The sequence below is a fragment of the Roseibium limicola genome (genome assembly GCF_017313085.1).
Taxonomy (GTDB): domain Bacteria; phylum Pseudomonadota; class Alphaproteobacteria; order Rhizobiales; family Stappiaceae; genus Roseibium; species Roseibium limicola.
This window is the reverse complement of record NZ_JAFLNF010000007.1, coordinates 227,113-283,910: the sequence shown is the minus strand read 5'-3', so window position 1 is coordinate 283,910 and position 56,798 is coordinate 227,113. Positions and strand designations below refer to the sequence as shown.

General features: G+C 59.0%; 51 protein-coding genes, 1 tRNA gene and 1 pseudogene (2 of these 53 only partly in view). 15 read left to right on the top strand and 38 right to left on the bottom strand.

Annotated elements, in window-relative coordinates:
- Positions 1-1,357: the 3' portion of a M10 family metallopeptidase C-terminal domain-containing protein gene (locus J0X15_RS16410; protein WP_206942967.1), read on the top strand. The gene continues 725 nt to the left of window position 1, outside the view; the window shows 1,357 of its 2,082 coding nt (coding positions 726-2,082); the start codon falls outside the window, past its left edge; it ends in the stop codon at positions 1,355-1,357.
- A gap of 6 nt (positions 1,358-1,363) precedes the next feature.
- Here the strand turns inward: J0X15_RS16410 and J0X15_RS16405 are convergent, their stop codons facing one another.
- From J0X15_RS16405 to J0X15_RS16330, 16 genes are all read right to left on the bottom strand, one after another.
- On the bottom strand, positions 1,364-2,914 hold the full coding sequence (locus J0X15_RS16405; RefSeq protein WP_206942965.1) for a class I SAM-dependent methyltransferase: 1,551 nt from the start codon (positions 2,912-2,914) through the stop codon (positions 1,364-1,366).
- 255 nt (positions 2,915-3,169) lie between these two features.
- Complete coding sequence (locus J0X15_RS16400) at positions 3,170-5,974, bottom strand: beta strand repeat-containing protein (RefSeq protein ID WP_206942963.1); 2,805 nt, start codon at positions 5,972-5,974, stop codon at positions 3,170-3,172.
- A 360-nt stretch (positions 5,975-6,334) separates the two neighbouring features.
- Positions 6,335-8,002 (bottom strand): hypothetical protein, encoded by a 1,668-nt coding sequence (locus J0X15_RS16395; RefSeq protein ID WP_206942961.1) that lies wholly within the window; start codon positions 8,000-8,002, stop codon positions 6,335-6,337.
- Positions 8,003-8,153: 151 nt separating this feature from the next.
- A complete protein-coding gene (locus J0X15_RS16390; protein ID WP_206942959.1) occupies positions 8,154-8,462 on the bottom strand; it encodes a helix-turn-helix domain-containing protein in 309 nt (102 codons plus the stop codon).
- Positions 8,463-8,594: 132 nt separating this feature from the next.
- Complete coding sequence (locus tag J0X15_RS16385) at positions 8,595-10,040, bottom strand: HlyD family type I secretion periplasmic adaptor subunit (RefSeq protein WP_206942957.1); 1,446 nt, start codon at positions 10,038-10,040, stop codon at positions 8,595-8,597.
- Between the two features lie 81 nt (positions 10,041-10,121).
- Positions 10,122-11,858 (bottom strand): type I secretion system permease/ATPase, encoded by a 1,737-nt coding sequence (locus J0X15_RS16380; RefSeq protein ID WP_206942956.1) that lies wholly within the window; start codon positions 11,856-11,858, stop codon positions 10,122-10,124.
- Positions 11,859-12,075: 217 nt separating this feature from the next.
- Positions 12,076-12,906, bottom strand: a complete 831-nt coding sequence (locus tag J0X15_RS16375; RefSeq protein ID WP_206942955.1) for an ABC transporter permease — start codon at positions 12,904-12,906, stop codon at positions 12,076-12,078.
- Between the two features lie 65 nt (positions 12,907-12,971).
- Positions 12,972-14,240, bottom strand: coding sequence for a hypothetical protein (locus tag J0X15_RS16370; protein WP_206942954.1), 1,269 nt, complete (start codon positions 14,238-14,240; stop codon positions 12,972-12,974).
- A gap of 32 nt (positions 14,241-14,272) precedes the next feature.
- The gene (locus tag J0X15_RS16365) at positions 14,273-14,926 is read right to left on the bottom strand and encodes an ABC transporter ATP-binding protein (RefSeq protein ID WP_206942953.1); all 654 of its coding nucleotides are present in this window, start codon (positions 14,924-14,926) and stop codon (positions 14,273-14,275) included.
- Between the two features lie 3 nt (positions 14,927-14,929).
- On the bottom strand, positions 14,930-16,141 hold the full coding sequence (locus J0X15_RS16360; protein WP_206942952.1) for a hypothetical protein: 1,212 nt from the start codon (positions 16,139-16,141) through the stop codon (positions 14,930-14,932).
- 103 nt (positions 16,142-16,244) lie between these two features.
- On the bottom strand, positions 16,245-17,063 hold the full coding sequence (rfbD, locus tag J0X15_RS16355) for a dTDP-4-dehydrorhamnose reductase (protein WP_206942951.1): 819 nt from the start codon (positions 17,061-17,063) through the stop codon (positions 16,245-16,247).
- A complete protein-coding gene (gene rfbB, locus J0X15_RS16350) occupies positions 17,060-18,133 on the bottom strand; it encodes a dTDP-glucose 4,6-dehydratase (protein WP_206942950.1) in 1,074 nt (357 codons plus the stop codon). The genes rfbD and rfbB overlap by 4 nt, the downstream gene beginning before the upstream one ends.
- A 3-nt stretch (positions 18,134-18,136) precedes the next feature.
- Positions 18,137-18,703 carry a dTDP-4-dehydrorhamnose 3,5-epimerase gene (gene rfbC / locus J0X15_RS16345; protein ID WP_209015412.1) on the bottom strand — a complete coding sequence of 189 codons (567 nt, stop codon included), beginning with the start codon at positions 18,701-18,703 and terminating at the stop codon, positions 18,137-18,139.
- A gap of 2 nt (positions 18,704-18,705) precedes the next feature.
- On the bottom strand, positions 18,706-19,578 hold the full coding sequence (gene rfbA, locus J0X15_RS16340; protein ID WP_206942948.1) for a glucose-1-phosphate thymidylyltransferase RfbA: 873 nt from the start codon (positions 19,576-19,578) through the stop codon (positions 18,706-18,708).
- A 209-nt stretch (positions 19,579-19,787) separates the two neighbouring features.
- Complete coding sequence (locus tag J0X15_RS16335) at positions 19,788-20,123, bottom strand: hypothetical protein (RefSeq protein WP_206942945.1); 336 nt, start codon at positions 20,121-20,123, stop codon at positions 19,788-19,790.
- A gap of 290 nt (positions 20,124-20,413) precedes the next feature.
- Complete coding sequence (locus tag J0X15_RS16330) at positions 20,414-20,749, bottom strand: hypothetical protein (protein ID WP_209015398.1); 336 nt, start codon at positions 20,747-20,749, stop codon at positions 20,414-20,416.
- Positions 20,750-21,007: 258 nt separating this feature from the next.
- Between J0X15_RS16330 and J0X15_RS16325 the strand changes: the two genes are divergently transcribed.
- A complete protein-coding gene (locus J0X15_RS16325; RefSeq protein WP_206942943.1) occupies positions 21,008-21,601 on the top strand; it encodes a hypothetical protein in 594 nt (197 codons plus the stop codon).
- A 25-nt stretch (positions 21,602-21,626) separates the two neighbouring features.
- Here the strand turns inward: J0X15_RS16325 and J0X15_RS16320 are convergent, their stop codons facing one another.
- The 6 genes from J0X15_RS16320 to J0X15_RS16295 all read right to left on the bottom strand — a co-directional run bounded on the left by J0X15_RS16320 (position 21,627) and on the right by J0X15_RS16295 (position 28,600).
- The gene (locus tag J0X15_RS16320) at positions 21,627-21,872 is read right to left on the bottom strand and encodes a hypothetical protein (RefSeq protein ID WP_206942942.1); all 246 of its coding nucleotides are present in this window, start codon (positions 21,870-21,872) and stop codon (positions 21,627-21,629) included.
- A gap of 166 nt (positions 21,873-22,038) precedes the next feature.
- The gene (rplT, locus tag J0X15_RS16315) at positions 22,039-22,398 is read right to left on the bottom strand and encodes a 50S ribosomal protein L20 (protein WP_206942940.1); all 360 of its coding nucleotides are present in this window, start codon (positions 22,396-22,398) and stop codon (positions 22,039-22,041) included.
- A gap of 32 nt (positions 22,399-22,430) precedes the next feature.
- Positions 22,431-22,625: a 50S ribosomal protein L35 gene (gene rpmI / locus J0X15_RS16310; protein WP_206942938.1), complete on the bottom strand. Its 195-nt coding sequence runs from the start codon at positions 22,623-22,625 to the stop codon at positions 22,431-22,433.
- Between the two features lie 238 nt (positions 22,626-22,863).
- The gene (locus J0X15_RS16305) at positions 22,864-24,069 is read right to left on the bottom strand and encodes an HPP family protein (RefSeq protein ID WP_206942936.1); all 1,206 of its coding nucleotides are present in this window, start codon (positions 24,067-24,069) and stop codon (positions 22,864-22,866) included.
- Positions 24,070-24,210: 141 nt separating this feature from the next.
- The gene (locus J0X15_RS16300; RefSeq protein ID WP_206942934.1) at positions 24,211-25,131 is read right to left on the bottom strand and encodes a response regulator transcription factor; all 921 of its coding nucleotides are present in this window, start codon (positions 25,129-25,131) and stop codon (positions 24,211-24,213) included.
- Positions 25,124-28,600, bottom strand: coding sequence for a hybrid sensor histidine kinase/response regulator (locus J0X15_RS16295; protein WP_206942932.1), 3,477 nt, complete (start codon positions 28,598-28,600; stop codon positions 25,124-25,126). Before J0X15_RS16295 ends, J0X15_RS16300 begins: the two co-directional genes overlap by 8 nt.
- A 393-nt stretch (positions 28,601-28,993) precedes the next feature.
- On the opposite strand from J0X15_RS16295, the gene urtA reads away from it, so the two are divergent.
- The 6 genes and pseudogenes from urtA to J0X15_RS16265 all read left to right on the top strand — a co-directional run.
- Positions 28,994-30,289, top strand: a complete 1,296-nt coding sequence (gene urtA, locus J0X15_RS16290; RefSeq protein ID WP_209015411.1) for an urea ABC transporter substrate-binding protein — start codon at positions 28,994-28,996, stop codon at positions 30,287-30,289.
- A 189-nt stretch (positions 30,290-30,478) separates the two neighbouring features.
- Positions 30,479-32,107: an urea ABC transporter permease subunit UrtB gene (urtB, locus tag J0X15_RS16285; protein WP_206942928.1), complete on the top strand. Its 1,629-nt coding sequence runs from the start codon at positions 30,479-30,481 to the stop codon at positions 32,105-32,107.
- Complete coding sequence (gene urtC / locus J0X15_RS16280; protein WP_206942926.1) at positions 32,104-33,303, top strand: urea ABC transporter permease subunit UrtC; 1,200 nt, start codon at positions 32,104-32,106, stop codon at positions 33,301-33,303. The genes urtB and urtC overlap by 4 nt, the downstream gene beginning before the upstream one ends.
- Before the next feature lie 3 nt (positions 33,304-33,306).
- On the top strand, positions 33,307-34,053 hold the full coding sequence (gene urtD / locus J0X15_RS16275) for an urea ABC transporter ATP-binding protein UrtD (protein WP_206942924.1): 747 nt from the start codon (positions 33,307-33,309) through the stop codon (positions 34,051-34,053).
- 46 nt (positions 34,054-34,099) lie between these two features.
- A complete protein-coding gene (urtE, locus tag J0X15_RS16270; RefSeq protein WP_206942922.1) occupies positions 34,100-34,795 on the top strand; it encodes an urea ABC transporter ATP-binding subunit UrtE in 696 nt (231 codons plus the stop codon).
- A gap of 73 nt (positions 34,796-34,868) precedes the next feature.
- Positions 34,869-37,778 (top strand): annotated as a pseudogene (locus J0X15_RS16265) (AsmA family protein); the annotation flags it as partial.
- A gap of 15 nt (positions 37,779-37,793) precedes the next feature.
- Here J0X15_RS16265 and phnN read toward each other — a convergent pair.
- The 10 genes from phnN to phnG are packed head-to-tail and all read right to left on the bottom strand — an operon-like array spanning position 37,794 to position 45,766.
- Entirely contained in the window at positions 37,794-38,405 is a 612-nt protein-coding gene (gene phnN, locus J0X15_RS16260) for a phosphonate metabolism protein/1,5-bisphosphokinase (PRPP-forming) PhnN (RefSeq protein ID WP_206942918.1), read from the bottom strand.
- 10 nt (positions 38,406-38,415) lie between these two features.
- Entirely contained in the window at positions 38,416-39,558 is a 1,143-nt protein-coding gene (locus J0X15_RS16255; protein WP_206942915.1) for an alpha-D-ribose 1-methylphosphonate 5-triphosphate diphosphatase, read from the bottom strand.
- Between the two features lie 7 nt (positions 39,559-39,565).
- Complete coding sequence (locus J0X15_RS16250; RefSeq protein WP_206942914.1) at positions 39,566-40,288, bottom strand: DUF1045 domain-containing protein; 723 nt, start codon at positions 40,286-40,288, stop codon at positions 39,566-39,568.
- A 42-nt stretch (positions 40,289-40,330) separates the two neighbouring features.
- Complete coding sequence (locus J0X15_RS16245; protein WP_206942912.1) at positions 40,331-41,005, bottom strand: DapH/DapD/GlmU-related protein; 675 nt, start codon at positions 41,003-41,005, stop codon at positions 40,331-40,333.
- 12 nt (positions 41,006-41,017) lie between these two features.
- The gene (phnL, locus tag J0X15_RS16240) at positions 41,018-41,719 is read right to left on the bottom strand and encodes a phosphonate C-P lyase system protein PhnL (protein WP_206942910.1); all 702 of its coding nucleotides are present in this window, start codon (positions 41,717-41,719) and stop codon (positions 41,018-41,020) included.
- Between the two features lie 11 nt (positions 41,720-41,730).
- Complete coding sequence (gene phnK / locus J0X15_RS16235) at positions 41,731-42,555, bottom strand: phosphonate C-P lyase system protein PhnK (protein ID WP_231710453.1); 825 nt, start codon at positions 42,553-42,555, stop codon at positions 41,731-41,733.
- A 1-nt stretch (position 42,556) separates the two neighbouring features.
- Entirely contained in the window at positions 42,557-43,489 is a 933-nt protein-coding gene (locus J0X15_RS16230) for an alpha-D-ribose 1-methylphosphonate 5-phosphate C-P-lyase PhnJ (protein WP_206942907.1), read from the bottom strand.
- Entirely contained in the window at positions 43,486-44,622 is a 1,137-nt protein-coding gene (locus J0X15_RS16225; RefSeq protein ID WP_206942906.1) for a carbon-phosphorus lyase complex subunit PhnI, read from the bottom strand. Before J0X15_RS16225 ends, J0X15_RS16230 begins: the two co-directional genes overlap by 4 nt.
- 5 nt (positions 44,623-44,627) lie before the next feature.
- Complete coding sequence (gene phnH, locus J0X15_RS16220) at positions 44,628-45,263, bottom strand: phosphonate C-P lyase system protein PhnH (protein ID WP_206942904.1); 636 nt, start codon at positions 45,261-45,263, stop codon at positions 44,628-44,630.
- Positions 45,263-45,766 (bottom strand): phosphonate C-P lyase system protein PhnG, encoded by a 504-nt coding sequence (gene phnG, locus J0X15_RS16215; RefSeq protein WP_408015350.1) that lies wholly within the window; start codon positions 45,764-45,766, stop codon positions 45,263-45,265. The genes phnH and phnG overlap by 1 nt, the downstream gene beginning before the upstream one ends.
- Positions 45,767-45,880: 114 nt before the next feature.
- On the opposite strand from phnG, the gene phnF reads away from it, so the two are divergent.
- A complete protein-coding gene (phnF, locus tag J0X15_RS16210) occupies positions 45,881-46,621 on the top strand; it encodes a phosphonate metabolism transcriptional regulator PhnF (protein WP_206942903.1) in 741 nt (246 codons plus the stop codon).
- A gap of 20 nt (positions 46,622-46,641) precedes the next feature.
- On the opposite strand, the gene J0X15_RS16205 is transcribed toward phnF, so the two are convergent.
- Positions 46,642-48,192 carry a CYTH and CHAD domain-containing protein gene (locus J0X15_RS16205; RefSeq protein ID WP_206942900.1) on the bottom strand — a complete coding sequence of 517 codons (1,551 nt, stop codon included), beginning with the start codon at positions 48,190-48,192 and terminating at the stop codon, positions 46,642-46,644.
- 244 nt (positions 48,193-48,436) lie between these two features.
- Positions 48,437-48,521: transfer RNA gene (locus J0X15_RS16200), tRNA-Leu, on the bottom strand.
- A gap of 206 nt (positions 48,522-48,727) precedes the next feature.
- Between J0X15_RS16200 and J0X15_RS16195 the strand changes: the two genes are divergently transcribed.
- The 4 genes from J0X15_RS16195 to J0X15_RS16180 all read left to right on the top strand — a co-directional run bounded on the left by J0X15_RS16195 (position 48,728) and on the right by J0X15_RS16180 (position 50,628).
- A complete protein-coding gene (locus tag J0X15_RS16195) occupies positions 48,728-49,306 on the top strand; it encodes a YqaA family protein (RefSeq protein ID WP_206942898.1) in 579 nt (192 codons plus the stop codon).
- An 8-nt stretch (positions 49,307-49,314) separates the two neighbouring features.
- Complete coding sequence (locus J0X15_RS16190; protein ID WP_206942896.1) at positions 49,315-49,827, top strand: disulfide bond formation protein B; 513 nt, start codon at positions 49,315-49,317, stop codon at positions 49,825-49,827.
- Entirely contained in the window at positions 49,824-50,102 is a 279-nt protein-coding gene (locus J0X15_RS16185) for a hypothetical protein (RefSeq protein WP_206942893.1), read from the top strand. Before J0X15_RS16190 ends, J0X15_RS16185 begins: the two co-directional genes overlap by 4 nt.
- A gap of 91 nt (positions 50,103-50,193) precedes the next feature.
- The gene (locus tag J0X15_RS16180) at positions 50,194-50,628 is read left to right on the top strand and encodes a metallopeptidase family protein (protein ID WP_206942891.1); all 435 of its coding nucleotides are present in this window, start codon (positions 50,194-50,196) and stop codon (positions 50,626-50,628) included.
- 58 nt (positions 50,629-50,686) lie between these two features.
- Here the strand turns inward: J0X15_RS16180 and ppa are convergent, their stop codons facing one another.
- Positions 50,687-51,217 (bottom strand): inorganic diphosphatase, encoded by a 531-nt coding sequence (gene ppa, locus J0X15_RS16175; protein ID WP_206942889.1) that lies wholly within the window; start codon positions 51,215-51,217, stop codon positions 50,687-50,689.
- Between the two features lie 156 nt (positions 51,218-51,373).
- Between ppa and J0X15_RS16170 the strand changes: the two genes are divergently transcribed.
- A complete protein-coding gene (locus J0X15_RS16170) occupies positions 51,374-51,958 on the top strand; it encodes a hypothetical protein (RefSeq protein ID WP_209015397.1) in 585 nt (194 codons plus the stop codon).
- Positions 51,959-52,003: 45 nt separating this feature from the next.
- Here the strand turns inward: J0X15_RS16170 and J0X15_RS16165 are convergent, their stop codons facing one another.
- Complete coding sequence (locus J0X15_RS16165) at positions 52,004-52,522, bottom strand: GNAT family N-acetyltransferase (RefSeq protein WP_209015396.1); 519 nt, start codon at positions 52,520-52,522, stop codon at positions 52,004-52,006.
- Between the two features lie 541 nt (positions 52,523-53,063).
- Between J0X15_RS16165 and J0X15_RS16160 the strand changes: the two genes are divergently transcribed.
- Positions 53,064-53,456 (top strand): DUF2794 domain-containing protein, encoded by a 393-nt coding sequence (locus J0X15_RS16160; RefSeq protein WP_206942885.1) that lies wholly within the window; start codon positions 53,064-53,066, stop codon positions 53,454-53,456.
- A 147-nt stretch (positions 53,457-53,603) separates the two neighbouring features.
- Here the strand turns inward: J0X15_RS16160 and J0X15_RS16155 are convergent, their stop codons facing one another.
- Together J0X15_RS16155 and J0X15_RS16150 are read right to left on the bottom strand one after the other, a co-directional pair.
- Positions 53,604-54,383 carry a Bax inhibitor-1/YccA family protein gene (locus J0X15_RS16155; protein WP_206942883.1) on the bottom strand — a complete coding sequence of 260 codons (780 nt, stop codon included), beginning with the start codon at positions 54,381-54,383 and terminating at the stop codon, positions 53,604-53,606.
- A 186-nt stretch (positions 54,384-54,569) separates the two neighbouring features.
- Positions 54,570-56,798 carry the 3' portion of an ABC transporter permease gene (locus J0X15_RS16150; protein ID WP_206942881.1) on the bottom strand. 342 nt of this gene lie beyond the right edge of the window, so only the last 2,229 of its 2,571 coding nucleotides appear in the window; its start codon lies beyond the right edge, outside the window; the stop codon is at positions 54,570-54,572.

Genomic DNA, 56,798 nt, shown 5'->3' with positions numbered 1-56,798 from the left:
CATCTGGGACACCGGCGGAACCGATGAAATCCGCTACAATGGCAGCTCCGACGTGTCGATCAGTCTGCTGGCGGCAACGCTGGACAATTCGCCGACCGGTGGCGGCGTGCTCAGCGGTGTCAGCGGCATATACGGCGGCTATACCATCGCCAACGGGGTGGTGATCGAAAATGCCGTGGGCGGCAGCGGCAATGACACGCTGGCCGGCAACAGCGCCAACAACTGGCTGGACGGCAACGGCGGCACCGACACCGGCATCATCACCGTCAACGCGGCTGCTGCGACCGCCTATCGCTTCGCCGAGGGGCTGATCGTGGCGTCTGCCCAGGGCAACGACCTGCTGACCGATATCGAGACTGTGCAATTCGCCGATCAGTCGATCGCCACCACGTCTTTCGCCCTGACGGCCAGTTCGATTTTCTCCTACGCAGCCTCCAACACGGATCTGATTGCGGCGTTTGGTGCGGACACGACGGCGCTTTTGCAGCATCTGGCGACCTACGGCCTGGCGGAAGGGCGGCAGATCTCCAGCTTCAACGGGCTGGAATATATTGCTTCCTACGCCGACCTGCAGAGGCTTTACGGCATGGATGCGGATGCTGCCATCGGCCATTACGTCACCACCGGATTTTCGGAAGGCCGCAGCATCACTTTTGATGGTCTTGAGTACATCGCCTCCTATGGCGATCTGATTCAGGCGTTCGGCGCGGACCGCAGCGCCGGGGTCAATCATTACCTTGCCGGCGGCCTTGCGGATGGGCGCAGCGTGACGTTCGATGCCAGGTTGTATCTGGGCAGCTATGGCGACCTGCGCGGCGTCTTTGGCAGCGACGAGATCCAGGCGGTGACCCACTACATCAGCTTCGGCGCGGCGGAAGGCCGGTCGGTCAGCTTCGATGCGCTGGAATACATTGCGTCATACGGCGACCTGGGCGCCGTCTTCGGGCTGGATGCGGCCGCGGGCTTGAGCCACTTTCAGGCCTATGGCTTTGCCGAGGGGCGTGGCGATCTGTTCGACGGGCTGACCTATATCGCCTCCCACGGGGATCTGATCAGCGCTTTCGGCACGGATGCGGCGGCGGGAACCCGGCATTTCATCATCGATGGCCGGGGCGAGGGGCGCGACGTGACCTTCAATGCCAGCGCCTATCTCCAGGCCGAGGGCAATGAGGATCTGGCGGCGGTGTTTGCCGAAAACCTGGAGGCCGCCACCCTGCACTATGTGCAATACGGCTTTGCCGAGGGACGGGCGACGGGCACTGTCAGCGGCAGAGAGCTGCAGCTGAGCGACGACAGCGCGCCGGTGGCGCTGGCCGGGGTGGCCGGGATGGCAACGCCGGACAGCGGTTTCTTCTGACGCCCGTCAGATGACCTCAAGGGCCAGCAGCACCGGCATCAGCCCGGTGGCGAAGTCTTCCGCCTGGGCGGTGAGCTCGGCGCGGTTGGCGGCTTCGTCTTCCAGCGCCTTGCCGTCCTTCAAAAGACGCTGGCCCTGGGCCTTGAGGATCGCCCAGGTGAAGTCGGCCCAGTCGGCGGGCTGCTTGCGGCCCCGGGTGCGGGCCAGCAGGAACAGCTGCTGAAACCGCCCGACATCATGGCCGCCGCCGGTGACCGGTGAGGCCAGATACAGCAGATCGGCGGAACCGCGCGCCCGGTCGAGAATTTCCATGTTCAGCTTCTGCGCTGCCTTGCGCGCCTTGACGACGACCTCCTTGTCCTGGGCCACCGCCGCATGGCCGGCACCGACCAGGATGAGCGCGGCCTGGATGATCTGGCTCAGCTGCAGGCCCTTGTCGCGCAGGCTGTGTTCAATCTCGCCGATCTTGCGCGGGGTGTAATCGGCCAGAAGGTCGAGGATCGGCGGATAGACCGCGTCGGACAGATTGGCCTCGCCAAGTGCGCCATTGACGGTCATCGGGATCCCGGCGCGGGGCTTGACCAGCACCAGACGCACCTCACGCAGGCTTTCTGCCTGGGCCAGGGACGACAGGCGGCGCGGCCCCTTGATCCAGTAGTCACGGCGAAACTGCTGGTTGACCAGAAAATCCCGCACGGTTTCGCGAAACAGCGGGTCTTCGATTTCCTTCAAAAGCTGCTGCTGCTCGGCCGAAAAATTGATGGCATCGACCGTGTCGAGCAGATGGGCCGAGCCGGCGTAGGACAGTTTGGCCGGGGAGAGCCAGTCGCCCATGTCGGCGACATACATCGGATCCCAGTCCCGGTTGAAATATTCATGGGCGAGATAGGCCCGGTTCTGGCTCTTGATCTTGGAAAAGCGCTCCGGCGCCTGCGGGTTGGCGCGGGAAAACGTCGGGTTGAGGCCGAGCAGCCGCTCGGTGAAACTCAGGGCGCCCTCCACCCGGCCGATGCTGCCGGCGCCTTCGGCGGCGAGTTTTTCCGCGTGTTCGGTCATCAGGTGGCGTAAGGGGGCGCCATTGGCCCAGCCGGGCAGGGTGTTGTAGCTGACATAGACCAGGCCGCCGACGGCCAGCTTGCGGCGGAGGAAATCGGCGATGACGGCGCGGTTGGCGTCGGAAATCCACGACCAGATGCCGTGCAGGCCGATGAAGTCGAATTCGGGAAGATCGTCGCGCGTGCAAAACGCCTCAAAGGCCTCATCGGCCAGGGTCAGGGTCACTCCGGCGCTGTCGGCAAGTTCGCGGGCGTGGGCGGCCTGGGAGGGGTTGAAGTCGGTGCCGAACCATTGGTCCGGCCCTGCGGCGCCGTGGATGGCGACCGAGACCCCCTGACCGAAACCGAGCTCGCAGGCATTGCGGATTTTTGGCGCTGCAAGCCCGGAGGCGAGCGCCGCGAGGCGGGCCTGATTGGGGTTGAGCTCGCGATAATAGCCGTGGGTGTAATTGATGTCGGCGATATAGCCGGATGTCCAGTCGGACGAAGAAGCGGAAACCATACGTCTGTCCCTTGAAAAATGAAAGCGGGGCAGGCGGCAGTAGTCTGTCTGGCGGGCCGCGTTTTCAAAGACCCTACTGCACCTTAACGCAAGGTCAGACTAGCGTGTCTTGAGCGGTTGAAAAGCCCTTGTTTTCAGACTGTTTCTGTTTTGTGGCGTTTTGACAAAAAGAAACCCCCGGACCAATGGTCCGGGGGCTCCAAGCTTGTATCGCTTCAGGATCACCCGCGAAGGTGAGCCTGTCTCCGAAGGAGATTAGGCGACGCTGTCGATATTGGCAGCTGTGAGTGCATCGAATGCTGTCTGCGAACCCAGGTTGCTGATAACACCAAGCAAGGTCGTCGTTCCCGTACCGTCGACATTTGAGTCGGTGTCATGAACGATATGCGCGGAGTTGTCCGTTGTATTGAAGTAAGCAAATACAACGTCCAGCCCACCAGCAGTTACCTGAGCAGCAATAGCGTCCTCAGCTGCTTCGTCGGTTGCATAACCCGCACCAGTCAAGATGACGATGGAGTCACTGCCAGCCGCAGCCAATCCAGCAATTGCGCCTACGTACTCGGTACCATCCGCAATCTCGAGGGCAGAAATGTCAAATGTCATGACATCTCCACCAGCGCCAGCTGTGAAGCCTGAAATTGCGTCGGACCCGCCAAGGGCGCCAAATGCAATGTCAGTTGCAACAGCACCAGTAGCTGCGGCATTACCGAACACAATGGTGTCGACTGCAGCGGTTGTTTCAGTCAGATCAATCACGTCAGCGCCAATGCCTGATGCGACTGTGTCTGTGCCTTCGCCAGCAGTGATGACGTCTGCACCGGCACCGCCGAGGAGAGTATCGTTGCCTGCACCGCCATTGATGACATCTGCGCCGGTACCACCGGTTAGAATGTCCGTGCCGGTACCGCCGGTCAGGACCGATGCTCCAGAGCCACCAGCAACACTTGCTGTGTTGGTTTCGCCTGTTGCAGCGTTACCAAGTGTAATTGTGAAGCTTCCCGATCCAGTATAGGCAGAAAAGTCATAGGTATTGCTGCCTGTGGATGTGGAAGCATCTACAGTACCGATAAAGGTGTCGGTACCCGCAGTTGTAACTGATACGTCGCCTTCGCCAGTGGCAGTCAGGGTTGCGTTGACAGCCTTAGCGCCAACAGTAAGGGATTTTCCGATTGTGGATGTGATGCTGTGATCTGTTGTACCAGTTGCACCAGCATTGAGTGCGATGGTGGACAGGCTATCATCAGCAGCGATCGTACCAGTAGAGATGTTGCCTGCGGTAGCAGTCAGATTCACCGTTGCAAGTGCATCGGCTGCAGCAAATGAGGTTGAAGTGATCGCGCCCTTGGTTGCCGTCATTGTCAGGTCGGTAACTGCGGTGCCTGTGATAGCAGCTGCTGTAACAGCAGCTGAGGTTGCATCAATCGTCAAACCAGTTGCTGAGCCAAGAGCGACTGCACCAAGAGTGTTTACGGTTGTTGCTTTATCCGAAACCGAGCTGATGGCAACTTTGCCAGCATTGCCGGAAACGGTCAGACCACCAACGCCGACGATATCGGTCGAAGTTCCAGCGGCAGTGGTCTTACCAACTGTTACTGCGACATCCGCATTAGTCGAAGATGCATAGCCGAGGGTCGCGCCTGAACCTGTAGCAGATGTGTCAAAAACGACGTTAGTTGCAGTCGCAGCAAGATTGCTGAAAGTTGCAGCAGTACCGGTGTTTGTGATGTCGAGCTTGGTTACATCTGTCACCTTGCTTGCGTTGAACAGCGAGCTAGCAGTGAAGTTGAGGTCAAGTGTTTCAACGCCAGAGATTGTGGACACTGTTGTTGTTGCAATGTTTGCAATTGCAGTGTCTGCGCCTGTGCCGCCCTTGAGGACGTCGCCGGTCCCGCTGAGCTGCGAGCCAACACGGAATGTGTTTGCGCCGGTGGAAGCAGAAGCATCTAGCGTAAGTGCGCCGTTGGCGGAGCCAACTGTCAGGTCGTTTGTACCGTTACCGGTTACTGTGATCGACTTTGCGCCTGTGCCGGCGTTAAGCGTCACGAAGTTAGTGCCTGCAGTGGAAAGTGTGACAGCTTCGATGCCATTGCCGTTTGCAACGTCGATCGTCTGAGTTGTTGTTACTGTACCGGCTTTATTCCCGGCATTCTTAACCGACAACTTGGCTGTATCGGCTGCGCCACCCACTGAGGTATAGCCAACTGTCAAACCAGCTGTCGCGGCTGCAACAGTGTTGTTCAGGGCGTAAGTCGCATCTAGGCTACCATTAGAAATGGTTAGACTTGCATTGGAGCCTTCGCTAGAAACCGTCGAAATACCGCTCATCAGCTGCTGGTTGACTGTGGTGTCGGCAACTGCACGAACCTGAACGTTTTCGACACCAGTTGTCTGGAGAAGTGGTGTGCCGGTTACGCCATTGGCCAATACTTCGAGTGTATCAGTGCCTGCGCCACCAGAAATCACATCACCAGTGCTCAGTGTCTGTTCTGTCGAGGTTCCGCTCAGAACGGACTTGAAGGTGTCGTTGTCAGCAGTTCCCGTCAGATTGTCAACGCCAGTTGTCAGGGCGAATGTGGAACCTACGTTGCCACCGGCTGCTGTGCCTGTAAGAGCAGTGCCGCCAACCGTCTGAGCGCCTGTGCGTGTAGCTTCGAACTGACCGTAGAGAACCCAATGCTGGTAGCCGGAAGTCAGGGAACCTGCAGTGACAGCAGCCTGAACGTCACCGTTGGCAGCCAGATAGGTTGCTTCGTCGAATGTGCCGTCGGCATCGCCGCCAGCCGGGTTGCCGAGTGCGGCGTCAACAGTTGCGTTCGGGACGCGGCCTTCAGCTGCACCGTTGGCGTTGAAGTGGTTCAGCGGGTTAACACCAGCTGCCAAAACGTCCGGATATTCTGTCAGGTAGAAAGACGTGTCGAAGTTGGCGTTCGGATCACGCAGTTCTTTCCAACCGAAGTTGTCGTAGTGCCACTGTGCAGACGGGATTTGGCCCGAAGCGACTGCAGCAAGAACGTCTGGGTTCTCGTTGAGATAGAATGTTGCATCAAATGCGAATGACATAATTTGTCTCCGTCAACGGTTAAAAGGCGCGCCTCCCACCGGCCCACCCATCTGTGATCAATTCAGATCAGGACTGGGCCGGCACCTTTATGAAGCGCTGCACCACGGTGTATAGCAAATACTATACTGGTGCTGCAACCCGTTAAGTATGGGGTGCTGCTGTTTTTTTATTAAATTTTCCGGCTGTTGGCGAGCAGAAACATTCGATCATTTGCCTTTACGGAAATCGGGATTTAAGCAACTGAAAACAAACCGCTTTTTTTATGGGTTTGTTGTGCGCAACAAAAAGCCGCCCGACCAGAGAACCTGGCGGGCGGCCATTTGGTTAACAATGCGTTTCCGCAGGGTCGGGTTTCGGCCTCAGGCGGCCATGTCCAATACCGTGGGTTGCGGCGCCAGCACGCCGACCAGGGTGATCGACATGCCGGTTTCCTCGGTCATGATGACATCGTGATTCGATATGGCGATCTCGACGTGGGCGCCCTGATTGAACAGGTTGCTCAGGTCGATCATGTCTTCGCCCAGCTCAAACCCCTGGATGACCGTGTGGCCTGCGGTGAAGGTCACCACATCCTTGAAGCCGTCATAAAATGTCAGCAGCCGGCTCGGGCCGCTCATGTCGGCCTGATGGCTCAGCGTGGCGTAATCATCCTCCGCCCGGGTGAAAACCACCGGCTTGGGCTCCGGCAGGGCGAGGGTGTCCGCCGCCGTCGATGTCTGGCCGGTGTCGGCGCCAGTCGCCATGGTGGGCTGTGACCCGATGGATGCCTGCGGACCGGAAGGTGACAGCAAGGAGGTGCTGCCGGTGCCAGCTTCGGCGTCAGTTGATGTCGCCGTGCCGGTGCCGGTGCTTTCGCTGTCGAGCAGCACCATGCTGGTGCCATCGGACCCGGTGGTGATGAGGGTGTCGCCGGTGGCGAACAGCTCTTCCAGGGCCTTGTTGACGGCCGCCGAGGCAAACAGGGTGACGACCGTTGCCGTCGTGCCATCGTCGATCCCCTGACCATTGCCCTGGGTGGTGATAGCTTCGGTCTTTGCCACTGCGGGCTGATAGGCCGCCGTGTCGGGCAGCATCACCACACGGGCGAGGGCCTGGGTGTCGCCGTCTGAACCGGCGGCTGGCTGATGGGGCTGATTGCCTGTGACCAGCTCCTCCGCCATGCCGTCGTTGGTGCGTGGGTCGAGGCTCGCCTGAACGCCGGTCTTGCCGTGGGTCAGGGGAATGCCGTCGCCATCCGCGGCGCTGCTTTCCAGCTCGCCAACGCTGATCGGTGTCGCCTCATCGGTGGCGGTCAGGGCTGCGGCATCAATGGCGTTGTCGGCCTGGGTGTCGCTCAGCAGTCCACGGCCGACCATGGCTTCGGCGTAATGGGCGTTTTCGACGCTGCGCACCAGCTCAACGGCGAAGAAAGCGGCGCTGATCAGCACGATGGAGCCGGTGCTGGCGACTTCATTCAGCTGTGACTGGGTGATCGGCATCGGCGCGCCGGCCTGATTGGCTGATTGCGTGCCGGACTGGTTCTGCGCTGCATCGCGGCCTGCGCGGCGCGTCAGCAAGGACATGAGGAAGTTGCCGCCGGTGTTTGCATCGACGCCGTCGAGGGTGCCGTCGGCCAGGCCGAGTGCGTGGTCGGCGTGGGATCCGCTGCCGCTGTCGACCGTCGTTGTCTGCGCCGCCTGGGCTTCGGCCTGATCGCCCATGGCGTCGGCCAGCAGGAAGGCGGCGGCGACGAAGGCCGTCAGCACAACGCTCGGATGATAGACGACCTTGCCGGAGCCTTCGCGATAACGCGGCATCGCCAGAGGAGCATCCTCAAGCATATGGTCGATGACATCCCGGAAGTTGGAGCCCTTGTAGATCTGGTTGGTCATCGCGTTGACGACCACAAGCTCCTGATCGATCCGGGCGATATGCACGAGGACGTCATCCGTGCCGGCGCGCTGGAAAATGAACCAGGGCTCGCCCTCATCGGACAGGCCATTGTCCGTTTCGATGGCCAGGCCGCTCTCGGCCAGCCGGTCACGCACGCGGTAAAACTCCGCGAAGTCCTGGTTTTGCCAGGGCATGGAACGGGGAAGGGAACGGGTACCGAAAGAAAGAATGGAAGCAACCAACAGATTACCCCTTAATGCTTGAAGACTGAGAGGCTGGAGACGCGCTTGCTCCCCAGGAAAGGCCTCAAGCGGCCTCGTTTCCGAACAGAATATCGTAGGTGCTCGGCTCATAGAATTTCATCAGGTCGCGGACGAACTCACGCGCGTTCATGCCGAGAGCGTCGGCCCAGACCTGGTAACGCTCCGCCGGGATACGGCCGCGTCCGGCCTCAATCTGGGAAACGAAGGTGTAGTATCCGACGTCAATCTTCTCGGCCAGCTCGCGCTGGGACATGTTGCAGCTCTCGCGCATGGTCTTGAGCCACTGCCCGCCTTCTTTCCGCAGCGTCTGTCGCTGCAGGTCCGCTGCTTCATTTGCACTTGTCTTCGCCATGCCCGCTCCAGCCCGCTTGCCTGTAACCGTGGCATCGTAACGCCACTGATCCTATCAAAATATTACCGTTCATATACACCGATGCCGAACCAATAGCAAATTCTGTACACCCAGCCCGGCCCGTTCTGATGCCTATTCTTCGCGCATGCCGCGCGACATTGCATCGGTCAGCGGCTTCATGAAGTAATTCAGCAGGGTGCGATCCTTGGTCTTGATCAGAACTTCGGCCGGCATGCCCGCCTGAAGCTTCTGGTCACCAAGCTTTTTCAGCTCCTTCGCCGTGGTGGCAACCTGCACCCGGTAATAAGGCGCGTTGCGGCCGTACTGATCAACAATCCGGTCGCCCGATGTGGTGGTAACCGTGCCGAAGATTGACGGCGTGGTGCGGAGGTCCAGCGCGCTGAAGCGGACTTCCGCCTCCTGTCCCAGGCTGATCTTGTCGATATCAAGTGGCGAAACCTGGGCTTCGACCAGCAGTTCACCAGCGTCCGGGGCAATCTCCATCAGCGGTTCGCGTGGTGTCACGACGCCGCCGACGGTGTTGATATTGAGTTCCTGAATAATGCCTGAAATTGGCGCCAGAATGTCGACGCGCTTCAAGACGTCATCCGCGACGACCAGCTGCTGCAGAAGGTCGACCAGACGGCTTTCGGTGTCGGCCAGTTGGGAAACGATCTTTTCTCGCATTTCCTGCTTGGCCTGAATGATCTGAAGCCGTGCTTCTCCGATCTGTTCACGCGAGCGAGCGATTTCCGCATCAATTTCGCCAACGTCACCCGCCAGTGATGCTGCTTCGCGCTGCAGAGCCAGAAGCGATGAACGGCGTGCCAGACCCTTGTCGAGAAGTTTTTCGAGACTGATGGACTCTTCGCCGATCAGTTCGACCTGGGATTTCTTGGAGACTTTCTGAGCCTCCATTCCGTCAATGCTGCTGCCGAGCTGTTCAATGCGTTGTTGCAGAACGTCGACTGTTCCCTGCAACGTTTTTTGACGTTCGCTGAACTCTTGTTCCTGAACCTGCATGGCCGTGGCAGGACCCGAAAGGTCCTTGCGATTGATCAGATTGGGATCGAAGATTATCTTTTCGCGGCCGAAAAGCTCTGCATGAAGCCGGTCACGAATGGCCAGCTGAGTATCTACCTGAGACTGAAGTCGCTCTACCATGGACTGCGCAGAGGTCGGGTCAAGCGACAACAGGACATCGCCGGCTTCAACGCGCATGCCTTCCTTGACATGAAGCGCGGCGACAATCCCGCCCTCCAAATGCTGCACCGTACGCTGACGTCCGACAACGACCAGCGTCCCGTGTGCGGTGACTGCACTTGCCAAGGGGGCTGTCGCAGCCCAGACGCCGGCGCCCACAAAGGTCAATCCGACAATTACCAGCCCGATGATCACGGTCCGGGCAATGACGGATGGAGGTGGTTTTATGTCGGCTGAGCTCTGCGTCACATTTTCCGCGAGGACCTCACCATGTTTGACTTTTGTGGCTTTCGCCTCAATCTGCTTGACGGGCTGGATCGAGCTTGCTGCTTGGCCGAGGTTCTGCGACATGATCCGACTTTCTTCCACTTTCATCCGGGGTGTCCGCTAGGATTGAGACCCACCCGACTTTGCCGTCCTGCAGACGGGCTCTGTGCATTCCTGGTGTGTGAACGACTAGGTTCGCGCTGCCGGCTTCAAAGGGGTAACTGCGCCGCCTGCCTGAGCGCGTTGCTGCTGCTCTTTGGCCAGATGTTCGAGAACAGCTTGACGAGGCCCATAAGCGGTCAGGATGCCATCAGTCAGCACTGCAATCTTGTCGACGATATTGAGTAGCGACGTGCGGTGGCTGATCACAATAACGGTACGATTGTCCTGTTTGGCCTGAAGGATGGCTCTCGAAAGGGCTTCTTCGCCAAAGCTGTCCAGGCTCGAATTCGGCTCATCAAGTACGAGCACGCGGGGATCACCGTGTAAGGCGCGTGCCAATCCGATGCGCTGACGTTGGCCACCGGACAGAGACCGTCCACCTTCGCCTACACGTGTACCATATCCGTCCGGCAATTGCAGGATCATATCATGTGCCCCGGCGCGCTGCGCTGCATCAACAACCTTTTCAGGGTCGATGTCGCCAAAGCGCCCGATGTTTTCTGCCACAGTCCCGGCGAAAAGCTCCACGTCCTGAGGCAGGTATCCCAAATGAGGACCAAGTAAAGCCGGATCCCAATGGGTTACGTCAGCACCATCAATTCGGACATGTCCTGAAAGCGGCGGCCAGATGCCGACCAGGGTTCGCGCGAGAGTCGACTTGCCTGCGCCTGACGGTCCGATCACGCCGACAAGTTCACCCGGCTGAACATGCATGTTCACACTACGAAGCGTCGGCTTACGGGCGCCTGGAGGCGCAACCATGACCTGCTCCAGTGTGATGGCACCTTTCGGAGTCGGGAGGGCCATGCGCTCGACTTCGTCGGGAACGCTCAGGAACAATGCCTTCAGGCGATCATATGATGAGCGCGCCGAAATCAGGCCCTTCCATTGGCCCACGGCCATTTCGACTGGTGCAAGAGCACGCCCCATCATGATGGAGGCTGCAACCATGGAGCCAGCCGTCACCTGCGATTCCAGCACGAGATACGCGCCGACGCCGAGAATGGCAATCTGCAGGCCCATACGCACAAACTTCGAACCGGACAGGAGCAGTCCGGCACGATCGCTTGCCTTCGACTGAAGGCCGAGGGCGGCCCAATGCAAATTGAGCCAGCGCTTGGAAATGCCAGGCATCATGCCGAGGGCATGCACCGTTTCCGCATTGCGCATGCTTGCGGAGACGTACTGGTGCGCCACGACCGTGGAACCTGAGGCTTCCTTGAGCAGGTTGCGGGTGGTGAGTTCGTTCGTCACCGCAAGGGTGAAAATCAGAATGGCGCCAATCAGGGCGACGATGCCCAGATAAGGGTGCAGCATGAAACAGGCAGCTAGAAATACAGGCACCCAGGGGGCATCACAGAAAGCGATGATGCCGCCGCCCGATAGAAACTCGCGCAACGTGTCCAAATCGCGAATAGGCTGGCTGAAAGCGCCGTTCGGATTCCGCATATGGCCGCGGAAAGCTGTCTGGAACAGCTCTCGTCCCAACATATGGTCGAACTTGGCGCCGGTGCGGACCAGCAGGCGGGACCGAATGGCTTCGAGGGCCCAGTAAACCACAAGCAACGCCAAGGCGAGGCCGGTGATCATGATTAGGGTGACTTCACTGCGGCTGGCGAGCACCCGGTCATAGACCTGCAGCATGTAGAGCGGGCCGATAAGCATTAACATGTTGATGAAAAAACTAAAAAAGACAACGGCTAAAAAGTTACTGCGGCAAAGCTGCAGAGTGGTCTGCAGTTTTGATTTCTGTATTTTCTTCATGCTAAGGCACCGGTCCCAGTTCTACCGAATAGGCGGATGGTATCTTCTTCGAAGTGACTCAACAAGTGAGCTCATCTCGATCGCTGCAGCTAATTTGCAGTACCCGTAGGTTGATGGCATCCAGACGTTAGAGCATATTTAGTAATATGCGCATATCCGCGGTCTTATTAACCGGAGAGCCCAGCAAAATCCAGCCGTATTCCTTTAATTTGTAAAATTAGCTGGCGAGCACCTGTGGTCGCAGGAGACGCTCAAGTAACAGACCGACAGCGAGGCTTCCGAATGCACATCCGATAAGATAGCCCTTCGAAAGTTCCTGACTGGGGTACCCGAGATAGTAGGCCGAACGAACCCATTCGACCGCGTGAAAGACCGGATTCCAGGCGCAGATTTCAATAACCTGCTCAGGAAAAACGTGCAGGTAAATTGGCGCACCGGAGCTAAGGTAGAAGATTACCATGGTGAGCGCATATACCATCGCGAAGAACGGAGCGATTGCCGTGATCACGCTTGCGACTATCCCCATGCCCAGGGCGAGAACCGTGATGAAGAACATGGCAAGTAAGGCTTCAGGCGGTTGTGTCGGGATGGGACTGGAGCCCAGCAGCAGCAAGCTGGAAAACATGATCAGCATCGCAAGGATGATGCCCATCAGCTCCAGAAATGCTCGTGCGAGGACGATATCCAGCAAACGGACGACGGGAAAGGCCATCATTGATTTGTTGGCGAGCAGCGAGATCGACATGAAGCGCGAAACATACATGAACGTCATCGCCGGCATCAGGCCGGTGGCAAAGAACAGATAGAGGTCATCACCGAATGCTGATTTTTTACCGATCACCGAATAGATGACGAGCAAAACTGCCATATGCCCAACCGGGAACAGCGGAACGATCAGGAAGCCGAGACCATGATTGAAGAAACGGCTGCGGATATCGCGCAAGATGACCGCGTGCATGACGTAGATCTTCTGCCGCAAGGCCTCTCCGAGAGAGATTGAGCCACCGCGATCTGCCGACCGTGTTGGAGTGGCTGAATAGATCGTCATGTGCGTCTTTTGCTCCAGGTTGAACGTGTATTTTGTTTTGTCTGCGCCTCAGTACTGGCGGTCGGTTAGTCCATTTTTTGACGGATGTAGATGATCGTACCCGCGATAGCTCCCCACAAGGAGAGAAAGATTAAAAGGCTGACGAAAAGGCTGAACGCGACGTTCGGGTATTTGCTTGTGTCGGGCTCTGTCGGTTCAGTGAAAACATCAAGAAAGACAAGCTGCAGAGAGCTGACCAATTTGACTTTTTCAAGCTCCTTGATAGCTGATTCCAGACGGTCTTCTGCGATTGTAATTTCCGTCGATATCTGATCGAAGACCTGTGACGTCGAGGCTAGGTTACCGCCGCTACCGTTGTCAGGCCCGGCTGCCTGTGCCTTGAGCTTGGCCGCCTGTTCTTCGCGTGCTGCGATTTCGCGATCTAGTTGCTTCACCTGCGGCGTTTCAGGCCCGATGCTTTGAACCAGCGCTTCTCGTTGGCTTTTAACTTCTGCGGTGCCGGATTCCAGCTTCGTGAGCACATCGATAATGCTGTCTGCCGCCAAAGTGACATCGTAAATGCCGGTCTCGTTCTGCAGGAGCCTGAATTTTTCACGCAGGTCTGCCAAACGGTCTGTGGCTGTCTCGACATCCTGACGGGATGATATCAGCAGACTGTCCCACATGCCGGAGTTCAGCTTGTTGATGCGGGCCTCAGCCAAATCCAGAACGCGCAGCATAAGCTCATAGACTTCTTCGGGAGAGAAGGCATTTACCTCCAATTCCACGATGCCGCTTTTCGGATTGACCCAGCTGGAAAACATGTTCTCCCAGTACTTCCGCGTTTGTTCCGCGGATGAGTCAGTTGAATACCGGGAAAAATAGTCAATTTCAGAGCGACCAAACATATGGTCGAAATCGATGGTTTTCTTCAGCTCGCGGACCATCGCGGGGCTGTCCAGGTAGTTCAGTACGATTGCCGTATCCTGGACGATCTTGGCTTTTGGTTCGACGGTTTCGGTCGAGTATCGATCACGGCTCAGCATGGGTGCTGAGGACCGCACCACGAAGCGCACTTCCGAGCTGTAAACTTCGCTCGCGATGACGGTGTAATAGAGCACGCAGGCAGAGAATGGCAGCGCGAAGCAAAAGATGAAGGCGATGATCAGAAGCTTTGCAAAGATCTTGTCGCGCACGCGAGGCGCAAGACCGGCAAGTCTGTAAAGATTGCGACGGCTTCGGTTCTCAAACGTCAAAGCGCGGGCATAGGAACTCAAGGCCGCTGCCATTTTTTGGCTGCGGACAGTCAGGGACCTGCCTCCGGTTTCAGTCAGTTGCTGACTGTCATCTGCCATCGGGCGTCTCCAGCCTGGTTGCCACGGCAGCGTTAGCGATTGAGTCGCATGTAGGTCGCAATGCCTTCTTCCACATCATCGAAAGTTACGAGATGCCCATCGATTAGCACAATCACGACGTCGCAGTAGTCTTTGATTGTGTCCATATCGTGGGAAATCATGATCACGTCAGAGGTGCTGCGTCGTTGCTTGAACGCCTCCTTGCAGCGTTTCTGGAAGTTGGAGTCCCCAACCGCAGTGATTTCGTCGACGAGATAGCAATCGAATTCGATCGCCATGGAAAGCCCAAAAGCGAAGCGCGCAGACATGCCTGATGAGTAAGTCCGCATCGGCTCGTTCAGATAGCTGCCGATCTCGGCAAATTCAGCCACGAAGCGCAGAACCCGACGGTAGTCTTCGCCATAGGCTCTGGCGACAAACTTCAGGTTCTCCTTGCCACTCAACATTGCGTTAAATCCATGGCCGAAACCCAGCGGCCAGGAAACGCGGGCCGATCGGCGAATCCTGCCCTTGTTTGGCAATTCAGCACCGGAGATAAGGCGCATGGTCGTTGACTTGCCTGCGCCGTTCACGCCGAGGATTCCATAGGAAGTTCCGGCGGAAAAATGCAAGTTCTGCTTGCGGAGAATGTACCGTCTATGACCGGCCGTCTTGTAGTACTTGGTGACGTTCTCAAGGGTTATCATGGATTATGCCCGGTGATCTGCGATCGACATCCAAACCAAGGTTGCCGTGACCCAGAGAGTGAACATGCCAAGCGTAAAGATGATCCAGGCAGAAAACCGTGCAGGGTATTTGGACTTCTCGGGCCGTTGCGCCTGAGAGAACACGGAGACGAAAGTTGTCCTGCGCAGAGCAGTTGATTTCGCCGTATCCAGATTGCGAACGTTGGCTTCATAGATCGCTTCGGTCACGACGCGTCGAGTCTCGAGCCGAGAGAATTCGGTCAACTGGTCAGAAAGCTGAACGCCTGTAGAACTTTGCCCGGCCAAGCTGTCGCGGCGTAACTGGATTTCACTTTCAAGCGCTTCGACCGCGCGCTCCAATTGCCGGGCCTTTGCAGAATCTCCTGCATTTGCAGCTTTCATTGCATTGAGCTCAACGGTTAGCGAGAGCTTTTCTTCCAACAGTGTCGAAATCACCGAGATTGCAAGTTTGCCCGTGGACACCGGATCCAGAACGCCTGTTTTATTCTGATAAACACGCAGTTCCATGAGAGCAGTCTGATACTCTGACAAACTGGCCCGAACGTCCGTTTCTGCGCGGGCAACGAGATCCTGCTTCGCTTTTTCGGAAATTCGTTCAATCATTTCGTCAGCTGCCGCAAGCGCCGCATTCATGATCTCAACCGACTCCTCGGGTGTGAACGCGCGGATTGTCACGATGATAATGCCGGAGGGGCCGTCGACATAGGTGTCGATCTGGTTGTTCCAGAATTTGTGCAGAGTTTCAAAGGAGGCATCGGGGGAGAGTCGGGAAATGAAATCGATGCTGTCTTTCGAAAACAGCTCCCTCAAACCAATCCGGTCACTCAGCGTTCGAACAATTTCAGGGGATTCAAGAAAGTTTGCAACGATGTAGGAATCCTGGGTAAGGGAATCTCCGCCGATGATCGAGCGCCCTTCGCGATCTTCCGAGGTTGAGAATTGCTCGCTGACGCCGATGGTGCGCACGATCATGCGGGTTTCTGCGACATATTGGCTGCTGGCGATGAAGGCATAGTAGAATGCGCAAATCAGGCTTGGGATGATCACCGTCAGGAGGAATGAGTTCCATTTTGTGAGATAGCGGTCGTACCAGCGATGGAGTTCAAGATCGTCATCCAGCAGTGCTCCAGAATTTGGAGTGTCTTGCTGGCTGACCTCAACCTCAGTCGCGGTCTGGTTTGCTTCAAGGCTCATTCGTTCTCATTGCCCAAGTTCGAAAAGTTTCCAAAGATCTACAGGTAAATCCCATGGACCGGAACGCTGCGCCACTTCGCAAGCAATCTGAATGTCGGAAACCTTAATTTGGCTGCCTCAGCCTTGAATTCCGAGGGCGTTTTGCCTTTGACGGATATTCAGCGCTGGTTATGGCATTAACATGGCAAGTGGGGCCACCTGTAGCCGTGCTTTCGGCGAAAATCTTTCGGGCGAAACCGCACCAGGTCATTTCTTCGGGGCCAACCAAATGTATTGTTTCGCCCAGCCGTTCACGGCCCCCTGCTGCCCAATCGTCGCAAATGGCAAGCAGACCATCCGCAATCTCAAAGGCCGACGTCGGGTTGCCGATCTGATCGTCGACCACCGACAATTCGTCCCGGGTTTCGGCCAGACGCAGCATGGATTTGTAGAAATTCTTGCCATAGGGGCTGTAGACCCAGGCGGTGCGGGCGATCAGGTGGTCCGGATTGGCGGCCCTCACGGCTGCCTCACCCGCCTGTTTCGTTTGGCCGTAAACGCCAAGCGGATTGACTGGATCGGAGGGGAGATAGGGCCGGTCGAGCTCACCATTAAAGACATAGTCGGTGGAGATCTGAATGAACCGGGCGCCGATCTTTGCGGCTTCATCAGCCAGAATACCGGGCGCCTGTCCATTGATGGCCATGGCAAGTTCCGGTTCATCTTCGGCCTGATCTACAGCGGTGTAGGCGGCCGCATTCAGAACAACGTCCGGCCTGACCTGCTGAACGGCTGCGCGGAGCGTGGCCGGCTCGGCCAGATCCAGCCGAACCTCGGTGCCTTCTCGCGCGCAGAACACCAACTCCAAGGCGGGGTGGTCCGCGGCCCTGTCGGCGAGACAACGCGCAACCTGACCTTCCTTGCCGGTGACGAGGATCTTCATTCGCCCGCTTCCTTGGTTGACAGGGTCCCTAGACGCTCGAAGCCCTGGGCCTGGCGGATTGGCTCCCACCACCAGTCATTGGCCAGGTACCAGTCAATGGTGGCGGCAAGTCCGCTTTCGAAGGTCTTGGAAGGGGTCCAGCCCAGTTCGCGGCGGATCTTCGAGGCGTCGATGGCGTAGCGGCGATCGTGACCAGGCCGATCTGTGACCATGCGGATCAGGTCCGCATAGGAACCGCCGTTGGCGCGTGGGCGCTTGGTGTCGAGAATGGCGCAAATGGCGCGCACGACATCAATGTTCGTGCGCTCGGCATTGCCGCCGATGTTGTAGTTTTCGCCGCTCACCCCTTGCGTGGCCACCAGGTGCAGGGCAGCTGCGTGGTCATCGACGTACAGCCAGTCACGAACGTTTTCTCCCTTGCCGTAAACGGGAAGCTCACGCTCGTCGAGCGCATTGAGAATGACCAGCGGGATCAGCTTTTCGGGGAAGTGGAACGGCCCGTAATTGTTGGAGCAGTTGGACAGCACGACCGGCAGGCCATAGGTCTCGTGCCAGGCCCGGACCAGATGATCAGACGAAGCCTTGGAGGCCGAGTAGGGAGAAGATGGTGCGTAGGGGGTGTCCTCGGTAAAGATGCCGCTGTCGAAGGGCAGGTCGCCGAAGACTTCATCGGTCGAAATGTGATGGAAGCGGAAGCGGGATCTCTTTTCGCCGCTTAGGCTTTCATAATAGCCGCGCGCCGCATTCAGCATCTGAAAGGTGCCGATGATATTGGTCTCAATGAACGCTCCGGGACCGTCGATCGACCGATCGACGTGGCTTTCGGCGGCCAGATGCATGATGATGTCGATGTCATGCTCCCGCAGCAGGGCGCCAATGGCGGGCCCGTCGCAGATGTCGGTCTGCGAAAAGGCGTAATTCGGTAGATTGTCGATGGCTTTCAGTGAGGCCAGATTGCCCGCATAGGTTAGCTTGTCGACGTTTAAAACGTAATTTTCCGGGTCGTTGGCAAGGCGGCGACAAACTGCCGATCCGATAAATCCTGCTCCACCTGTGATCAGAAATCGCATGTCTTAACCTTCATAAACAAAGCCGGTGTCCGTTTCGGTCAGAAGGGCGGCTGTCCTGTCCTTGTCCGACAGGATGGCGTCGGCGGTATCAACCGGCCATTCCACCCCGATTGCGGGGTCGTCAAAACGGATGGAGCGATCACACTCCTTGGAATAGTAATTTGAAACCTTGTAGAGGAATTCGGTGTCGGGTTCGAGCGTTACGAAGCCGTGGGCAAACCCTTTGGGGACGAGCACCTGGTTCCACTTCTTGGCTGAAATCTCCACACCGATCCATTGCGCGAATGTGGGTGAGCCCTTGCGGATATCGACGATCACATCAAAAACGGAGCCGCGGGTAACACGCACGAGCTTGTCCTGGGCAAAGGGTGGTGTCTGGAAATGCAAACCCCGTAAAACGCCTTGCTGAGCCGAAAAGGAATGGTTGTCCTGGACGAAGCCGAGGTTGATACCGACTTCCTCAAATGCCTTGGCATTGTAGGTTTCGGAGAAGAAACCACGGTCATCGCCAAATTTTTTGGGCAGGATTTCAATGACCCCGTCCAGGCCAAGGGGGCGGAATTCGGGCATGGTCATTTTTCTCCAACACAGCGGCGCAAATAGGCGCCGTATCCAGATTTTCCCAGTAGCTCGGCGCGCGAGATCACTTCACTCGCACTCAGCCAGCCATTGAGATAGGCGATCTCTTCCAGGCAAGCGATCTTGAAGCCCTGCCGATGCTCAATGGTTCGCACGAAAGCCGATGCCTCGTGCATGCTGTCGACCGTTCCCGTATCGAGCCAGGCATAGCCGCGTCCGAGCGTGGCGACGCGCAGGCCTCCACGTTCGAGATAGGCCATGTTGATATCGGTAATTTCCAATTCACCGCGCGCCGATGGTTTGACGCTTGCCGCGATGTCGAGAACGTCATTGTCGTAAAAATAGAGCCCGGTCACCGCCCAGTTTGACTTGGGTTGAGCCGGTTTTTCTTCAATGCTGACGGCTTGGCGAGTTGTTGCATCGAAGTCGACAACTCCGTAACGCTCGGGATCGGCTACGTGGTAGGCGAATATGGTCGCTCCCGACGGCTCGGAGAGAGCCTTTTTGCACAGAGAAGATAGACCGGCACCGTAGAAGATATTGTCGCCGAGGATCAAAGTGCAGGCATCGTTTCCGACAAACTCCCGGCCGATAATGAAGGCCTCCGCCAGCCCATTGGGTTCGGCCTGCTCTGCATAGTTGAGATTGACGCCAAAATTTGAGCCGTCGCCCAGAAGCGCCTGAAACACCGGCAGATCGCGCGGTGTTGAAATGATGAGAATTTCTGAGATGCCCGCTAGCATCAGAACACTGAGCGGGTAGTAGATCATGGGTTTGTCGTAGACCGGCAAGATCTGTTTGGAGACTGCCATGGTCAACGGATAAAGACGCGTGCCGCTGCCTCCGGCAAGGATGATGCCTTTCAAAGAAATGCTCCGGTATTCGTATCTCAGGCTCGTTCAAGCTCCGGCACTTAATTCCTGCTTTCCAGCGTCATTGCAAGGCCTATCGGGTTGGATGACAGGTTTGCGGTGAAAACACAGGTTAGGCGGATACATTTTCGAGACCTAGCACGGAACTGAGAAGCAAGGTTTATTCCGGCCGTGGTATGGCAATCGTCAAGGCGAATTGGCAGTCAGAAGCTGGCGGCGAGGAGGTGGCCGGCGGGCATGGTGGTGACGACACGGCCAGCGGCGCGATAGGCGGCGGCGCCCGAGCGCTGCGCAAGATCCGTGGAGGCGTTGTCCCTGTCGACGTTTGTGGTGAGGGAAATCAGAGTTGGCGAATAGGCAATGGCCCCGGCACGCGGGACAATGGTTGGCTCGGTCTCGTGTGCGGCAGAGCTGTCCGGGGTTTTGCTCTCGGCCAGGTAAAATGGCGGTTTGCGCTGACCGCCGGGTTCACCTTCATCGCCTTGGTGACGGGTGCCGGTCATCAGGTTCGGGATGCTTGAGGAACGCGTAACCTGCATGGGACAATCCCCTTCCGCTCATCATGGCCGTTTGGCGGCCTCATGAAATAGAACGCAGGGGCAGGATTAACGGTTCCTTCATATTTTCGATGTGTTGAGGATCACGCTTTGCTGCAACAGGTGCTGAGGCCGGAGGTCACGGGGAAATTGGCCTGATTGCGCGGGTTCTTGGCATTTGCGCGTTGGGCTGGGCGCGATCGAGAAAATATCTTGCAGCATGCGAAACCGGGTGGGTTCCGCCACCGTGCTTGCCTGAAAAAAGCCGGAATTCCGGCTGATCTGAAGATTGCTCAGAATTCTTTTGAAATGACGTGGCCGACTTCGCGTCGGCGCGGTCTGGCAGCGGTCTCGCGGTATTTGCTGGTGCCGATTTCAGGCTCTGTCGTACGCTTGAAGCGTGTCTGGGGGTCGCCGTCACGGGTGGCGATCAAATGAGCGAGAAACGGTGCATTGGGCCGGTAACGGGCGATGAAGGCATCATGCTCGCGCTCGATGCGAGTGGCTTCCAGCGTGATCATCGGGGTTGCAGGTCGACGGCTCTCGCGACGCTGCGGCTGTTCATCACTGCTGGGACGCTTCCGGTTCATGTTGGAACGTCCGTAGGAGCTGATCGGTTCAATACGCACCAAAACCGCCTATGACTGTTTCACTTTGGCACAGGGGATCCGTGCCTCAACGATACGTCGCAATCGCCATGCCAGAATTTACAGGCCGTTAACCTTTGTGGCGCGGTTTCCCTCATTTTTGGGATTTAAAAGTTAACAAAATTGGGAAAATAAAAATTAAACCATTATCCGCGGGTAAGTGAAATCCAGCGAAATGCGGGGCTATTCGTGCTTCTTCGGAAGATTGGGAGTTACGTTTTGATAAGGCTAATTTTGACGATGCTGACGCTCAGTGCCGCGCTTGAGGTGCCGGTCCATGCTCAGGACGTGTTGCCGGGCGGCGTGCGTGTGCCAATCCAGGGCTATTGGACGTCAGGCTGTATCAAGTTGGGTATGGGCGGACGGCATGGTGCAGTGGTGACCCTGCATGTCAGCCCTCTGGGAGTGCTGCGGGCACAGGCTCAGATGTTTGCCGGGCCTTCCTGTGACAGGCCGACGGTGCTTGCGCGCTATCGCGGGGAGATCATCGGCAATTCGGCTCTGGGGGAGTTGGACCACCGGGTCGAGGCAGTGCGACTGAGCGTTGCCGACCGGCAGGCGCTGGCCCTCTATAATGAGCAGCCTGACAACTTTGGCTGCGGCTTTGCGCGGGCACGACCCTGGGCCCTGAACCGGGAACGGGATGTGGCAGGGCGGACCTGTGGGGGGCAGGGGTTTGCGCGTGTGGGAACGGTTCTGAAGGACCGGTACTGGCTGGAAGGCGAGGAACTCAGGTTCGGAGCTCTGCCTTTGAGCCTGGAGCCGGTCGCACGCCCGACGCAACCGGGGCCGGTGGTGTTTTACAAGGTCGGGCTGGTCGACAGGTCGGAGTGAGAGCCTGAGTGTAAGGCCGTCAGAGCTAGCGCAGGTGGTCCATTGCCCATTCCAGGGCGCCGGTCAGCGCCAGGACCGTGAAGGACACGACGAGAGCGATAACCTTCCATTCGCCGAATTGCACACCGCACCAGGAAAACAGGCATTCCACGCCGAAGACCGGCAGGGCTTCCAGCACGACAAGCGAGATGAACCAGGGAACGAAGACCCAGGAGGCGTGACCGCCCGGCTCCGAATCGGAGCGGGGGAAGTCAGATCGTCCAAAAACCATGGGTATGCCTTTCCTCCTGAGGACAGGGCGAAAGCTTATCCGGCTATCAGATCGGAAGTTTCGGCTGGGCACAAGGCAAAAGCGGACAAGAAAAAGGCGCGCTTCGTGAGAAACGCGCCTTTGAAAGCGTAATAGATCTTCAAATTGAAGGTCTTAGAAGCCAGTATCAGGCAGCAATTGCGCCCTTGGCCTTTTCCACAAGCACCTTGAAGGCGTCCGGCTGGTTTACAGCCAGGTCGGCCAGAACCTTACGGTCAACTTCGATGCCGGCCTTGTTCAGGCCATCGATGAAGCGGCCGTATGTGAGGCCTTCCTGCCGGGTCGCAGCGTTGATGCGCTGGATCCAAAGCGAACGGAAAGTCCGCTTTTTGGCCTTACGGTCGCGGTAAGCATACTGAGCTGCCTTTTCGACAGCCTGCTTGGCGATACGAATAGTATTCTTGCGGCGGCCGTAGTAGCCCTTGGCTGCCTTAAGAACCTTCTTGTGACGTGCGTGGGCAGTTACACCCCGTTTGACGCGCGACATGGGAAATCTCCTTTAATGTGGGTGCTCGGGGCTTAGCCCTGCAGGAACTGCTTCACGACTTTTGCATCCTGCGGTGCCAGCGTGGTGGTGCCACGGGCGTTGCGGATGAACTTTTTCGTGCGCTTGATCATGCCATGGCGCTTGCCAGCCTGAGCAGCTTTCACCTTGCCGCCTGCCGTCAGTTTGAAGCGCTTTTTCGCTCCAGATTTGGTCTTCAGCTTGGGCATTTTGCATCCTTTCGTTTGTACGACGGGCAAGCCGTCGCTTTACTTGTTGGTGCATCGAGAAGTCGACACGGCATGCCCTTGATGCTTCGTGGGAAAGGTGGCTTGCGGTTTAAGTTGAATTTGCACGCGCAATGCCAGCCCACAAAGAGCCGGACGACTCTGGACCGACGGCTTATAGGAAAACTTTGGGAAGGATGCAACCCGATTCCGTGGCTGATTGAGGCATTTTCAAAGCGCGTCAGAATTGTTCCTGCAGAGTCAGTCTTCTGGCGGCCGTGTCCGTGGGGTGAAGCGGGGAAATGTCTTGAGTTGGGCGGCGAAAAAGGGCTGCAAGCAGGTCTGACTGGGTGACGATGCCGAGGAGGCGATTGTCCGCATCAACGATTGGCATGTGATGGACGCCCTGATCGGCCATTGGCGAGACCAGCAGGCCGACGGGAGTGTCGGGCAAGGCGGATTGGACGCGCCGGGTCATGATGTCCTGAACCAGTCGCAGAGGGCGGTTCCGTTTGACCGTTGCCATCAGAAGCCGTGCGGGGCCGAGTTTCAGGCGGCCTTCCGGCGACAAGACCGAATGGCGGATAAAGTCGGCACGGGTGACGATCCCCGTCAGCTTGCCCTCGGCATCGACGACAGGCAGTCCTTTTACATGGTGACCGACCAGCAGCCGCCAGGCATGCGTCAGTTTTGTCTCCGGATGCACGGTGCGCAGGTCCTTTGACATGATATGGGCGCAGGTCATCTGACCAGCCTGACGGTTGAAAGCCCGGATCTGGGCTCGGTGCAGCAGCTCGTCGAGATCCTCGGGGCTGACATCGAGCAACTCGTCCTGCTCTTCGATGACGGCACGGATATCCGCTCCGGTTACGCCGACCCGGCGGCTTGGTGGAGCATCTGCCGTCTTGTGAGCATTGGCCGAGGTGCTTGCGTCATGGGGGTAGTGGCGTCCGGTGATGTTGTTGAAGACCAGTGCAACTGCGAGGATGAGGACACTGTTGACGCCGACGGGGGACAGCAGAAACCAGTAGCCGGCTTCATGGATGGCAGGGCCGCCGAGCACGGCTGTCAGGGCAACGGCGCCGCTTGGCGGGTGCAAACAGTTCAGCATGAGCATGATGCCGATGGACACGGCAATGGCGGCGCTGGCGGCCAACAGCGGTTCATGGATGACAAGGGCAAGGGACACGCCGACGAAGGCGGCAATCAGATTGCCTCCGAGAATTGACCATGGTTGGGCCAGAGGGCTGTTGGGCACTGCGAACAACAGTACAGCAGAGGCGCCCATGGGGGCGATCAGCAGTGGCAAGTTCACGTCGCTACCCAGGCTCAGGGTGCTGACAAGCCCGGTGAGCAGGATGCCAGTGAGTGCGCCGAGCGAGGCACGCAGACGTTCCAGGCCGCTTGTCGGGACGAGCGACGGGTTAAGTCTTTGGAATATCGACATGCAGTTCTGCTGGCCTCAAGGTGAATTGCATCGTCTTATAGCAATATGCCTTGAGAATAGGCAGAAAAGTCATTTTCAAACGGCGGGACTGGATAGAAAAATCGGCTCCGGGCGCCGTGATGGATTTGGCAGGGCTGGTTATCAGATCTCGTAGAGGGCTTGCGCAGCCCGCACGGCAGCGGAGGCCCGGTTCTCAACACCGAGTTTCTGGTAGATCTGCTCCAGATGCTTGTTCACCGTGCGGGGGCTCAAGCCGAGGATTTCGCCGATGTCCTTGTTGGCCTTGCCCTTGGCGATCCACAGCAGAACATCTGCCTCGCGGGTGGTGAGGCCAAAATTGTCGCGCAGCACCTCCAACTGGTTGGGGTGATCGGCTGTGGTCAGGCGAAACAGCACCTCGTCACCACTGACCGCACCGAGATATTGCATCTGGATCGACAGTTCGCCGAGAGGCGTCAGGGTGAAGGGCTCGGAGCGGGCCTGGATGCGTGCAGCGTCGCCGTCAAGCCATGCGCCCAGCGCCTCGGCAATCTCCATCAGCAGCACGGTGTCGCCGGACGGGCAGGAGGCAAGCAGTTGATGGGTTTGCGGCGTTGACCAGCGCAGGGTGCCATTGCGTGACACCGCCACCAGATGACGACCGGCGGCATCCAGGGCGATCCGGGCGTTCTGGACGGAACGGGCATTTGCGAGGTGGACCCGGATGCGGGCCTTCAGCTCGTCGATGTTGATCGGTTTTGTCAGAAAGTCGACGCCACCGGATTCCAGTGCATGGACGATATGTTCGGTTTCGCTCAGGCCGGTCATGAAAATCACCGGCACATGGGCCAGATGCGGTCGGGCCTTGATCTCCTTGCAAGTTTCGAAACCGGACAGCCCGGGCATGACGGCATCCATCAGGAACATGTCGGGGGTGACCCGCTCGGCGACGCTCAAGGCACCTTGTCCGCTGGTCGCGACAAGAACGGTGATCCCGGCCTGATCCAGTGCCTGGGTCAGAAACCCAAGCGTTTCAGGATTGTCGTCAACGACAAGGACAATGTCGCGGGTGGTCTCAGTCATGCTGCCTCAACTCTTCCAGGACTTTGGTGTAGCCGGCGAAATCAAACCGTTGCAGATACGCGCGGAGGGTTCCTATCAGCTGATCGTTGGATGGATCCGCCGCCAGACTATTGAGCTTTTCTTCAATGCCTGAGATGTAGCCGATCTCTCCCAAACTGATCAAATCCGCCAGCGCGGCTTCTCCAGGGTGTTTGGGTTTTACCGGAGCGTTGCCTGAAGAGGTGCTGTCAACAGGGGCGCTGACCACAGCGGGGCCGAAGCCTGGCAGAGTGGCCATCTGAGGCAGTGCTTCGACGCTTGGCGGGGCGGGGCGCCTGATTGCCGCATCCTCGATCCAGATCAGCTGCAGATGCTGCTGCAACTTGTCGAAAAGCGGCGGCAGATTGAAGGGCTTTGCCAGGCTGTCATCATGCAACTCAGGCCCGCTGGGGCGCAGATTGGCGTCGCCGATATTGGCGGAGATCATGATGATTGGCGCCTCGATGCCACGGCTGCGCAAGACTTCAGTCAGTTCCCAACCGTTCATACCCGGCATGAGAATGTCGATCAGGAGGAGATCGAAAGCTTGATCCGCCACCTTTTCCAGACATTCGGGTCCGCTTTCGGCTTCGGTAATGCGGAAGTCCAAGGGTTCGAGGATCTCTCGTAGAAGGGCGCGGTGATCGGGATTGTCGTCGACGACGGCCAGATGTCGGCGTCGCCCGGCGTAACCGATGATGCGCTTTGCGGGTGAGCGGGGTTTGACCGGGCGGCTGACGGCGGCGAGCATCAGGCGAACTTCGAAACTGGCACCCTGACCCTCGTCACTGGCGAGGGCGATGGCACCGCCTAGGGTTTCGGTCAGCAGTTTGGTTATGGTCAGGCCCAGACCCAGACCGGGCGTGCGCCTGGCCTTTACGCCTTCAGAGCGGCCAAAGGGCTCGAAGATCTTGGTCTGCTCTTCCAGGGCAACGCCGGGGCCGCTGTCGGAGATGGTGAAATTGGCAACCTGGGAGCGGTAGGTGATCTTCAGACAGACGTGGCCGTCATCGGTGAACTTGATGGCATTTGAGAGCAGGTTGACGAGGATCTGTCGCAGGCGCTTTTCATCCGTGCGCACATAGATCGGCAGGTTGCGGGCCCGCTCGTAGCGGAACTCCAGCCCCTTGGCCTCGGCCTGCATTTTGAACATGTCGACCAGCTGATCCAGTAGGTCGTGGATGTTGACCTCATTGGAATAGACCTGCAGACGCCCGGCTTCGATGCGTGAAATGTCGAGCAGGCCGTCAATCAGACCGGACAAATGCTCGGCGCTGCGGCGGATGGTGCGAATGTTGGACTTGCGGTGTTCGGGAATCTCGACGTCTTGCTCCATCACCTGGGCATAGCCGAGCACGGCGTTGAGCGGCGTGCGCAGCTCGTGCGACAGGCCGACCACATAACGGCTCTTGGCCATGTTGGCGGCCTCTGCATCCTCTTTGGCTTTCTGCAGGGCGGCGTCGGTCTTACGGTGAGCGTCGATTTCCCGCTGCAGCAGGGCGTTCTGGCGCGCGGATTCTTCTTCCGCCACATGACGCGTGTCATGAGCCAGCACCAGAAACCAGGAGGCAATGCCGGCGGCGATGGCAAAGACCACGAAAATCAGCGCAATGGTCTGGCCGATGAGGGGCGAGGTTTCCGGGAAACGATCCGCTGCCTGGGCGTAGATGACCCAGAGTACTACGCCGATGCTGGCCACAGCCATGCAGGCGGTCATGCCATAGCGGCCAAGTCGTGTTTTCAGCGCCTGCACGATCCGCACGGGCAAAACCCGGTCGGCGACAACACCCACCTGATAGTTCAGTCGGGCATTGGGCTTGCACAGGTCGTGACAGCGTGCGTCGAGCGAACAGCAGAGCGAGCAGATCGGCGCCTGATATGCCGGGCAATAAGCCATGTCTTCCGGCTCGAACGGGTTTTCGCAGATCGAACAGGTGATGGTCGACTGCTGTTGCCAATGGGCGCGGGGCTTGCGGGCAAGGTAGAAGCGTCCCTTGGTGGCGAAGGCGATCAGTGGCGACAGGATGAAGGCGGCAATCATCGCGATGAACGTGGCATAGGCGGCCGCATATTCACCGAAGTGACCATAATGTCCGAGCAGCCCCAGAACCGTTGCCAGGACCATTGCACCGGTCCCGACAGGATTGATATCGTAGAGGTGGGCGCGTTTGAACTCGATGCCCGGTGGGGACAGGCCGAGTGGCTTGTTCAAGAAGAGATCGGCGGAAATAGACGACAGCCAGGCCATGGCAACGATGGAGAAGATGCCGAGGGTTTCCTCCAGCAGCTTGTAGATGCCCAGTTCCATCAGCACGAGTGCGATGGCGACGTTGAAGATCAGCCAGACGACGCGTCCGGGATGGCTGTGGGTGAGGCGGGAGAAGAAGTTCGACCAGGCCAGCGACCCGGCGTAGGCGTTCATGACATTGATCTTCAGCTGCGAGACGACGACGAAGGCCACCATCAGCAGCAGCACCGCCTGTTCCGAAGGGATCATGTAGCCGAAGGCCACCGCATACATGCGTGACGGTTCATCGGCATGATCGATCGGTATGGCGTGAGACAGCGCCAGCACGGCGAGAAACGATCCGGCCAGCATTTTCGGTGCGCCCAGGACGACCCAGCCGGGGCCGGCCAGAAACAGTGCGAAGCGATGGCGCTTGCGGGCAAGCTCCTGCGGCGGGAGGAAGCGCAGGAAGTCCACCTGTTCGCCGATCTGGGCCATCAGAGCCAGAATGACGGCGGATGCCGCCCCGATGCTGATGAGATCCAGCGAGGCGAAGCCCGGCGACGGCGGACGAGGGAGATTGCTTTGCGGATCAATTCCGGTGAAGGCCAGCCACTCGCCAAACACGGCCCCGTCGGAAAAGGCAATGAAGATGAAGGGCAGGATGTTCAGGACGATCCAGAACGGTTGGGTCAGCAGCTGGAACTTGGAAATCAGCGTGACGCCGTGGGTCACCAGAGGAATGACCGCCAGAGCCGAGACGATGTAGCCAACCCACAACGGCAACCCAAAGACGTATTCCAGCGCGCTCGACATGATCGAGGCTTCGATGGCGAAGAGGATGAAGGTGAAGCTGGCGTAGATCAGCGAGGTGACGGTGGAGCCGATGTAGCCAAAGCCGGCGCCGCGGGTCAGCAGATCGATATCGACACCATAGCGCATGGCGTAGCGGGCGATCGGCATGCCCACCAGCAGTAGCACCAGACTGCCGATCAGGATGGCGACAAAGGCGTTTGCTGTGCCGTAGGACAGAGTAATTGCCCCGCCCACAGCCTCAAGTGCCAAAAAGGAGATGGCTCCGATGGCGGTTTGTGACAGGCGGCGGGAGGAAAAACGCCGTGCCGACTTGGCGGTAAAGCGCAGGGCGTAGTCTTCCAGGGTCTGATTGTTGACCCACTGATTATACTTTCGCCTGACCGGCAGGATGCGTTGCCGTGCGGTCATGAAGGTGCCCTGAAATCCATCTTTTGCCCATTTCTTACGCAGTTTCGTCACGTGCGGCGGTCAAGTGATCGTGAAATCAGCCCGGAAACCCGAGCCTTAACCTGCTTCCTCTTCCGCACCTCTTGCAGGGTTCATGCCGCTTATTGCGTCAGTGAAAAATGAGAGAGCCTCGTCATTCCTTCAGCTGCGCATTTTGACGGTGCGAAACGCGCAGGGGCCTACGTCAATCGACGTATATGGCACCGCAGCATTCCCAGCCCACACTGGTTTTCAGCAACAGGGGCGCAGCTTTGCATCTCTGTTCACATCTGGCGCTCCGGCCATGAAGGCGGCGAATTACAGCTGCTTGTCAGAGGTTGTGGGGGCGGTTTCAAAGAGGGGAATGACAACATGATGAACAAGTTGACGGCTCGCGCTGCGAGCCTGGCACTCGCCGGTCTCATGGGGACCACGATGATCAGCGGTGCTCTGGCTCAGGAAGAAACCATCAAGGTCGGCATCCTGCACTCTCTCTCCGGCACAATGGCAATTTCGGAAACCACTCTGAAAGACGCCATGCTGATGCTCATCGACGAGCAGAACAAGAAGGGCGGCATTCTTGGCAAGAAGCTTGAAGCCGTTGTGGTCGATCCGGCTTCCGATTGGCCGCTGTTCGCCGAAAAGGCGCGTGAGCTGATCGAAGTCAACAAGGTCGACGCTGTCTTCGGTTGCTGGACTTCGGTTTCACGCAAATCCGTTCTGCCGGTCTTCGAAGAGCTGAACTCCCTGCTGTTCTACCCGGTTCAGTATGAAGGTGAAGAAAGCCAGCGTAACGTCTTCTACACTGGCGCTGCTCCGAACCAGCAGGCGATCCCGGCTGTCGATTACCTGATGAACGAAGAAGGCGTTGAGCGCTGGGTTCTGGCCGGTACCGATTACGTCTACCCGCGGACCACCAACAAGATTCTTGAAGCCTATCTGAAGGCCAAGGGTGTTGCTGAAGAAGACATCATGATCAACTACACGCCGTTCGGTCATTCCGATTGGCAGACGATCGTGTCCGACATCAAGGCGTTCGGCTCGGCTGGCAAAAAGACTGCTGTTGTCTCGACCATCAACGGCGATGCCAACGTTCCTTTCTACAAGGAACTCGGCAACGCAGGCATCAAGGCCGAAGACATCCCGGTTGTTGCCTTCTCTGTTGGTGAGGAAGAACTCGCTGGTCTCGACACAGCTCCGCTCGTCGGTCACCTGGCTGCCTGGAACTACTTCCAGTCCGCAGACACTGACGTCAACGCCGAGTTCATCGATACCTGGCAGGCCTTTATCGGCGACGAAGAGCGCGTGACCAACGATCCGATGGAAGCTCATTACATCGGCTTCAACATGTGGGTGAAGGCTGTTGAAGCGGCCGGTACCACGGATCCGGACGCGGTTATCGACAGCATTGTTGGTGTTTCGGTTCCGAACCTGACTGGTGGGCTGTCCTCCATGATGCCGAACCACCACATCACCAAGCCGGTTCTCATCGGCGAGATCCAGGAAGACGGTCAGTTTGAAACTGTCTGGGAAACTCCGGGCCTCGTGGTTGGCGATGCATGGTCGGATTATCTCGAAGGCTCCAAGGACCTGATCTCCGATTGGCGCGCGCCGATGTCCTGCGGCAACTTCAACGTCAAGACCGGCAAATGCGGCGGTTCTGAAGGCTAAGGCTTTGCAAGATGTTCTCGAGAGGCGGGCTTTGTCCGCCTCTCCTGGCCCCACCCCTAACCCCTCGTCATGTGAAGGAGGGGTTAGGGGTGGGGCTCATTTAACCCAATCCGATTTTGGAAATCGAGACACGCCGTCTTTCGCCAGTCGACATACGGCAGGCTTTTCAAACACCAACGCGGTGGACCCATGTCCCTAGCACGATCGCTTTTCGCTCTTCTCGGTCTGGTTTTTCTCCTGGGTGTCCAGGGGCAGTCGGTCCAGGCCCAGGAAAATCTCGACGCCTTGCGGCCACTGGTGAACAACCTGGCCAAGGGTAAGTACGACGAGACCCAGAGGCAGGTCGAAGCTTTGGTCGCAAGTGGTGATCCGGTTGTCGTGCCGACGCTGAAGGCCCTGCGGGCCGGCGACCTTTATGTCCGCAAGGCCGATGGCGAAGTGTTCATCGCGACCAAGGGGGGCAAGGGCTATCTGCTGATCGACCCTCTGACCACTGAAAATGCCGGTGAGGCGGGACGTCGGGACGTTTCGAAAATCAAGGTCAACAACCGGCTGCGCCGGGTCATCGATGCCTCAATGGGATCGCTGACATTGATGGCTGCTGATCCGAAGGTTCGGCTGGCCGCGGCGGAAGCCGTATTCAAGGCGGGAGACCCGGAAGGCCTTGAGCCTCTGGAAGCCGCATTGCAAAAGGAGACGGATGATGATGTGCGTTTGGTCATGGAGCAAGCCCGGGCCGCGGCCCTTCTCAATTCCGACCGCGGTGACAGTGACAAGCTTGAAGCTATCGAAACCATTGCAAGTATCGGAAACCGCGACGCGCTCTCCCTTCTGATCGGGGTGCGTGACAGCACGGAAGGAGCGCTGCAGGAAGCGGCCGCGGCGGCCATCACCAAGATCGAGAAGTCGCTGGCGATGTGGGGGAATGCCCAGAACATCTGGTACGGCATTTCGCTCGGATCGGTGCTTTTGCTGGCAGCCATTGGTCTGGCCATCACCTTCGGCGTGATGGGGGTCATCAACATGGCCCACGGCGAGATGGTGATGATCGGGGCCTATGTGACCTTTGTGGTCCAGGAGCTGATCAGAAACTCCGCTCCGTGGCTGTTCGACTATTCGCTGTTCATTGCCTTGCCGCTGGCCTTTTTGATTTCCGGCTCCATTGGCGTGGCGGTCGAACGGGGGATCATCCGCTGGCTGTATGGGCGCCCGTTGGAAACCCTGTTGGCGACGTGGGGACTGTCGTTGATCCTGCAGCAGGCGATCCGCTCGCTTTTCGGGCCCACCAACCAGCAGGTCGGCAATCCGGAGTGGATGTCGGGGGCGTTTGAGCTGGGCCAGCTGACGATCACCTACAACCGGATGTGGATCATCGTGTTTGCATTGCTGGTGTTTGCCGGACTGATGCTGGTGCTGAAGAAGACGCCGTTCGGATTGTTCACGCGGGCCGTAACCCAGAACCGCCGGATGGCCGCTTCCATGGGCATCCGGACGCCGTGGATCGACGCGCTGACCTTTGGCCTCGGATCAGGTATCGCAGGGATCGCCGGAGTGGCGCTCTCGCAGATCGACAATGTCTCACCGAACCTCGGTCAGGGCTACATCATCGACAGCTTCATGGTGGTGGTGTTTGGCGGGGTCGGCAATCTCTGGGGCACGCTGGTCGGCGCCATGACGCTTGGTGTGGTCAACAAGTTCCTTGAACCCTATGCGGGGGCGGTGCTCGGCAAGATCTTTGTTCTCGTCTTCATCATTCTCTTTATTCAAAAGCGTCCAAGGGGGCTGTTCGCCCTCAAGGGCCGGGCAGTTGAAGCATGATGACCTCCTATCTCTTCCGGACTCTCGACGCCAAGGCGGGTGTGTTCATCGCGATCCTGCTTGCAGTCATACTGCTGGTGCCCGCCCTGAACATACTGATTGCGCCAGACAACTTCTTTCACGTGCCGAACTACGCTGTCACGCTGATGGGCAAGTATCTGACCTACGCGCTGTTAGCGTTGTCGGTGGATCTGGTCTGGGGGTTCTGCGGGATCCTCTCGCTCGGCCACGGGGCGTTCTTCGCGCTGGGCGGGTATGCCATGGGCATGTATCTGATGCGCCAGATCGGCACCCGTGGCGTTTACGGCGACCCGACCCTGCCGGACTTCATGGTGTTCCTCAATTGGCAGGAGCTGCCCTGGTACTGGTACGGCTTCGACATGGCGTGGTTTGCCTTTTTGATGGTGATGATTGCACCTGGCATTCTGGCCTTCGTCTTCGGCTGGTTTGCCTTCCGTTCACGGGTCACAGGGGTCTATCTGTCGATCATCACCCAGGCCTTGACCTATGCGCTGCTGTTGGCGTTCTTTCGCAATGACATGGGCTTTGGCGGCAACAACGGCCTGACGGATTTCAAGGATATTCTCGGCTTTGACATTCAGGCCAGCAGCACGCGAGCGGGGTTGTTCGTTGCTTCGGGATTGGCGCTGCTGGTGTGCTTTCTGATCTGTCGCTATGTCACCAAGTCGAAGCTCGGGAAAGTGCTTGTGGCGGTGCGCGATGCGGAAAGCCGAACGCGGTTTCTCGGCTACCGGGTGGAGTACTACAAACTCTTCGTCTGGGTGCTCTCGGCGATGATGGCCGGGATTGCCGGGGCGCTCTACGTGCCTCAGGTCGGGATCATTAATCCGGGCGAATTCGCGCCAGCAAACTCCATCGAAGTGGTGATCTGGGTTGCAGTCGGAGGGCGTGGAACGCTGATCGGCGCGGTTCTGGGTGCGGTTCTCGTCAACTTTGCCAAGACGTGGTTCACGGCGGCGCTACCAGATGTCTGGCTGTTTGCGCTGGGCGCCCTGTTCGTGGTGGTCACGCTGTTCCTGCCGAAAGGTATTCTGGGCACAATCGGTGATGGCTGGACGGCTCTGCGCCAGCGCCGGGTTTCCTCAAATGCCCAGGCTGGTGGTGGTAAGCCTCCGAAAACTCCGCCTACATCTCCGGCCGCTGCGGCCAATGTCGACCCTCAGCCTGCGGAGTAAGTCATGTCTCGTCAGAATACCCTTCTTTATCTCGACGGCGTCTCTGTCTCCTTTGACGGCTTCAGGGCAATCAACGACCTGTCCATGGTGATTACACATGGAGAGATGCGGGCCATCATCGGCCCGAATGGCGCCGGTAAAACCACCATGATGGACATCATCACCGGCAAGACACGGCCCGACAGTGGCGAGGTTTTCTTCAACGGCGTTGTCGACCTGACCGCCGAAGATGAAGCCTCGATTGCCGAGCTAGGTATCGGCCGCAAGTTTCAGAAGCCGACGGTCTTTGAAAGCCACACGGTCTGGGACAATCTTGAACTGGCGCTGAAGGCACCTCGTGGTCCGTTTGCAACACTATTTCACATGATCTCGGGTGCAGAAAAGACGCGTATCGAGGACCTCCTGACGCTCATCCGGTTGGGCGACAAGCGCGATGAGTTGGCGGCGAACCTGTCGCATGGTCAGAAGCAGTGGCTGGAAATCGGTATGCTGCTCGCCCAGGATCCAAAGCTGCTGCTGGTTGATGAACCGGCGGCGGGCATGACGGATGCAGAGACGATGGAGACTGCCGAATTGCTCAAGGACATCGCCAAGACCCACTCGGTGGTGGTGGTAGAACACGATATGACCTTCATCCGTGCACTAGGCGTCAAGGTGACCTGCCTGGCCGAAGGCTCGGTTCTGGCCGAGGGGTCTCTGGACCATGTTTCGGCCGATGAACGGGTCATTGAAGTCTATTTGGGGCGGTAACGGAAATGAAGCGCACGCCACAACTTTCTCGAGCACTGGATCTGTCATGCTGAGCGTTGAGAATATCAATTTGCACTATGGTGCCGCACAGGCTCTGAAATCCGTGTCTCTGGCTGCCGAGATTGGCAAGGTAACCTGTGTCATGGGCCGGAACGGCGTGGGCAAGACCTCCACCCTGCGGGCAATAGTCGGCCAGCATCCGATTTCCGCCGGGCGGATTGTCTGGAACGGCGAGGACATTTCCAAGCTTGCGCCGCATGCGCGGGCCAGGCGGGGGATTGCGGTGGTGCCGCAGGGGCGCGAAGTCTTCTCCCTGCTGAGCGTGAAGGAAAATCTTGAGACGGGATACGCGTGTCTTCCGCGCAAAGACCGGAACATTCCGGAGGTGATCTTCGAGCTGTTTCCCGTGCTGAAATCCATGCTCAATCGTCGCGGTGGGGATCTTTCCGGTGGGCAGCAGCAGCAGCTGGCGATTGCGCGGGCGCTGGTGACCCGGCCAAAGCTGCTGGTTCTGGACGAGCCAACCGAAGGCATTCAGCCGTCGATCATCAAGGATATCGGCCGAGCGATCGAGTGGCTGCGCGAGCAGGGCGACATGGCAATCGTGCTGGTTGAGCAGTATTTTGAGTTTGCGCGGGACCTTGCAGATGACTTCGCGGTGATGGATCGAGGCGAAGTTGTGCTCGCCGGTGACCGCAAGGATCTTGATGAGGAAGAAGTCCGCAAGCACCTGACCGTGTAAATTGGTGTCAGTTTGCCCCTCGCGAGGCCGGGTCATATTGTCGTAAGGTCCGAATCAACTCAACGAGGAACGGACAATGCGGCGGATAGTCTTCGGTCTGTTGGTGCTTTTCGGCCTGGCAGTAGCAGCAGTTGCAGCGGTGCCTTATGTGCTCCCGCTTGATACCATCAAGACCCGGGTGATTGCCCAGGTGGAGAAAGCCGCCGGTTGGCGGCTACGTCTTGATGGTCCCGTTAGTATCTCGGTCGTGCCGCAGTTTTCGCTGGTGGCCGAGAACGTCGGCATCTCGGGCGAGGCTGGCGCCGACGGCATTGAATTCGCTAAAGCCGAAGAACTTCGCGTCGATCTGGCCTGGGCCGGGTTGATCGGCGGTGATGTTCGCGTGACCGGCCTGCGTCTCGTCAAGCCACAGTTGTTTCTCGAAACCTCCGCGTCCGGGCTGACAAGCTGGGCGCCGCGACGCCAGCTGACGCCTGCCGAAGAAGCTGCCGAGATCCTCGGAATGGCCTCCAGCGGGGATGCTGCAGCAAGCGTAGCGCCAGAAACTCCTGTAGAATCAGAAGCGCCTGCAACCACGACCGAAGTGGCTGAAACTGGTGCTGATACCGGTTTGGGTGCATTGGCACGCATTGGAGTCGACCGTCTGGAAATCGAAGACGGTCAGGTGGTCTATCAGGATCGCCGGACGGGGCTGAAGCAGCAGTTCAACGAACTGGCCCTGACGCTTGCAGCTCCGGATCTGACCGGAGAAGTGGCGCTTGAAAGCAGTTTTATCTGGCAAGGTCAGGCGGTTACAGTTACCGGAACGGCTGAAAATCCCCTTGGTTTGGCGCAGGGTGCGACGGCACCTGTCATGTTGACGGCGACAGTCGCCGGAGCGGAGCTCGGCGTCAATGGTGACCTGAGCCTGAAACCGCTGCTTGCCAATCTGAAGATCACAGGCTCAGGCGATAATCTTGCGGCGGTTGCAGAGGCATTCGGTGTGTCTGGCCCGGTTCCTGCGGGCAGTTTCTCCTTTTTCACCAAACTCGACGGCAGCAAAGATGCTGTCTCGCTGGCTGATCTGACGGGGACGATCGGGTCGCTGAGTGCGGAAGGTCAGCTGCAGGCGTCGCTGCGCGAAGGTGATCCCAGCCATACGGGCCGACTGCTGATCCGGGAGGCGCCGCTGGCCGACCTTGCCAGTCTTGCATCTGTGCCGGTTGATGCGACGGGGCAGCTGGCGGCAGACTTGCGGTTTACAGCGCAAGGGCTGAACCTGGATGACGTGCTGGATTCCCTTGATATCAATGGCACCGCAGAGGTCCGCCGAGGCAAATTGAGCGGTCTGAACTTGTCTGAAACGCTGGACCTTCCAGGGTCTGCCAATGATGTGTCCGACCTCAATCTGCAAGTCGCCTTGAAGGGCCGGGATGCGCCGGTGTCTCTCTCGGGCAGTCTTTCCTGGTTGGGCGAGGCCTTCACGGTTCAGGGGCAAAGCACATTCGCCACGCTGATGTCCGGTAATCCGGCCAAGACGTCCTTGCGTGTAAAGGCGGCCCCGGTGACCGCCGGTTTCAAGGGCACGGTTTCCCTCAATGGCAGTGCGGATGGCGCGGTCTCGCTGGAGACTGCCAACCTGAGGGATCTGCTGGCGCGTTTCGGGCGACCAGTCGAGGCTGGAAACGGCTTGCGGAATTTCGCCGTCAGCGGACAGTTCGATAAGGACGGCCAGCGCCTTCTCTTCAAGGATACGTCCTTCACGCTGGATGAAACCGAAGGCACGGCCTCGGGTTCAGTGAGCCTGGGTGGAAAGCCGAGCCTGCAAGCGGCGCTGACATTCTCTCGTCTGGGACTGGATCCGTATTTCAGCAGTGCTGGTTCGGCCAGCGCAGCAGGCGCATCTGCCGGATCAGGCCAGACTTCCGGGGCTCAAAGCGCGGGGTGGAGCGATGCTCCGCTGGACCTTTCGGCCTTGACACTTGTCGATGCCTCCGTGACTGCAGACGCTCGGCAGATCACCTATGACGGTATCACCATTGATCGCGGGAACTTGTCAGCGGATCTGAAAAATGGCCTCCTGACTGCCAAGCTTGCAGACCTGAGCCTCTACAAAGGTGCCGGGAGTGCCGACCTTACGGTGTCAGGGGCAAGCACGCCTTCCATCGCAGCCAAGTTTAGTCTAGCGAGCGTGGCGGCACGGTCGCTTCTGCAGGATGCTGCCGGTTTCGATTGGCTGGAAGGCACGGCGGCGATCACGCTCGACGTCAAGACGACGGGAGCTAGCCAGAAGGCGCTGGTGTCCGGCCTCACCGGAACCGCGTCCTATCAATTCCTCGACGGAGCAATTCGCGGCCTCAACATTCCGAAGATGTTGCGTGGGCTGTCGCTGGAAACCCTGTTGGGGTGGCAAGACACCTCCGAGGAAAAGACCGACTTCAGCTCGTTGACCGCTTCTTTCCAGATTGCCCAGGGTATTGCCACCACGTCGGATCTGAGCCTTATCGGGCCGCTGGTTCGGATGACCGGCAAGGGCACGACCGACATGCCGCAGCGGACGCTGGACTGGCGTGTGGAACCGCGTGTGGTGCCGACCCTGGAAGGTCAGGCGCCGACGCCACGGGCAAAGGGCGAGGACAAGAAACTGGCGGGTCTCGGGGTGCCTGTAGTGATCAAGGGTTCCTGGGACAATCCGCAAATCTATCCGGACATCGCCGGAATCCTGCAGAACCCGGAAGAGGCCTACAAGCAGTTGGAGGCCTTGGGTGGAGAGCTGACGAAGATCGTCAAGGACGGCGGCAAGATCGACAAGGATGCGCTGGCCGGGGCTGCCAGCGAGGCCGTGAAACGGGCGACCGGCGGCAATGTGCAGATCGACGTGCAGAAGGTCATCGAAGGCAAGGCCGACGATGAGGAGGTTCTGAAAGCCGTCGAGGAAGGCCTTGGCCTGCCCTCGGGGCTTTTGCAGGGCTTCGGCTTTGGCAAGAAAAAAAGGGACGAATAGGTCAGACGGCGGGGGTCAGAGGTCGAGGGCGGCGAGGACCTTCATGACACCCTCTTCGACCGAACCGGTGTTCTCGATGCGGATGACGTTATCGATGCCATTGACTTCCAGATCGGCGCTGGCCAGCCGTCGTTCGATCTCTTCTCGCGTTTCCCGGCCACGTGCGGCCAGGCGGGTCGCCAAAACGTCGACTGGCGCCGTGATCAGCAGAACCGTCACGCTCTGGTATTTTGCCAGGGCTTGCGGAAGAGCCCGGCGGGATCCGTTGGCAATGACCATATGCCCGGCGCGGATGCGGTCGTCGTAAGCCTGAGGAATGACATAGCCAAGTCCATGCGCCTCCCATAGAAGACCGACGGTTCCGGTGGTTTTCAGCTGGCTGAATTCCTCCTGCGACAGGCAGATGTGATCTTCGGTCTCGCCATCCGTTTCACGGGTGATCATTCTGCGGGCGAAGACGCAGGTGTCGCGCGTGCCGATGGCGGCGCGGACGCCGTTCAGCAAGGTATCCTTGCCGGCACCGCTTGGGCCGACGACGAGAACGAGTCGTCCCGGCCCCAAAGGCTCGGATGTGACCTCAAGAGGCTGTCCGTCAGAAGCGGGTGTCGGGGTCAGTGTGTCGCTCATGATTGCCTGCTTACGCCACCCGGCGCCCTTCGCGCCAGACGCCACGGACAATCGGCACATCGCCAATCATCTTCACCTGCACAAGATCGGCACGCAGACCCGTCTGTAGTGAGCCCCGGTCGCCAAGGCCGATGGCTTTTGCCGGGTTGAAGGTGATCTTGGCAACAGCATCTGCCAATGAAATCGCCTCGACTTCAGCGGCCAGCTGGAACGCAGCCTGAATGAGCGAAGCGGGAATGTAGTCTGAGGACAGAATGTCGAGACAATCGGCTTCCGCCAGCTCTCGTGCCGACACATTGCCGGAGTGGGAACCGCCGCGCACAACATTTGGCGCGCCCATGAGGACGCTCATGCCGGCGTCTCTGGAGGCTTTTGCAGCTTCGAGTGTGGTCGGGAATTCAGCGATCCTGGTGTTCAGCGCGATGGCTTCCTCAACGTGCTCGATGGTGGCGTCGTCATGGCTGGCGATGGCCACCCCAAGCGCTTGCGCTTCCTTGGCCAGGGCCTGGCGATTGTCCGGCGCGATGTTCCCGGCGCGGGTTTTGCGCGCCTCGATGAAGGCGTCCATCTGCTCGTCGGAGAAACCCTTCTTGCCCTGATAATAGATGCGGTAGGCATCCAGCGACACGAATTGACGCTGACCGGGTGTGTGGTCCATCAGTGAAATCAGCCGCACCTTCGGGTCCTTGTGGAACAGGGCATAGCTGTCGAGCACGTCCGGGGCAGAGACTTCACAGCGCAGGTGAATAAAGTGATCCGAGCGCAGGCGGTTCTCCGCAAGGCCGGTCTCAATGGCATCTGCCAGCTTGCGCATGTCAGGTGCGCGCAGATCGGCGTCTTCGTCCATGCCGACGCGCAGGGCATCGAACACGGTGGTGATACCGGCACAGGCGATCTGGGCGTCATGGGCCTGGACGGCGGCGACCGGGTTCCAGCGCACTTTCGGGCGCGGTGCGTAGTGGGTTTCCAGATGATCGGTGTGCAGCTCGATCAGGCCAGGCAGCAGAAAGTCACCGTCACAGTCATGGCCGGGTGCTGAAGTCGTTGCGGAGATGTCGGCGATCCGGCCATCTTGAACGACGAGCGTGCCTTGCATGTCCGTGTCGGGCAGAACCAGGCGGGCGTTCTTGAAGATTGCGGGGGTGGCGGTCATGAGGTCCTCACGTGGTCGGGTCTGCCTCAGCCGGGATGTGTGCGCCGGCGAGGGTAAAAATCGTATGGACGGTAAAGGGCGCTCCGCGCTCAACTTCCTGGTACAGCCCAAAGGTCTGGATGTGCATCGGCTCACCGGTGACGGGGGCGAAGAACGCCCGCGCCGCAGCGTTCAGGGTGCTGCGTTCCACGTCGTCTTCCAGCTTGTTGGAGAGCGTCATGTGGAAGCGGAACGCGTCAAAGACATAAGGGTAGCCCCAGGCCTGCAGAAGTTCGTCGTGGCGAGGGGTAAGCCCACTCCTGCGACGACGGGCTAGGTCAGCGTCATCAAGCGGCGCCCGGCAGGGTTCGAAATGGCGCACGCAGGCGTTGGCGAATGTGTTCAGCGCCGCGTCCGGTTCACTTGGTGTCAGCGCCAGAAAGCGCCCCAGAGCATTGACGCTCAATCCGGTGGTGGTGAACGGCGCGGTCCGGGCCGCGAAGGTTTCGCAGACACGGAGCAGATCGGCTTCATGCAGTCCGTCGCGAATATGAAAAGGCGCGCGCAAGGTGCCGTGAAAACCGTAGCGGCGCGGATCGGTCGTCAGCTCTGCGAAACGCTGAGCACTCAGACCGTCGATTGCCGGTTGATCAAGAGCCTGCCCGGTGAAGGGATCCCGGCCCAGCCAACGGTTTCCGAGCTGCATCAAGGAGCTGGTTTCAGGCGTGGCGAAATAGATTGCGTAACGCATATAGGTCGGATCTTCCAAAACAGGTCGGCGCACTGGCAGCGCTTAAGGGGTCACCGTGTCGGCAGGATGACGGTTGCAGGAGCCGGTGAACTCAGGGTCGAACGCGCGGCAGAAGCTTTCCATGTCGTCGGACTGGAATTTCCGCAGATTGGCGAAAATCTCTGCGTCGGGCCAGTCCCACCATTTGATCCGGCCGAGGCTAGCGACAATCTCTGCGGTAAATCGCTGGCGGATCGGTCGGGCCGGAACACCGCCTGTAATCGTATAGGGCGGAACATCCTTTGTGACCACAGCACCGGCAGCGATAACCGCCCCATCGCCAACCGTGACATCTGGAAGGATGATCGCGCCATGGCCGATCCAGACGTCATTGCCGATGATAACTTGGGCGTCGCGGCGTTCTGAGAAAAAGCCGGTGTCGCGGGTCTGGTCGGCATCGTAATACTCCGGACAATAGGTGAAACGATGCTGTGAAGGCCGGTCCATCGGGTGATTTGGCGCACCGATGCGCACCCGATTGGCAATGGCCGTGAAACGGCCGATCTCACAATCTGCAATCTCACAGAAGCTGCCGAGATAGGAATAGTCGCCGAGGCTGGAATATTCGATGGCGGTTTCGCGCAGGATCTCGCAACGGCGGCCTATCCGGGCCTCACGCAGTTTGACAGTCTCGTCGATCCGGGTTTCGCCAATCTTGGCTGACTTGGTCTCGGCCATGGTGGTTGTTCCTCAGGCAGCCTGGCGGAAGTTGGTCACGTCGATGATACGGTCGGCAATCCGCTCGCGCACATCCAGATCGTGCAGGATGCCGAGCATCGCAACGCCCTGCGCTTTCTTTTCGTCCACCAGTTCGACGACCACGGCACGGTTGGCCGCGTCCAGCGAGGCCGTGGGTTCATCCAGCAGCAGCACCGGATAATTGGCAATGAAGCCGCGTGCGATGTTCACCCGCTGCTGTTCGCCACCGGAGAAGGTTGCAGGGGGCAACGACCACAGACCTTCAGGTACATTCAGCCGTGCCAACAGCTCCCGTGCCCTGGCAGTGGCGGTCCTTTCATCCGCGCCCTGGCCAATCAGCGGTTCGGCAACCACGTCGACGGCGGAAACGCGGGGGATCACCCGCAGAAACTGCGAGACGTAGCCAATGGTGTCCTGACGCAGGGCCAGCATGCGGCGCGGCGCGGCATCGGCGATGTTGACGATGTCGTCGGGGCCGCGGACCACGAGGATCTGGCCCTCGTCACAGCGATAGTTGCCGTAGATCATCTTGAGGATCGAGCTTTTTCCAGCCCCCGATGGCCCGCCAAGAACGACGCATTCGCCTGTTTCCACGGCGAAATCGACATTGGAGACCACGGGCAGGGAAATGCCGTCCTGCAGGTGCATGACGAAGGACTTGCCGACGGAGTTGAGATAGAGGCGTACGGGCATCGTGTCTGTCCTCAGGCCTGAAGAATGGAAGAAACCAGGAGCTGGCTGTAGGGCTCGCGGGGGTCATCGAGTACCTGATCGGTCAGCCCGGTTTCAATCACCTTGCCGTGGCGCATGACCATGATGCGATGAGACAACAGGCGGGCAACGGCCAGATCGTGGGTGACGATGATCACCGATAGGCCCAGGTCGGCCACCAGGCGTCGCATCATGTCGAGCAGCCGGGCCTGCACCGAGACATCCAGGCCGCCGGTCGGCTCATCCATGAAGACAAGGCGCGGGTGAGTAACGAGATTGCGGGCGATCTGCAGACGCTGGCGCATGCCGCCGGAGAAGGCGCGGGGCGGGTCATCGATGCGGTCGGTGGCGATCTCCACCCGTTCCAGCCAGTCGGTGGCCGTGGCGCGGATGTTGCCGTAGTGACGATTTCCGACAGCCATCAGACGCTCACCGACATTGGCGCCGGCGGAGACGGTCATGCGCAGGCCGTCAGCCGGGCTCTGATGGACAAAGCCCCAGTCGGTGCGCATCAGCAGACGGCGGTCGGCTTCGGTCAACTGGTAGAGGTCGCGCATGGACCCGTCGCGCATCCGGTACTCGATGGCGCCGGCAGTTGGTGCGAGGCGGGTCGACAGGCAGTTGAGCAGCGTCGTCTTGCCGGAGCCGCTTTCACCGACGATGGCCAGCACTTCGCCGGGCCACAGATTGAACGAGATATCGGTGCAGCCGAGACGGTCGCCATAGTAGCGGGTGACGCCGCTGACGCGCAGCAATGGCTCGTCGTTTTCCTGGTAGGGCACGAAGTTCGGTTCGAGCATTGTGGTCTGATCCGTCATGTTATGCCCGCTCCTCGCCTGTCGAAGCCAGGTGACTGGCTGCCGGGTCGGCTGCCATCTCGCCCAGATGCCCATGGGACCGGCGGTCTTCACAATGGTCGCTGTCAGAGCAGACAAACATCCGTCCGCCCTTGTCATCAAGGATCACTTCGTCGAGGTAGACATTTTCCGCGCCACACAGGCCGCAGGGCTTTTCGAACTTCTGCACCTCGAACGGGTGATCGTCGAAGTCGAGGCTCTTGACCTTGGTGTGCGGCGGAATGGCGTAGATACGCTTTTCACGACCGGCACCGAACAGCTGCAAGGCGGCCATCTCGTGCATCTTTGGATTGTCGAATTTGGGCGTGGGCGAGGGATCCATCACATAGCGATCGTTGACTTCCACCGGATAAGCGTAGGTTGTCGCGATGTGGCCGTTGCGGGCGATGTCCTCGTAGAGCTTCACATGCATCAGACCGTATTCGGCGAGCGCATGCATTTTTCGGGTTTCGGTTTCGCGCGGCTCGAGGAAGCGCAAGGGCTCGGGGATCGGCACCTGATACACCAGCACCTGATCCTCGGTGAGGAGGGCTTCCGGAATGCGGTGGCGGGTCTGAATGATGGATGCTTCGCTGGTCCGGGTGGTGGTTTCGACGCCGGCGGTCTTTTCAAAGAAGCCACGGATCGAGACGGCATTGGTCGTGTCGTCCGAGCCCTGATCTATGACCTTCAGCGTGTCATCGGCGCCGAGGATGGCTGCCGTCACCTGCACTCCGCCAGTGCCCCAGCCGTAGGGCATGGGCATCTCGCGGGAGGCAAAAGGCACCTGATAGCCGGGCACGGCGATGCCTTTCAGGATGGCGCGGCGGATCATGCGTTTGGTCTGTTCGTCCAGATAGGCGAAGTTGTAGTGGCCTTCATCGGGCGACGTTGCGGTGTCCGGATGGGCGCTCATTCTGCTGCCTCCTGTTCCTTGGTCTCGCTCAGGCCGAGGTCTTCATCGCGTTTTTCGCGCGCTGCAAACCACTCCTTGCGCATGCGGCGGACCAGGTCGAGCTCGGCCTGGAAGTCAACGTAATGCGGCAGCTTGAGGTGTTCGACGAAGCCGGTGGCCTGAATGTTGTCAGAGTGGGAGAGCACGAATTCCGCGTCCTGAACCGGAGCGGTGCATTCCTCGCCAAGCTCTTCCCAGCGTAGGGACCGATCGACCATCGACATGGCCATGGCCTTGCGTTCCACCTGCCCGAAGACGAGCCCGTAACCGCGGGTGAACTTCGGCGGGGTCTTGGCCGAGCCGTCGAACTGGTTGACCATCTGGCACTCGGTCAGCTTGATCTCGCCCAGGCTGACGGCAAATCCCAGCTCTTCGGCGAAGAATTCGACTTCCACCGCGCCATAGCGGATTTCGCCGGTGAAGGGGTGAGTGCGCCCATAGCCGCGCTGGGAGGAGTAGGCCAAGGCCAGCAGAAAGCCTTCGTCGCCGCGGGCCAGATTCTGCAGGCGCAGGTCCCTGTCGGCGGGGAAGGACAGGGGCTCGCGGGTCAGATCGCCGACAACATCATCCTCTTGCGGAAGCGGATCGGTTTCCATCAGGCCTTCGTCTGACAGCAGGTCCGTAACGCGGGGCATGGGGCCTTCGTCGATGGCTGCGGTCTCGACGGCGTCCAGCGGGGCTTCGCCTTCTGCTGCCAGGGTGAAATCCAGCAGCCGGTGGGTATAGTCGAAGGTCGGGCCCAGCAGCTGGCCGCCGGGCAAATCCTTGTAAGTGGCGGAAATGCGCCGTTCGACAAGCATGTTGGCCGTGTCCAGGGGCTCGGAGTAACCGAAGCGCGGCAAGGTCGTGCGATAGGCCCGGATGAGGAACGCGGCCTCGATCAGATCGCCACGGGACTGCTTGATGGCAAGCGCGGCCAGCGCTTCGTCATAGAGCGAGCCTTCGCCCATGACACGGGCCACGGAGATCGCCAATTGTTCGGCAATCTGGTCGATGGTGAGGGCCGGCACGTCGGTTCGTCCGCGCCGCTGCTTGGCCAGTAGTTTGTGGGCGTTGCGGATGGCCTTTTCGCCGCCTTTGACAGCTACATACATTTGGCTCAGGCCTCCGTTTTCGTGATGCGGGTGGAGCGGGGAACAGTCGCAAAGCCTGTCGCTCCGGCGAAGATCACATCGACCCCTCGGGGGAACTGGGCGTTGTTGGCAGTGAGCTGGTCCCAGAACATGGGCTGCAGCGGTGCTGCGCCGAAGGGTTGCGAAGTCTTGATGCCCGGGCCTTCCAGGGTGACTTGCGCTGCGGCGTCCAGTGTCTGCATGTGCATGAGCAAAGTGGTGGAGCGGTCCGGATATTCCAGCGTGCCCTGATTGAAATTGCTCAAGGGCATCAGCGCTGCCGGGTCGCCGATCAGAGCGAAGGCAGCGTCGCCAGGCGTTTCGGCCAAAGGGGCGCCGGTGTGGAACTTCAGGTATCCTGCAACCGCCGGATTTTGTGCCAGGGCTGGGTCGAGCCAAATGGGAGTGTCGTAGTCGATCAGAGTGAGCGCCAAGGCGGCAAGCGTCCGCGACAGGGGTGTCGGCGGGGCGATTGTCTCGTTGGCATAAGCTTGAATCGTGCCGGGACGCGCCATCGTCTGCATCAAGGCGCGAAAACAGCGCTGGGCATCATGGACCGGATCGGCAAAACCGGGCGCGAGAGCGGCTGTGAGCGACGGTGTGGCGGCGTGTGGTGCGACCATCAGTCGTCTCCTCGAACCATGGTGAAGAAGTCGACCTTAGTGGCTGCGGTTTCTGCCTTTACCAGATGGCGGGCGGCATCACGCATCTCGGCCAGAGGCGTGATGATCATGCTGTCAATCACGACCGTGTGGGCCGGATGCTGCCAGAGCGCGTCACAGAGTGCGGCGTTTCGAGTGTGCTGCTTGTTGCGGCCAAGGGTGTAGGCGCTGCCGACCTCTCCTGATGACAGACGGACAACGCAACGGGTGACGGTGACTTCTCCCAGATTAAACGGGCTGCCGGTGCCACCCATGCGACCGCGCGCCATCACCAGACCCGTCTCAGCTGGACGAACAATCTCGTGTGCGGTGGAGACCGGCAAAGCGTCGACCATCTCGGTCAGCTGGGCCGGGTCCGCACTGGCAAGCAGCGCCATGGCCTGTTGTCTTGCGGTCTTCGGCGTGGAAGGTGGTGTCGGCTTGGGGCCGGATGCCATCTTGGCTGATTCTGAGTGGGGATCCATGGTGTCGCTTCCGCTGGGCAGGTCAGTTCGAGCTTGATCAAATCAGGTAATTGTCTATTTGTATAGACGAATAACTGTGTTGACACTCTGCTACCGAGGTTTGATGACAAGGGCATGACGCAGCAGGTTAAAATCGATCGCGGAGCGGGCATCTCCCTCTGGCGGCAAATCGCCGAGTGGCTGAAGGCAGAAATCGCCTCGGGCACCTATGCCAAGGATGCACGGGTGCCGACGGAGGCCGAAATTGCCGCTCGTTTCGACGTCAACCGTCATACGGTTCGGCGCGCCATCGCGGCATTGACCAACGACGGAATTTTGCGCGCCGACCAGGGGCGGGGGACGTATGTTGCCTCCACGCCTTTGGCGTATCCGATCAGTCGGCGCACGCGATTTTCTGAAATCGTCTCGGCGCAGGACAAGACCCCCACGGGGAAGATGACCGCTGCTGCGGAGGAAGAGGCTGATGCGTTGATCGCGACCCAGCTGGGCGTCAACATCGGGACGCCGCTGTGGCGGATCGGCACGTTGCGGGTGGTCGATGGATTTCCGGTTCTGGTGTCGACGAGCTGGCTGGAAAAGGCGCGGTTTGGCAACCTTCCGGAGATCTATGACGCCAGTAATTCCTTCACTGAGTGCATGAAACAGGCCGGTGTGACCGACTACACCCGCAAGAGTACAAAGGTGACGGCCGAGCTGATCGAGCCCTCGGATGCGATACAGCTCGGCCTTGGCGAAGGCCAGCCGGTACTTGTGGTGGAGAGCGTCAATGTGGGGCCGGATGGCCAGCCAGTGCAATACACCCGCTCTCGCATGGCCGCCGACCGAATTCAGCTGGTGATCGAGAACGACGGCTGACGTCGGTCACGCAGGGAGTGCTACTTCCACACGGGCTTCGTGGCTTCAAGATTTTGCCAGAGCTCCTGGGCGCGCTGCCATTTGCGGTCTGAGCGTGCCTTGTGATGGGCCAGGCAGTATCCGGCGGCGAAGGCGCTTTCGGGCTCCAGGTCCGGCACATGGTCCAGAAGGCGCTCTGCCATTGCCACGTCATTCAGATAACCGAAGACGTTCTGCAGTTTTCTCAGCTGTCTCAGATAGGGTTTCAGTTTCGGCTGCGGATAGAGCGATCCGAAGAATTCCAGGCCATACCGTAGCTTCTTCAGCGCCTTGCGCATTTCGTGGCGCTCGGGAATGTCGAGGTCATCCAATCGATCACCGTAGGCGATCACCTTCTTCCACTGTTTTGCCAAAGCCTCATTGGCGAAGGTTTCCAGCGGTTGGTTCCACCGCTCTTGAATTGATGAAGAGGCGGTTTCTCGCCATCCCCGCAGGGATAGATATGCCGTCAGAGCCAGCAGAAACCGGTTCCAGTGGGATTGGTGCAGCCTGTCCACCAGCAGTTGATGCGCTTCATCGCGCTGAGCAGCCAAAGTGGTGAGGAGGGCAGCGCAGTTCAGCGATCCGGGCAGGGCCTTTTCGACGGGCGCGACGATATCGAGCTGCAGGACGTCGAGATTTCGCACTGTCTCGACAGAGGCAGCCAGTTCTCGGGCTTCGTCAGCCAGTCCTGCCGCCCAGGGGTCGTCAACCAGCAGCGGACGGAAAAGCCGGAAGGCGGATCGCAGGCGGCGCAGGCCAACGCGCAGTTGGTGCGGCGCTTCAGTGCCGTTTTCTTGGAGAACTGCCAGCCGGTTGTCGGACACCTGGGTCAGGCAACTCGACAGGATCGCCACAAAAGCGGTCTCGGTACTGCGGCTTGGCTTCAGTTTGATGGTGTCGGCGCGCCTGACGGCACTCTCCGCGGGTGCGCCGGTGACGAAGCGAAAGCCACGTTCAGACTTGTTGTAAGGCGAAAACCGGAAGGGAATGGATCCGGCGATCCACTCGGCAGCGGAAAACAGCGCTTCGGGAGAGCCGGACTGTAATTCCAGCTCCAGCTCGGCCAGAGGGGTCCGGTCTTGCCCGGCGACGATTTCGCCACTGTCAAAGGCCACCTCGATGCAGGTCTCGTCGTGGGCGGTAATGGTGCGGGTGGTGCGCTCGATTACCGTTTCGAAGGCTGGAAGCAGAGGTTTCCCTGCCAGTGCGTCCACCAGCACCGCGAGGGCTTTCGGGTCGTCGATGCAGGCGAGGTCGAGGCCACGGCCCGTGACCGGTCGCTCGATCTCGATGGCTCTGGAAAGCCCCCCGGTCACGCCTGTGCCCAGCTTCAGTGTCTGGACGAATTGATCTGGAGCAATCTCGCGCACACGCAGCGAAATTCTGCGCTGGCGCAAAGCCTGATCCGGCGTGTCAAAATAGAGCGACTTCAGCCACTTGATCTGCGGCTCGCTCTGGCTGAAGCCTTCGGTTGGCACAGCGCATTTCATCCGCTCCAGAGCCTCAGGGGAGACTTCCAGCTTGAGTTCTATTTCCCGTTCTAACGTCATGGCGAAAGCCTAATCCAGCGGAGGGAAGCCTGTCCAGATAAAGCGCACGGATTGCATTTTACCGGGCCAAGGCGGCCTCAATTTTCAAGCGTTGGCCAGCAGATCTCAAAGCCCGCCTGCTGCCCAAGCACTCATCGCACAGGTTCTTGACGGGAAGGCGAAGGGAAGGGGGATTTCGGGGGATACGGCAAGCAGAAGAGCCCTAAAGCAAGAGGGCTACGGAACTACTTGAAATTTGGAAAAATGGTGCCCCCCGCCGGAATCGAACCGGCACTCCCGAAAGAATCGGATTTTGAATCCGACGCGTCTACCAATTCCGCCAGGGGGGCTGAAAGGCAGGCGCGATAATACCGAGGCAAAGCCTTGCGTCAATCCTCTTCGCGTCTGAAGCCGTCTTGTACAGACGCCTGTGCACAGCTCTTGAGGCGCAGGCATGAGGATTTGCAGGGTACCTTGCCGGTTTTCGCCAGTCCATCGAGACGTTTACCAAGGATTCCTGATGACAAGCTGCGGTTGACAAGCTAAGGCATTCCGCATGTTGCGACGTCTTTATAACTGGACCTTGTCCCTTGCCGCCGGACCTCGCGCGCCTTATGCGCTGGGCGCCGTTTCGTTCATCGAAAGTTCGGTCTTTCCGCTACCGCCGGATCTGCTGCTGGTGCCGATGGTCATCGCGCGCCGCGATAAGGCGTGGTTTTACGCGGCCCTGTGTACGGTGATGTCCGTGCTTGGCGGTGTTCTTGGATATGCCATCGGCATGTTCCTGTTTCAGCAGGTGGCAGAACCTATCCTCGCCTTCTATGGCAAGCTGCATTACTTTGAGGAATTCAGCGGGATTTTCACCGAATACGGCTGGTGGTTCGTGTTTTTCGCCGGCATCACACCCTTTCCCTACAAGGTGATCACCATTGCCTCGGGGGCGGCCGGGCTCAGTCTGCCGATCTTCATCGTGGCCAGTGTTGTGTCGCGAGGCTTGCGCTTTTTCATCGAGGCGGCCCTGCTCTACTTCTTTGGTCCGCCCATTCGTGATTTCATCGAAAAGCGCCTCGGTCTTGTTTTCACCGTCTTCGTGGTGTTGCTGGTCGGTGGATTTGCCGCACTGAGATTGGTTTGAACATCGGAATGCTACGAAACTTGAAGCCACTTCACGTTATCGCGTTGTTGTTTGTCGCTGCGATGGCGGTTATCGGAACGGCGTGGGGATTTCAGCTTATTGGCGGCTATGTTCCCTGCAAGCTCTGTCTGCAGCAGCGTATCCCTTATTATGTCGCGATGCCGTTTATGGCCTTCGCCTTCGTCATGCAGCGGCAAGGCAAGAGCATGATGGCGCTTTCCTGTCTGGTGTTCGTTGGGATTGTCTTTGCCTATGGCTCGGGACTTGGCGCATATCAGGCGGGTGCGGAATGGGACTTCTGGGCCGGGCCGAATGATTGCGGTGGCGGATCCGGTCCGACGACCAATGTTGCGGACATGTTGAGCGGGTTGAAGAGTGTGCGCATCGTGTCGTGCACGGAAGCAAGCTGGCGGCTGTTGGGGCTTTCGTTTGCTGGTTGGAATGCGGTTGCCTCGTTCGGGCTGGCGCTTCTGGCGCTTCTTGCCGGCGCCCTCTGCGTACGACGCAAAGGGCGGTCATGAGCGACAACAAGAATCGCGATCGGGTCGAGCGGACCTCCGAAGCGGACGCCCGGCGCGCGCGCGCCTTTCGTGATCTCGACCGTGTGGCGGCGGAAAGCGAGACGATCGGCAGCTCGACTTTCGTGCGCATGGCCAAACGGGCTCAGGATCATCTCGGGGCTGCCGACAAGGCAAAGACCGATCCGGTGGAGATCTGGGCGACGCGGATCGGCAGATCCGCCGGGTTGATCTTCGCCCTGGGTCTGCTTATCCATCTTTTTCTGACATACTTGTAAGTGGCTGCGGCTTGACCGCACACTAAACTGTTGGTCTCGTCGCGCTCCAGGCTGCGTTGCGACGGGGCTCTGTGCAAACCGGGAACTCTTTATGGCCTCTATCCATCCGCCACGGTCGAATGCTTGGGCTGATCGGCGTGCACCTGATCTGGCTGCCTTCGAGGCCATGGCCAGCGAAACCCTGGCGCAGCTCCCGCATGAGTTCCTGTCCCGCTGTGGGCAGTTACAGGTCACGCTGGCAGACTTCGCGCCGGATGATCTGCTGGACGCGATGGGGATCGAGGACCCGTATGAGCTGTTGGGAATTTTCGAAGGCAGCCCTTTCACCGAAGAGGTGTCTTCGCTGGTCAGCAGCCAGATGCCCAATCGGATCTGGCTGTTTCGACGCGCCATTGTCGACTACTGGGCCGGTGGCGACGAAAGTCTGGGTGAAGTCGTCGCCCATGTGCTGATCCATGAGATCGGCCATCACTTCGGCCTGTCGGATCAGGATATGGAACGCATTGAGGCCGCGGTCGAACGCTGACAAGCGCTTCTCCGCGGCCTCCAGGCCATCTCACATCACATGCAGTAAACTTTGCCGATTAGGCCGTTTTTGCGCGTTCGATGGATTCAAGAATAAGCCGCTTTGCGGTTTCCACGCCTTCGATGCCGCTGACCTTCACCCATTTGCCGGGTTCCAGATCCTTGTAGTGTTCGAAGAAGTGCTTCACCTGCGCGATGGTGATGTCCGGCAGATCGGAAACGTCGTGGACGTTGTCATAGCGCTTGCTGAGCTTGCTGGACGGTACCGCGAGAATTTTTTCGTCCTGGCCGCTTTCGTCTTCCATCATCAGAACGCCAATCGGGCGGCAGCTCATGATGGCGCCCGGCACGATCGGGCGTTGGTTGACGACGATGACGTCGATCGGGTCGCCGTCACCACACAGGGTGTGCGGCACAAAGCCGTAGTTGCCGGGGTAGCGCATCGGCGTGTACAGGAAGCGGTCGACGTACATGGCGCCGGCGTCCTTGTCCATTTCATATTTGATCGGCTCGCCGCCGACCGAAACTTCAATGATGACGTTGATGTCTTCAGGCGGGTTCTTGCCGATCGGCACCGCATCAATACGCATGCTGCTTGACTCCTTTGAGCTGTCCGTGGGTCTATTACAGTCAGAATGATCGAGTGCAAGCCTTTATTGCTGCAATGCAACTTTACGATGAATGTTCTCAGCCTTTCAGGCGTAGATCTGAGGTGCTGAAAGCAGTCGGGTGGGGACCCATTCATAATGTCTTTTGCAAAACATCCGTTTCCCAAGCTTCCGGCTGCCTGGCTGTTCATCCCGGTGTTCTTCGGCTCTGGTCTTGGCGCTCAGGCCCAGGACATCGACAGCGTTTATACCAAGATTATCCTGGAGACCTGCCGCTCTCTGGCGATGGCAAGTGAGGAAAGCACCTTCGGGGGATCCTGGAGCTGCGATGGGTATCGTGGAACGCCTGTCAGCGTGGCGGAAGGCGATCTGCGTATGTTTGTTTCCTTCGGTCCTGGAGCTGCAAAAGAGCCTGCAGTGAACCAGACCCTTTCAGGCTTCAATACGATAGGCGAAACGCTGGAATGGCGCCTGCGGGACGGTGTGGCCTTTGCCACCATTTTGCGGTGGCATGTCAGTGCTCAGGATGGCCGAAACCCGGGGCAGGTTCTGGTCGTGACCCAGTTGGTGCCAGGCGCGACCTGCCAGATTGCCAGGGTCGATGCGCAGGCCAACCGCAATGCCAATGCTTTGGCGCGTGAGGCGGCTGATCGACTGGCTGGCAACACGAGCTGTGAAGAGCCGCCTAAGATCCTCGGCAAGGCAAGTGATTTTGTCTGGTAGAGCGCAGCAAGACAAAGAGAGAAATGCCATCATGTGGCATGCGGGTTATCGGGTGTCACCGGGCCAGGCATAGATCGACAGGTCGTGGGTGGTGTCGCCACTGCGGTAGCTGGAGGAGGCGGCAAGTTTTCCGCCAAGCGCACGGTAGAAATTGCGGGCAGGCTGGTTTTCACTCAGAACCTGAACCGCAAGCCCGTTGTGGGGTTGTCGGGCTGCCAGATCCTTGCGCACAGCCAGAAACAACTGCCGCCCGAACCCCAATCCCTGATGGTCGGGACGAATGTAGAGTTCGTAGATCTCGCCGCCCTCAGGCAAGGCGCTTAGCCGGCTGGTGCCGAAAGTGGCGTAACCAGCGGGTTTGCCCAAGACTTCGAGGACTGTGATGTTGACGCCGCGGTGCAGGGCGCCTTGCCACCAGTCGGCCGTGCGGCGTGCCACAAGGCGCTGCAATTCGACGCCCTGAAGCAGGCCTTGATAGGCGCCATACCATGCCAGCGCATGGATCTCGGCCAGATCGTGACAGTCGCTCTGCGTGGCCGGCCGCACATCGACATGATCGGTCATCATCCGGGAAGGATACACAGGCGCTCGCGCTCAAAACAAGCGGAATTAAAACGTCTGATCGGTTGGTGATGTTCTTAGGGAAGGGCAATCAGATGGGGGGATCAAATCGGGTGGCGGCAGATGTGCAGGAGAGTGCGCGGTTGGAACATCGGGCCTGAATAGGAAAAGGGCCGGCGTTAGCCGGCCCTTCAGTTGCCCTGATGTATACTCAAGTACCTTACCTGACATTCTCAGGCCCCAGGGGGCTGGGGGGCTAGTGCGTTCCGGAGCCGAGTTCGTCAGGCTCACCAGGGTATGAGTGTAATATGGGCGGCCAAAATGGCTGGTGATTGGCTGGAATGCGGCAGAAAAGAGATTTTTTGTTTCTCACTTTTGGGCAATTCGCCCTGGTGAAAATGCACCCGTTTGGAGCCTGTCGATGGCTAAATCCGCCGGGGACTTGCGGAGTGTGTTGCTTAGATGACAAACTGGGTTGATGCGGTTGGCAACGGACGCTTCTGTCATGGAGCTCCAGGTGCGGCCGGGTTCGCGAGGAGGCTGAATGAGCGAGACGGAAAACGGATCGTCCCAGGAGAGCAATCGGGCCGTGGTGAGTGTCACCAGCACCCAGCCCTCACCACCAGTCCGACCGTTGGTGGCTTTCAACCGACAAGAGCTGAACACCATTCTTCGGCTTTACGGACGGATGGTCGCGGATGGCGAGTGGCGTGACTACGCCATCGACCTGATGAAGGAAAAGGCGGTGTTTTCCGTCTTCCGCCATACTTCGGAGATGCCACTCTACCGGATCGAAAAAGATCCGAAGATGGCACGGCGACAGGGTGCGTTCTCAGTGGTGGCTGCGGGAGGTTTGATCCTCAAACGAGGCCATGACCTGACGCAGGTGCTGAGGGTTCTGGAGAAAAAGAAACATCTTCGGGTGGTCGACGCCTGAGCGACAATGGACCTGGATCGACGGCCTTGTGCTGGATGGCGCTTTGGACCGCTTTGAAGAAGACCGTCTTGAAATCTGAAACCGCGCAAAGAAAAAGCCCGGTCCTGAGACCGGGCTTTCTTGTTTCTGGCTGGCGCCTCGGGGCGCTTAGTCGCGGTTGCCGAAGAGCTGCAGCAGCATCAGGAACATGTTGATGAAGTCGAGGTACAGACGCAGGGCGCCCATGATGGACTTCTTCATGGAAGCTTCTTCACCGTCGCCGTGGAAGTACATTTCCTTGATCTGCTGTGTGTCATAGGCGGTGAGGCCAGCAAACACGAGCACGCCGATCACGGAGATCGCGAACTGCAGGGCAGAAGAGCCCAGGAAGATGTTGACGATCGACGCGATCACGATACCGATCAGGCCCATCATCAGGAAGGAGCCCATGCCCGACAGGTTCTTCTTGGTGGTGTAGCCGAAGAGGCTCAGACCAGCGAAGGCTGCGGAGGTGATGAAGAACACCCGAGCAATGGATCCGCCGGTGTAAACCAGGAAGATCGAGGACAGGGAAATTCCCATGACCGCCGCATAGACGAGAAAAGTGGTGCGGGCTGCCGATGCACTCATGGACTGAATGCGGAAGGACAGGAACATCACCATGCCGAGCGGTGCGAGCATCACGACCCACTTCAGTGGCGAGCCATACAGCGTCGCGCCGAAGGATGTCAGGTAGCTGTTACCGATCTGAGCGACTGCCTGGCTCGGGTCCTGGGTGACTGCAAGGAATACAGTGCCCAGAGCGAAGAGGCCAGTGAGGGCCAGGCCGAACGTCATGTAGTTGTAAACGCCCAGCATGTAGCTGCGCAGGCCCTGATCGATTGCCGCGTCGGCGCGGGTGCCGGCCACCGAATACGAAGTGTCAGGGTTTCGGTTGAAGGTCGACATTCCAGATCCTCTCAAGATTAGAATTAGGGCGCTTGTCGCCCAAAAAATAATTCATATCGAATATGGGGAACTTGTTCCCGCCTCACAAGGTCTTGGGAGCAATAAACCAATCGGGTCCTGACGAATCTTTGATTTAATGGCCGCTTCCTTAAGGATCGTTAACTATTGTCGCGGTTTTTGACTGATTTAGAGGTTCCTCAACACGCTGGCGGGCTTTTCTCCCAAGACCTTCCAGGTGCCGATTAGTCCAAAACCGACGGTAAAGGCGAGAGCGAGCCCGACGGCCATGACAGCCGTGCCGGGAAGAAAAATGAAGCTGCCCTGCATGATTTCGGTGATGACGAACCATGCGGCGAGACTGCCGGCGATCAGCGCGAAGACTGCTGTGGCCAAGCCGATGAGAGCGTATTCCAGAGAGTAGGCGAGGATCAGCTTGACCCGGGTGGCGCCGAGGGTCTTGAGGATGACCGCGTCGTAAATCCGGCTGCGGTGTCCGGCGGCGAGTGCGCCGGCCAGAACCAGAATACTGGCGATCAGAGTGATCGAAGAGGCGCCGCGAATGGCCAGGGCGAGCTGAGCGACCAGATCGTTGACCTGGTTGATGGCGTCCTTCACCCGCACAGTGGCAATGGTCGGGAAGTCCCGCGCCGCCTGCCGCAGGATCTCCAGGTCCTTTTCTTCCGGAACGTCCTCATCCCATCCTAGTGTCATGAGGAAGGAATGCGGAGCGCCAGCGAAGGTGTTGGGCGAGAAAACCATGACGAAATTGATCGCCAGGGACCGCCATTCGACGTCGCGCGCATTGGCGATTTCGGCGGTGATCTCGCGGCCGAGCACGTTGACCTTGATCTTGTCGCCGATTTTCAGCCGCAACTCGCGCAGGGCTTCGTCCTCAAAGGATACAAGTGGTGGACCGGAATAGTCAGGCTCCCACCAGGTGCCTTGTGTCAGTTTGGCGTTTTCTGGCAGATCCTGCTCATAGGTGATGCCGCGGTCCCCGCGCAGCACCCAGCCTGACCCTCCGGAGGTGTCGTAGTCGCTTGCCGGAATATCGTTCAAAGAGACGATCCGCCCTCGCAACATCGGGACAGTGTCAATGTTGGCTGTGGGGGCATTCTTCCGCAGCATGGCTTCAAACGCTTTCTGCTCGTGACCTTGTATGTCGACGAAGAAGAAACTGGGAGCCTGGTCGGCAATTGTTGCTGTCAACTCCCGACGCAGGTTGCCATCGATCAGCGCAAGCGAGGCGAGCAATGTCAGGCCTAGACCGAGAGAGAGCACGATGGATGGGGTCAGTGCTCCAGGGCGGTGGATGTTGCCGATGGCCAGGCGAAGTGCGGTGGAGCGTACCGGTGGCATAGCTCGGGCCAGACGCATGATCGCCACGGAAATCAGCGACAGCAGCACCAGCGCTACAACTGCGGCACCGACATAGATCGCAGCGATCCATTTGTCATAGGACAGCAGTACCGCGATGCCTGCCAGCAGCAGCACGGTGACCAACGTGGCGATCTGGTATCTGCGGCGCGGTCGGGTCTTGGTGCCGAAGCCGGGGTCGCGAAGCAGTGCGGTCGGCGGGACATCATGCGCTTGTCCCAAAGGCCAGAGGGCAAAGGCCAGAGCGGTGAGGAAGCCGAAGAGAACGCCCAGGCCTAGCTCGGAGGGGTAGATGCCAGCAACCAACTGGACCGGTAGCACGTTTTGCAGAGCCAGACTGGCGAGGAAAGGCAGGCTGGCGCCAATCAGCAAGCCGATGGCAACGCCGATACCTGTCAGGGCCAGAATTTGCAGGAGATAGACCTGAAAGGCGAAGGTGCCTGTGGCGCCAAGGCACTTCAGACTGGCTATGACCTGACGCTTGGTTTCCAGGAACGCCCGGATCGCATTGGCGACACCGACCCCGCCGACGACGAGAGCGGTGAGACCGACAAGGCTGAGAAACTGGGCGAAACGCTCGATGCTGCGTTGCAGACCGGGTGCTGCATTGGCGCGCGAGCGGATCCGCCACCCGGCTTCCGGCTGTCGGTCACGGGCAGTCTCGACCGCTTGTCGCAAGTCTGTGTCCGACAACTGGTCCGCGAGTTTTATCTTGTAATGCCATTGTACAAGACTGCCGGGCTGGATCAGACCGGTGTCGGGCAAGGCTGCGCTGGAAATCATCAGGCGCGGGCCGAATTCCATCCCGCCTGCCAGCTTGTCTGGCTCTCGGGCAATTGCTGCGCGGACTTCCACTTGTGTGCGGCCGATAGACAGCATGTCGCCGCTTTTCAGGCCCAGTCTGTTGAGCAGAGCAGTGTCGGCGACAGCCCCCCAAAGTCCGGCCTCATTGCGCGCAAGGCTCTCAGCCAGAGTGCCGCCGTTTGCCAGCTCCATCTCGCCGTAGAGTGGGTAGGCACCGTCGATGGCCTTCAGTTC

What these genes read in the sequence shown, in the direction of transcription:
- J0X15_RS16365 (WP_206942953.1), bottom strand. Translation starts at nt 14,926, where the DNA reads ATGATAACCCTTGAGAACGTCACCAAGTACTACAAGACGGCCGGTCAT.
- J0X15_RS16255 (WP_206942915.1), bottom strand. Translation starts at nt 39,558, where the DNA reads ATGACCGCCACCCCCGCAATCTTCAAGAACGCCCGCCTGGTTCTGCCC.
- urtE (WP_206942922.1), top strand. Translation starts at nt 34,100, where the DNA reads ATGCTGAGCGTTGAGAATATCAATTTGCACTATGGTGCCGCACAGGCT.
- J0X15_RS16375 (WP_206942955.1), bottom strand. Translation starts at nt 12,906, where the DNA reads ATGACGATCTATTCAGCCACTCCAACACGGTCGGCAGATCGCGGTGGC.
- J0X15_RS16320 (WP_206942942.1), bottom strand. Translation starts at nt 21,872, where the DNA reads ATGGTTTTTGGACGATCTGACTTCCCCCGCTCCGATTCGGAGCCGGGC.
- rfbB (WP_206942950.1), bottom strand. Translation starts at nt 18,133, where the DNA reads ATGCGATTTCTGATCACAGGTGGAGCAGGATTTATCGGATCGGCAGTT.
- J0X15_RS16185 (WP_206942893.1), top strand. Translation starts at nt 49,824, where the DNA reads ATGAGCGACAACAAGAATCGCGATCGGGTCGAGCGGACCTCCGAAGCG.
- J0X15_RS16225 (WP_206942906.1), bottom strand. Translation starts at nt 44,622, where the DNA reads ATGTATGTAGCTGTCAAAGGCGGCGAAAAGGCCATCCGCAACGCCCAC.
- phnN (WP_206942918.1), bottom strand. Translation starts at nt 38,405, where the DNA reads ATGAGCGACACACTGACCCCGACACCCGCTTCTGACGGACAGCCTCTT.
- J0X15_RS16250 (WP_206942914.1), bottom strand. Translation starts at nt 40,288, where the DNA reads ATGCGTTACGCAATCTATTTCGCCACGCCTGAAACCAGCTCCTTGATG.
- J0X15_RS16380 (WP_206942956.1), bottom strand. Translation starts at nt 11,858, where the DNA reads ATGAAGAAAATACAGAAATCAAAACTGCAGACCACTCTGCAGCTTTGC.
- rplT (WP_206942940.1), bottom strand. Translation starts at nt 22,398, where the DNA reads ATGTCGCGCGTCAAACGGGGTGTAACTGCCCACGCACGTCACAAGAAG.
- J0X15_RS16160 (WP_206942885.1), top strand. Translation starts at nt 53,064, where the DNA reads ATGAGCGAGACGGAAAACGGATCGTCCCAGGAGAGCAATCGGGCCGTG.
- phnF (WP_206942903.1), top strand. Translation starts at nt 45,881, where the DNA reads ATGACGCAGCAGGTTAAAATCGATCGCGGAGCGGGCATCTCCCTCTGG.
- urtB (WP_206942928.1), top strand. Translation starts at nt 30,479, where the DNA reads ATGTCCCTAGCACGATCGCTTTTCGCTCTTCTCGGTCTGGTTTTTCTC.
- J0X15_RS16300 (WP_206942934.1), bottom strand. Translation starts at nt 25,131, where the DNA reads ATGACTGAGACCACCCGCGACATTGTCCTTGTCGTTGACGACAATCCT.
- J0X15_RS16370 (WP_206942954.1), bottom strand. Translation starts at nt 14,240, where the DNA reads ATGGCAGATGACAGTCAGCAACTGACTGAAACCGGAGGCAGGTCCCTG.
- J0X15_RS16325 (WP_206942943.1), top strand. Translation starts at nt 21,008, where the DNA reads ATGCTGACGCTCAGTGCCGCGCTTGAGGTGCCGGTCCATGCTCAGGAC.
- J0X15_RS16190 (WP_206942896.1), top strand. Translation starts at nt 49,315, where the DNA reads ATGCTACGAAACTTGAAGCCACTTCACGTTATCGCGTTGTTGTTTGTC.
- J0X15_RS16195 (WP_206942898.1), top strand. Translation starts at nt 48,728, where the DNA reads ATGTTGCGACGTCTTTATAACTGGACCTTGTCCCTTGCCGCCGGACCT.
- J0X15_RS16245 (WP_206942912.1), bottom strand. Translation starts at nt 41,005, where the DNA reads ATGGCCGAGACCAAGTCAGCCAAGATTGGCGAAACCCGGATCGACGAG.
- phnH (WP_206942904.1), bottom strand. Translation starts at nt 45,263, where the DNA reads ATGGTCGCACCACACGCCGCCACACCGTCGCTCACAGCCGCTCTCGCG.
- J0X15_RS16165 (WP_209015396.1), bottom strand. Translation starts at nt 52,522, where the DNA reads ATGACCGATCATGTCGATGTGCGGCCGGCCACGCAGAGCGACTGTCAC.
- J0X15_RS16335 (WP_206942945.1), bottom strand. Translation starts at nt 20,123, where the DNA reads ATGCAGGTTACGCGTTCCTCAAGCATCCCGAACCTGATGACCGGCACC.
- rfbD (WP_206942951.1), bottom strand. Translation starts at nt 17,063, where the DNA reads ATGAAGATCCTCGTCACCGGCAAGGAAGGTCAGGTTGCGCGTTGTCTC.
- J0X15_RS16305 (WP_206942936.1), bottom strand. Translation starts at nt 24,069, where the DNA reads ATGTCGATATTCCAAAGACTTAACCCGTCGCTCGTCCCGACAAGCGGC.
- J0X15_RS16360 (WP_206942952.1), bottom strand. Translation starts at nt 16,141, where the DNA reads ATGAGCCTTGAAGCAAACCAGACCGCGACTGAGGTTGAGGTCAGCCAG.
- J0X15_RS16230 (WP_206942907.1), bottom strand. Translation starts at nt 43,489, where the DNA reads ATGAGCGCCCATCCGGACACCGCAACGTCGCCCGATGAAGGCCACTAC.
- J0X15_RS16180 (WP_206942891.1), top strand. Translation starts at nt 50,194, where the DNA reads ATGGCCTCTATCCATCCGCCACGGTCGAATGCTTGGGCTGATCGGCGT.
- phnL (WP_206942910.1), bottom strand. Translation starts at nt 41,719, where the DNA reads ATGCCCGTACGCCTCTATCTCAACTCCGTCGGCAAGTCCTTCGTCATG.
- J0X15_RS16385 (WP_206942957.1), bottom strand. Translation starts at nt 10,040, where the DNA reads ATGAAAGTGGAAGAAAGTCGGATCATGTCGCAGAACCTCGGCCAAGCA.
- J0X15_RS16400 (WP_206942963.1), bottom strand. Translation starts at nt 5,974, where the DNA reads ATGTCATTCGCATTTGATGCAACATTCTATCTCAACGAGAACCCAGAC.
- J0X15_RS16295 (WP_206942932.1), bottom strand. Translation starts at nt 28,600, where the DNA reads ATGACCGCACGGCAACGCATCCTGCCGGTCAGGCGAAAGTATAATCAG.
- phnK (WP_231710453.1), bottom strand. Translation starts at nt 42,555, where the DNA reads ATGACGGATCAGACCACAATGCTCGAACCGAACTTCGTGCCCTACCAG.
- urtC (WP_206942926.1), top strand. Translation starts at nt 32,104, where the DNA reads ATGATGACCTCCTATCTCTTCCGGACTCTCGACGCCAAGGCGGGTGTG.
- ppa (WP_206942889.1), bottom strand. Translation starts at nt 51,217, where the DNA reads ATGCGTATTGATGCGGTGCCGATCGGCAAGAACCCGCCTGAAGACATC.
- J0X15_RS16405 (WP_206942965.1), bottom strand. Translation starts at nt 2,914, where the DNA reads ATGGTTTCCGCTTCTTCGTCCGACTGGACATCCGGCTATATCGCCGAC.
- J0X15_RS16155 (WP_206942883.1), bottom strand. Translation starts at nt 54,383, where the DNA reads ATGTCGACCTTCAACCGAAACCCTGACACTTCGTATTCGGTGGCCGGC.
- phnG (WP_408015350.1), bottom strand. Translation starts at nt 45,766, where the DNA reads ATGGATCCCCACTCAGAATCAGCCAAGATGGCATCCGGCCCCAAGCCG.
- rfbC (WP_209015412.1), bottom strand. Translation starts at nt 18,703, where the DNA reads ATGCCCGAATTCCGCCCCCTTGGCCTGGACGGGGTCATTGAAATCCTG.
- rpmI (WP_206942938.1), bottom strand. Translation starts at nt 22,625, where the DNA reads ATGCCCAAGCTGAAGACCAAATCTGGAGCGAAAAAGCGCTTCAAACTG.
- J0X15_RS16205 (WP_206942900.1), bottom strand. Translation starts at nt 48,192, where the DNA reads ATGACGTTAGAACGGGAAATAGAACTCAAGCTGGAAGTCTCCCCTGAG.
- J0X15_RS16390 (WP_206942959.1), bottom strand. Translation starts at nt 8,462, where the DNA reads ATGGCGAAGACAAGTGCAAATGAAGCAGCGGACCTGCAGCGACAGACG.
- urtD (WP_206942924.1), top strand. Translation starts at nt 33,307, where the DNA reads ATGTCTCGTCAGAATACCCTTCTTTATCTCGACGGCGTCTCTGTCTCC.
- urtA (WP_209015411.1), top strand. Translation starts at nt 28,994, where the DNA reads ATGAACAAGTTGACGGCTCGCGCTGCGAGCCTGGCACTCGCCGGTCTC.
- J0X15_RS16170 (WP_209015397.1), top strand. Translation starts at nt 51,374, where the DNA reads ATGTCTTTTGCAAAACATCCGTTTCCCAAGCTTCCGGCTGCCTGGCTG.